Raw genomic sequence first — 57,671 nt, 5'->3', positions numbered from 1 at the left:
CGAAATTCCGGCTCGACCCAGAACAGGGTCGGATCGTCGGCGCTTTCCGCCATCGGAAAGATGCCGCAGGCATAGGCGCGCAGCAGCACGGCCGGGGTGATTTCAGATGGAGCGGAGTCGCGCGAAGTCATGGTTCGCGATCATAGCAGGATCGCGATGCGGTTGCGATGGGTGCGCAGCGCGAGGTCAGCCGGCGGCAGCGGTGCTGGTCTTGCCCGGGCTTGCGGGCACGCGACCGAACTTCAGCACGATCCGGGTTCCGGAATGGGTGGGATCGCGCTCGACCGAGGCGTCGAGCTTGGCGGCCATGGCGGCGACGATGCGCTGGCCCATGCCGGTGGAGCGCGGATCGGCCTTGACGGCGTCGCCGACGCCGTTGTCGGTGATCGACAGCAGGAGATCGTCGCCATGCGAGGTCAGCTCGACATGGATCGGGCCGGCGCCGTCGGGATAGGCGTATTTCACTGCGTTCATCACCAGCTCGTTGACGATGATGCCGACGGCGACCGCGCGGTCCGGATCGATCTCGATCGGCTCGGCCTTCAGCGTCAGGCGCGACATCCGGTTGCCTTCGGCCGAGCGGCGGAGATCCTCGAGAAGAGAATCCAGATACTGGTTCAGGACCACGCTCTTCAGGTCCTGCGAGGTGTAGAGGCGTCGGTGCACTTGCGCGACCGCGGCGACCCGGCCCATCGCATTGGTCAGCGCCGCCTTGACCTCGTCCTGTACAGCCGAGCTTGCCTGAAGGTGCAGCAGAGAGGCGATGATCTGGAGCGAATTGCCGACGCGGTGATTGACCTCGCGCAGCAGCAGCTCGCGTTCGGCGGCAAGAGCCGCGTAGCGGTCGCGCGAGGCATGAATCTCGGCTTCGGCGTCCTCGCGCGCTTTCTGCAATTCGGCCTGGCGCAGCGCGCTCTCGGTTGCGACGTGGAGCAGGGGGATGAAATCGCCCGTGACGTCCTTGACGAGATAATCGGCCGCACCGGCCTTCAGTGCGGTGACGGCGATGTTGGAATCCTGCGAGGCCGTGACGAACACGACCGGCGGCGCGTCGGGGATCGCCATGATCTGCTCGAGCGTCTCCAGCCCGTCGAGGCCGGGCATGTACTGGTCGAGCGCCACCACGTCGATGCCGCCCTCGGCACCCGCGCGGCGGATGCGCTCCAGACCTTCCTCGCCGCTCGCGGCATGGATGACCCTGTAGCCGCGCCGCGTCAGGCCGCGTTCGACCAGGCGCGCCAGCGCGCCGTCGTCGTCGATGTAGAGCAGGGTTGGCGTGCGCTGGTTCATGGTGCGGCGGGCGGAACCTGGATGACCGAGAAGAACAGGCCGAGCTGCCGGATGGCATTGGCGAAATTCTCGTAGTTGACGGGCTTGGTGATGTAGACGTTGCAGCCGAGCTCGTAGCAGCGCTTGATTTCCTGGGAATCGTCGGTGGTGGTCAACACCACCACGGGCGAAGCCTTCAGATATTTGTTTTCCTTGATCTGCCTCAGGATGTCGATCCCGGTCATGTCGGGCAGGTTGAGGTCGAGCAGGATCAGAAGCGCATTGCCCTTCTGCACGAGGCCGCTGCCGTCGGCGCCGAACAGGTGCTGCATCGCATCGGTGCCGTTGGCGAACGAGACGATCTCGTTGTTGACTCCCGAGCGGCGGATGTTGCGCTCGATCAGGCGGGCGTGGCCCTCGTCGTCCTCGATCATGATGATGGTGACAGGCTGGGTCATCGATCTCTGTTCCGGTTGCTCACGTTCCAGGCGATCGGCAGCGTGATCGTGAAGGTGCTGCCCGCGTTCAGTTCCGACGATACCGACATGGTGCCGCCGAGGCGACGCACAAGTGCACGCACATGCGCAAGACCAATGCCCTGGCCGGGCTTGTCCTGGGTTCCGGCGCGGCGGAACAGCTCGAAGATCCGCTGATGATCTTTCGGATCGATCCCCCGGCCGTTGTCGCTGATCTCGAAGATAGCGTAACCGAGCTTGGTCCGCCCGCGGATTCTGATCTCTCCGGGCACGCCGCGCTTCAGATATTTGATCGCATTGTCGATCAGGTTGGAGAAGATCTGCTCGAGCGCGAGTCGGTCGCTCACGACATTTGGCAGGGGCTCGAGGTGGATCTCGGCCTGTGCCTCGGCCGCCTGGTGCGCCAGCGTCGACACGATGGCCTCGATCAGCTCCGTTGTGTCGACCTTGACCGGCTGGAATTCACGCCGGCCCTCGCGGGTGAGGTTGAGGATCGCCGAGATCAGCCGGTCCATCTTGGCGATCGACGTCTTGATGAAGCCGAGCGCTTCGGAGAAGTCCTCCTGGAGCTGCTTGTCCGGACCTTCGAGCTCGATCTCGCCGGGCCCGGCGGGGGCCAGCGATGCACCGTCCGCAGGGACACGGGCGAGGCTGCCGATGCGGCGGAAGATGTCGCCGCCGAGCTCATCGAGCTCGCTGGTGAAGCCCATGATGTTGACGAGCGGCGAGCGCAGATCGTGGCTGACGATATAGGCAAAGCGCTGGATCTCGTCGTTGGCCTCGCGCAGGTCCGCCGTGCGTTCATCGACGACGGATTCCAGATTGACGTTGGCATCGCGCAGGCGCGCTTCGGCCTCGTCACGGGCGCGGGCCGAGCGCCGCACCAGCCAAGTCGAGATCATGGCCAGCAGCACGACGAGTCCGGAGCCGATGCCGGTCATCGATGCAGCGAGGGTCTGACTCTGGTCGGAATTTGCCGTTCGGACCCGGAACAGCCGCTCCTCCTCGCGGATCATCGCATTGGCCAGGTTGCTGATCGTGGTCGTGGTATTACCAGCCGCGGCCTCGCGGATCAGCGCCGTGGCGTTGTCGGGTTGGCCCTCCTTCACGAACGTCATCTCGCGCGAGAACTGGTCGAGCCGGGTCTCGATTGCCGCGCTCAGCTTCTCGATGCTGTCGCGTTGCGCCGGATTGTCACCAATCTGGCGCGTGAGCTTGTCGAGCGCCGGAATGATCGCCGCGACGGCTTTGTCATGATCCGATTGGAAATCCGGTCCCCGCGTCAGGAGAAAGCCGCGAGCGCTGCTCTCCGCACGACGGATCTCGAGCAGCAAGGCGTTGATCTGGCTCTCCGCCTCGATGGTATGGATCACCCATTTGCCGTCTTCCCGCGCCTTGTTGACGAGATAGACCGAGCCGGCGCTGATCACGGTCAGCACCAGAAGTCCCGCCGCAATCAGCAGGATCTGCCAAAATGCCCGCCGTCGTTGGGCCTTGGCCGTCACGACGGCCTCTCTTTGTCACATCTAACGGAAGTCAAGACGCCCCCTTGGAACTATCCCCGCGTCCAGAACGTAATGGGGCCCAAAGGGTTCCACGGCCAAGTGGATTTATCGCGGGGCAGGCTCCATCTTGCCGGCTAAGTACTGTTCCAGCCAGTGGATATGGTAGTCGCCGTTGATGATATCGTCCTCGCGCACCAAGGCGCGGAACAGCGGCAGCGTGGTCTCGATCCCTTCCACCACCATCTCGTCCAGCGCCCGGCGGAGCCGCATCAGGCATTCGGCGCGGGTCTTGCCGTGCACGATCAGCTTGCCGACCAGGGAATCATAATAGGGCGGGATCGTGTAGCCCTGGTAGACGGCGGAATCGATGCGCACCCCGAGTCCACCGGGCGGATGGTATTGCAGTATGCGCCCGGGCGAGGGGCGGAAGGTCTGGGGATTCTCGGCGTTGATGCGGCACTCGATCGCGTGGCCGATGACCTGGACCTCTTCCTGCTTGGCCGGCAGGTCACCGCCGGCGGCGATGCGGATCTGCTCCAGCACGAGGTCGATGTCGGTAATGCTCTCGGTGACGGGGTGTTCGACCTGGATGCGGGTGTTCATCTCGATGAAGTAGAATTCGCCGTCCTCGAACAGGAATTCGATGGTGCCGACGCCGAGATATTTCATCTCGCGCATCGCCTTCGCGCAGGTCTCGCCGATCTTGGCCCGCGCGGCTGCGGCGAGCACGGGCGAGGGACCTTCCTCCCAGACCTTCTGGTGGCGGCGTTGCAGCGAGCAGTCGCGCTCGCCGAGATGGATCGCGCCGCCGCGGCCGTCGCCGAGAATCTGGATTTCGATGTGGCGCGGCTTCTGGAGGTATTTTTCCAGATAGACGGAGGCATCGCCAAAGGCGGATTTGGCCTCGTTGGCCGCCGTCGACAGCGCCAACTGGAGATCAGCCTCGCTGTGGGCGACCTTCATGCCGCGGCCGCCGCCGCCGGCCGCCGCCTTCACCAGCACGGGAAAGCCGATCTTCCTTGCGATTGCCAGGGCATCGTCGTCGGGGCCGACCGCGCCGTCGGAGCCGGGCACCACGGGGATGCCGAGCTTCTTGGCGGTCTTCTTGGCTTCGATCTTGTCGCCCATCAGGCGGATGTGCTCGGCCTTGGGGCCGATGAAATGCAGATTGTGCTCGGACAGGATTTCCGCGAAGCGCGCATTCTCCGACAGGAAGCCGTAGCCGGGGTGCACGGCGTCGGCGCCGGTGATCTCACAGGCCGCGAGCAGCGCGGGCACGTTGAGATAGCTGTCCTTGGACGCCGGCGGTCCGATGCAAACGCTCTCGTCCGACAGGCGCACATGCATGGCGTCGGCGTCAGCCGTGGAGTGCACGGCGACGGTGGCGATCCCGAGCTCCTTGCACGCTCTGAGGATGCGAAGGGCGATCTCGCCGCGATTGGCTATGAGGATCTTGTCGAACATGGTGCCTCGGGGGGCGAGTGGGGAATAACGAATGGCGAATGGAGAAGAGTAACTATTCGCTACCCGCTATTCGCCAATCCCTCACTCAATGATGACGAGCGGCTCACCGTACTCGACCGGCTGGCCGTCCTCGACCAAGATCTGCGTCACCGTGCCGGCGCGCGGCGAGGGGATCTGGTTCATGGTCTTCATGGCTTCGATGATCAGCAGCGTCTGTCCGACCGAGACCTTGGCTCCGACCTCGATGAACGGCTTGGCGCCGGGCTCCGGCGCCCAATAGACGGTGCCGACCATCGGCGAGCTGACCGCGCCAGGATGCTTCGACAGGTCGGGCCCGGCCGCTGCGACGGGGGCGACCGGCAGGGCGGCGGGAGTAGCGGCCATCGGCATCGGCATGGTCGCAGCAACGCTGATATTGCGGGCGACGCGCAGGCGCAGGCCCGCACGTTCGATCTCGATCTCGCTGAGACTGGTCTCATCGAGCAGCAAAGCGAGCTCGCGGACGAGCGCGGAATCCTCGCTGGAAAACTTTGCGGCTGCTTTGTCGTCTGGCTGGCGCGCCATGTTGTTTGATCCGAATGTTCTGTTTGATGAGGAGATTCAGGCTTTGGGCTTGATGGCAAGCTTGGCGGCAAGGCCCTGGATGGCGAGGCGGTAGCCCTCGATGCCGAAACCGCAGAGCGAGGCGAAGGCCGCGCGTGCGGTGTAGGAGTGGTGACGAAAGCTCTCGCGGGCGTGGATGTTGGTCACATGCACCTCGACCGTCGGGATCTGAACCGCAAGCAGCGCGTCGTGCAGCGCGATCGAAGTGTGCGAATAGCCGCCGGCATTGATGATGATGCCCTTCATCTTGCGGCGATGCGCCTCGTGAATGAAGTCGATCAGCTCGCCCTCGCGGTTGGACTGCCGGCAATCGGCCCTGAGACCGAAGGTCGCCGCGGTCTCCCGGCACAGCGCCTCGACGTCGGCCAAGGTCGCATGGCCATACTTCTCCGGCTCGCGCGTCCCCAACATGTTGAGGTTCGGCCCGTTCAGGACGAGGATCGTGTCGGTTGCTGGTTCGGCCATTCCAATCCCGCAAAGAGGGGCTTCGGGTGGGCGGGGTTATAGGTAACAAAGCGCGTCAGGGGAAGCCTTGAAGGCCTCAGGGGCGGGTTCAAGGACCTCATCCAGTGCGCAAAAAGCTGTGTGGAAACCACGGAAATTGCTTGTTAACCAGTCCGAACCATGGCTGCCGGCCAACCGCAAAGGGGCGGGCATTGCTGCCCGCCCCCTCAACTTGCCGGTGTCCGGCCTTAAACGTTCAGGACAGCCACGATTTCGTAGGTGTCCGGATTGATGATCACGATCTCTTCCTTGACCAGGACGTACTTGTACGTGCGCCACTCCGGATAGATCGTCACGACCCGCGACGGCAGGGCATGCAGCTCGATGCCCTCACGCGGAATGCGGGTGCCGACCGAAATCGAGAAGTTCACGTTGGTCACAGGCCGCACGTGCTCCTCTCGGATCACGGACGTGATCTGGGTCCGCTGCTCGGTCGAGAGCTTTGCGGCCGCGCCGGCCTGGCCGACCGTGGTCGAGGACGAGGTGCTACCCTGCGCGTTCTGGGTGCTGCTCGTGCCGGTCTGGCCCTGGGCGTTCTGGTTGGTGCTCGTCCCGGTCTGGCCCTGAGCGTTCTTGTTGGTGCTCGTGCCGGTGCCCTTCTGGTTCTCGGCGTTGTTGGTCGAGGTGCCGCTCTTGCTGCCCTCAGCCTTCATGTCCTTCTGGTCCTTCGCGCCGGACTTGCTGGTGTCCTGGCTCATGCTCTTGGACTTGTCCTGCTGGGACTTGTCCATCTGACCCTGCGCGCGTTCGTCGGTGCGCTGGCCCTTGGTCGCACCAGCCTTGTCCTCGGCCGCGTTCTTGTTCATTGCGCCGCCCGAGTGCTCGTCCTTCATCGCGCCTGACTTGTCTTCGGACGCCCGATCGGACTTCATGCTGCTGGAGCCGCCGGCCTGGCCAACGGTGCCCTTCTCATGGCTCATGGAATCGCGGCCCATCGAGCCGCGCTCGGAGGCGCCGCCCGACTGCTGCGAATGCTGCATCTGCTGCGAGCCGGCGCCGCTGTCGCGGCCCTTGTCTTGTGCGTTCGCCAGACCGGCGCCCGCGACGAGGGCGATTGCGGCGACCGAGATCATAAAGCGGTTCAACATCGAATTCTCCTCACGTGTTTCTTTGCGTCATTGCCCGCGCCGACAACGAAAGGAGATTTGAGTTGTTCCTGAACATGCGCGGTTCCGCGGCTTTTGTTTGTTAAACGCAAGATGAATGCGCGCGTCGGATTTGTGCCGGGTTTCGTGCAAGGTTTCGTTCCACGAAAAAGGCCGGCTTTTCAGCCGGCCTCAACGCATGCGTGAGTTGTAAAATCCCTGATCAGCAGGTCGCCTTTCTGAACAAATCGCCTTTTTCAACAAGTCGCCTTGCCGCAGCGGGCAATGCCGATCTTCTCCCGGAGGCCTTCGACGCCGACGGCGCCGACCACGATCTGCTTGCCGATCACATAGCTCGGCGTGCCGTTCATTCCCATCGCTTCGGCGAGCTTGAAGTTCTCCTCGATGGTGGCGCGCACCTCGGCGCTGGCGATGTCCTTCTCGATCTTCGCGGTGTCGAGGCCGGCTTCCTTGGCCGCTTGAAGCGCGCGCGCCTTGTCGGCGGCGCCGCGGCCACCCAGCAGCTTCTGATGGAAGTCGAGATATTTCTTGCCGGTAGGATCCTGCATGCGCACGGCGACCGCGACCTGCGCCGCTTCGACCGAGCCCTGGCTCAGCACCGGAAACTCCTTCAGCACGACCTTCAGCTTCGGATCGCTCTTCATGAGGCTGAGCATGTCGTCCATCGCGCGCTTGCAGTAGCCGCAATTGTAGTCGAAGAACTCGACGAAGGTGACGTCGCCCTCCTTGTTGCCGAGCACGACCTGATGCGGCGAGTTGAAGATCGCATCGGCGTTTTGCGCAACGCTGGCCTCGTGCTTCTGCGCTTCAGCCGCGGCCTGGCGCTTGCTGAGCTCGGCCATGGCTTCCTCGAGCACCTCGGGATGGCTGACGAGGTAGTTCTTGATGATCGTCTCGATGTCGGTGCGCTGGGTATCGGAGAAGCTGTCGGCCGACGCAGGCACGGCTGCGCCGAACATGGCGAGCGCAAACAACGCAGGAGCAAGCAGGCGCAGCGAAGGCATAGGCAAATCCTCTTATCCAAAGCAGGTTTCGAATACGTCCCGGCGGACTCAAAGCTCGGTGTCGTGACGTCGTGGTGTCAGGCGTCGTTCTTGTTTTTTCGCTAAAGTGCGATGAGATTCCATTGAATCATCGGCGCACTCGAGGTCTTCGTTTAAGGCATGATCTTATCGGAGAACCGCTTCGCACTTTTCCGGATCATGCTCTAGTTGCGCGGCGGCTTGGCCGCCACGATGTCGTCGGCCTTGACCCATCCGGGCGTGCCGACGGCAAAACGGGTTTTCGCGCGCGTGGCGAGCTCGCGGGCGGTCTTGTTGTCGCCGCGCAAGTAAGCGGCCTGTGCCGATGCGAGATCCGCCTCGGCATAATCTCCCTTCCGGCCATAGGCCATCGCGAGCTGGCTATAACCAAGGACGGCCTCGGGCTCCCGCGCCACCGCGGCGCGGAGAATCCGAACGGCGTCGTCCGTGTAGGCCTTATTATCGGTTCCAACCAGAGCCTGCCCAAGTAACATCTCGATGAGGGGTGAATTGTTCGAGAGTGCGACAGCCTTACGCAGGGCAGGGATCGCCTCGGCCGGCTTGCCGCTTTCCAGCAGGGCCTGGCCACGCACCTCGTAAAAGTACGGGTTGTTCGGCTGAACCTGGATCAGCGCGTCGATCTGGGTGAGGGCGCTGCGCAAGTCGCCGTGCAGATAGGTGCTGATGGCGCGGGCATAGCGCGCCGGCATGCTGTCGTTCGACAGCGGATAGCGGCGATACACCGTCTCGGGCCGCTCCATGAAGGCGGATATTTTGGCGCGAACCATGTCGTGGCGAAGCTGGAGCGCGGGATCGTCCTTCTTGTTCCAGTAGGGGCTCGAGCTTGCGAAGTCCTGGAGCGCGGCAACGCGCTCGGCCGGCATCGGATGCGACTGGAGATAGGGATCGGCGCCGCGCGCGGCGAACAGGCTTTCGCTGGTGAAGCGCTTGAAAGTCTCGTACATGCCCTTCGGCGATTGCTGGGTCGCGGTCAGGAATTTCACACCGGCGCGGTCGGCGTTCTCCTCCTGCTGGCGCTGATAGGACAGCAGCGACCGGCGGATCACCTCCTGCGGAGCCGAGATCGCGGCGGCGCCGGCATTGGCGAGCCCGTTGTTGCCTGCACTGCTGCGCTGGGTGCTGCCCGCGGCGATCGCGCCGGCTCCGAGCAGCATTGCGATGATCATCTGGGTCTGGGCGGCGGCGAGTTGCTCGCGCAGCTTGGACAGATGGCCGCCGGCCAGGTGTCCGGTCTCGTGCGCGAGCACGCCGATGATCTGGTTCGGCGTCTCCGATTGAAGGATCGCGCCGTAATTGACGAAGATGCGGCGGCCATCGGCGACGAACGCGTTGAACGAGCTGTCGTTGAGGATCACCATCTGGATGTTCTGCTTCTCCAGACCCGCAGCGCGCAGGATCGGGCGCGTGTATTCGCGCAGCAACTGCTCGGTCTCGGTGTCGCGCAGGACCGGCGGCCCTTTGGCTTGCGCGTGCGCGGCGGGGAACGGCGTCAGCGCGATCGCCGCAGCCGTGACAAGGGCGGTGAGGGCGAAAGCCTTCTTGCGCAATGCGATCTGGAGCGACATCAAACGGTCTTGGTCAAACGGTCTGGACAGCAGTTTCGTGATTGGTTTTGGCGATTGGCGGCGGACCGGATACGCGATATGCCCTAATGAGCCGTTCCCCTTATGAGCCGTACAATGCGGCCAGTCTGGGGCGCAAGTGCCCCGTTTCCCGGACCGGATGCACCGGCCCGCCAGCGAAATAGCAGAAATCGATGCACGATGCGACTTTAAGGAACCGGTTGGGGCAGTGGCTCGCGCCCTCCCGCCGCAGCGATGTTCCCCCCTTCATGGTGATGGACGTCATGGCCGCGGCGGCTCGAATCGAGGCCGCCGGGGGGCATGTCATCCATATGGAGGTTGGCCAGCCCGCGGCCGCGGCGCCCAGGACCGCGATTGCCGCCGCCCACACCGCGCTCGAGGTCGGGCGGATCGATTATACCTCCGCGCTGGGCATCCCCTCCCTGCGCGCGCGCATCGCGCGCCATTATCGCGATGCCTATGGCTGCGACGTCAGCCCTGAGCGCATCGTGGTGACGACCGGCTCTTCCGGCGGGTTCATCCTGGCCTTCCTGTCGATGTTCGAGCTTGGCGACCGCGTCGCCGTGACGGTGCCGGGTTATCCGCCCTACCGTCATATCCTCACCGCGCTCGGTTGCGAGCCGGTGCTGATCGAGACCACGAACGAGACACGCCATGCACTCACTGGCGAGGCGTTGCTCGCGGCCCATCGCAAGGCGCCGCTGAAGGGCGTACTGGTCGGCAGCCCCGCCAATCCGACGGGGACGATGATGTCACGCGAAGCGCTCGCCGGCCTGATTGCGGCCGCCGAAGACGCGGGCATCCGCTTCATCTCGGACGAAATCTATCATGGGCTCGATTATGCGTTTCCGGCCGTCACCGCGGCCGCGCTCTCCGGGCACGCACTCGTGATCAACTCGTTCTCCAAATATTTTTGCATGACGGGCTGGCGCGTCGGCTGGATGGTCGTACCCGAAATCCTGGTGCGCCCCATCGAGCGGCTGCAGCAGAACCTGTCGATCTCGGTGCCGTCGCTGTCGCAGATCGCGGCTGAGGCCGCCTTCAACGGCGCTGCCGAGATGGAGGCGATCAAGCACGGCTATCAGGAAAACCGGCGGATTTTGATCGAGGGATTGCCGAAAGCCGGCCTAGCCAAGTTCCTGCCGGCCGATGGTGCATTTTATCTCTATGCCGACGTCTCGGACTTCACCTCCGACAGTTTCGAGTTCGCCAAGCAGATGCTGGAACAGGCACGCGTTGCGGCTACGCCCGGCCTCGATTTCGATCCCGTTCACGGCCGGTCGTTCATTCGTCTTTCCTATGCACGTTCGCCCGGGGAGATGCGCGAGGCAGTTGACCGGATCGCTCACTGGCTTAAATAGCCGCCAGTTTTCGACCACCTCCGGAGTTCATCTTGTCTGACCACCGATCTGCCCCGACCGCTGCTGTGCCACATTTTTCTCTCGCCGCATTGATGTGGCCGACCCGGCCGGGCGAAGCCGTCGGCGCAGTGCGTGCCGTCGTGCTGATTGCGCTGGGCACCGCGTTGATGGCGCTATCAGCCAAGGTCAGCCTGCCGCTGCGCTATGTGCCCATGACGTTGCAGACGTTGGTGGTGCTGATGATCGGCGCGGCCTATGGCTGGCGTCTTGGCAGCGCAACCATGATCGCCTACCTCGCCGAGGGCGCACTTGGCGCGCCGGTATTTGCCGGACCGGTGGGTGGAATTGCTCCGCTGATTGGCCCGACCGCGGGCTATCTGTTCGGTTTCATCGCGGCCGCTTTCGTGACCGGCTGGCTCGCCGAGCGCGGCTGGGATCGCAGTGTGGCGCTGCTGTTTGCAGCAATGGCTGTTGGCCATGTCGTCATTCTGGCCGCCGGGTTCGGCTGGCTGGCGTTCGGCCTCGGGCTGGGCGTTGCGAAGGCCTGGCAGGTCGGCATCGTGCCGTTCGTTGCGGCTTCGCTGGTCAAGAACGCGCTTGGCGCGACGTTGATGCCGGCAGCCCGAAGACTGATCGAACGCCGCCGGTAAAACGCGCAAAGAGTTCGCGGTTCCAATTGACAGGGCCGGCCAAGTTGATCTTGGCTGGCCTGGCGTTTGAGGGGGAGTGAAACGATGACGACGACAACGATGGCGGGGGCGCCGATCGCGCGGCCCGCAGCAAAGCCGTGGTACAAGGTTCTCTATGTCCAGGTGCTGATCGCCATCGTGCTCGGCGCCATTGTCGGCTGGCTCTGGCCGACAATCGCCACCAACGAATGGATCAAGGCACTCGGCGACGGCTTCATCAAGCTGATCAAGATGGTGATCGCCCCGATCATCTTCTGCACCGTCGTCTCCGGAATCGCTCACATCCAGGATGCCAAGAAGGTCGGCCGCATCGGCGTCAAGGCGCTGGTGTATTTCGAGATCGTCTCGACCTTCGCCCTGGTGATCGGACTGATCATCGGCAATCTGGTGAAGCCGGGCGCGGGCTTCGGCAGTGGGGCGGCCAACGAGGCGGCCGTTGCCAATTACGCCAAGCAGGCCGCCGGTCAGAAGTCCGTCGACTTCGTGCTGCACATCATTCCCGACACGGTTGTCGGGGCCTTCGCGCAAGGCGAAATCCTCCAGGTGCTGCTGTTCTCGGTGCTGTTCGGCTTCGCGATCATGAGCCTCGGCGAGCGCGGCCACACCATCCGCAGCTTCATCGACGACGCCGCCCACGCCGTGTTCGGCGTCATCTCCATCGTGATGCGTGCAGCACCGATCGGCGCGTTCGGCGCGATGGCCTATACGATCGGAAAGTTCGGCACCGGCGCGATTCTTAATCTGATGGGACTGATCGCCACGTTCTACGTCACCGCGGCGCTGTTCATCTTCGTCGTGCTCGGCATCATCGCGCGCCTGGCAGGGTTCTCGATCTTCAAGTTCCTGGCCTACATCAAGGACGAGCTGCTGATCGTGCTCGGCACCTCGTCCTCGGAAAGTGCGCTGCCGTCCCTGATGGAGAAGCTGGAGCGGCTCGGCTGCTCCAAGTCGGTGGTCGGCCTCGTGGTGCCTACCGGTTACTCGTTCAATCTCGACGGCACCAACATCTACATGACGCTGGCGACGCTCTTCATCGCACAGGCGCTCGGCTACGATCTCAGCTTCACCCAGCAATTGACCATTCTGGTCGTGGCGATGCTGACGTCGAAGGGCGCCTCCGGCATCACCGGCGCGGGCTTCATTACGCTGGCGGCGACGCTTGCCGTCGTCGATCCGCGCCTCGTGCCGGGCATGGCGATCGTGCTCGGCATCGACAAGTTCATGAGCGAGTGCCGCGCGCTGACCAATCTGTGCGGCAACGGCGTCGCCTGCGTGATCGTCGCCTGGTGGGAGGGTGAGCTCGACCGCGACAAGCTGAACGCCAACCTCGCCAAGCGGATCGATCCGACCGACATGGAGACGGCGATCACGACGGACTGAGCTGCAGGCTGCATCCGACAGGCTTCGAGATAAGAGGGCTGATCGAGATTCGATCAGCCCTTTTGCTTTGGGCCTAGAACCGCTCCGGCCGATATGGCAGCGGATCAATCGCCGGCGTCTCGCCGCTCATGATCTCGGCGAGCAGGCGGCCGGTCGCGGGTCCCAGGGTAAATCCCTGGTGGCCGTGGCCGAAATTCATCCAGAGGCCGGGATGACGCGGAGCTTGCCCGAGCACCGGCAGCATGTCGGGCGTGCAGGGGCGGGTGCCGAACCACGGATCCGGCTCGGCGCGCTTGCCGAGGTCAATCAGCTCGCGCGCGGAGGCTTCTGCGCTGGCGAGCTGGACCGGCGTGGCGAGCGCGTCCATGCCGGTCAATTCCGCGCCGGTGGTGATGCGGATTCCCTTCGCCATCGGACCCATGGCGTAGCCGCCGCCCTTGTCGACGAGGGGCAAGTCCAGCGATGCGCCGCCACTGTAATGCATGTGGTAGCCGCGCTTGCGCACCAGCGGAATCCGATAGCCGAATTTATGGAGAAGGTCGGGCGACCACGGCCCGAGCGTCACGACGGCGTGGGCGGCATCGAGGCGGCCCTGGTCCGTGTCGACCGACCAGCCGGTTGTGGTCTGTTGCAGCGACTGCGCATCGCCGAGCACGATAGTGCCGCCGAGGCGCTCGAACAGCTCGGCATAGGCCGTGACCAGCGCGCCGGGATCGGAGACGGTCCAGGTATCGAGCCAATGGATCGCGCCGGGAAGATCGTCGCGCAGGATCGGCTCGGCTTTGGCAAGCTCACTGCCGGAGAGCACACGAAAATTCACGCCGAATTCGCGTCGATCTTCCTCCGCAGTCTTGATCGCCAGATCGAATGAAGCGGCATCGCGATGAAGCATACGATAACCGGCGCGGCGGATGAGATTGTCGGCATGAGCTTCGCGAATGAGGATGTCGTGTTCCGAAGTCGCATAGGCGATCAGTCGCGCCCACGCGTCGATGGCCTCGCGATGCCGTTTCGGCGCCGAGTGCCACCAGTAGCGGAGCAGAGGCTCGATATGGCGATGAAGCGACGACAGGCTGTAGCGCACGTCGTTGGTGCGGCCTGTCGCGATCTTCAGGAGCGTCGCGAGGTCGCGCGGCATCGGATAGGGGCGGACCGCTTCGGCCTGGATCATCCCGGCATTGCCGTAACTGGTCTCGCGACCCGGTTCCCTGCGATCGACGAGCGTGACGGCCCAGCCGCGCTGCCGGAGGTGCAGTGCGGCGCTGACACCGATCATGCCGCCGCCGAGAACGATTGCGCTTTGCATCGGAAGACTTCTCCTGTCGGGCCGGGGCGTTCCCAACGTTATTCCCAAGTGAGGAAGCCGGCGGCGGCCGACAGCGGGGGCGCTGCGGCAAGCCGCGCCAGGTCGGGGACCGGCCGGCACAATTTCGCATCGCCCGCGAACGCGGCCTCAATGCCCGCGGCAACCGAGAGCACGATGGCATCGCCGCCGCGCGGACCGACGATCTGGAGGCCGAACGGCAGTCCGGCTTCATCGATGCCGAGCGGAATGCTGATGGCGGGATGACCTGCAAGCGTGACGGCGTAGGCGAGCGCGAGCCAGTGGAAGTAGGATCTGGTCGGCGCGCCGTCGATCTCCGCAGGATGAGGCTCCGACCACGGCCGCGGGCTGAGCGTGATGGTCGGGCTGATCAGCACGTCGCAGGTTTCGAAGAAGCTTTGATAGGCGCGATAGATCCGCGTCTGCGTCGTCGAGGCCCGCGCGTGGTCTTCGAGCGTGTAGCCGAGCCCTTCCTCGACATTGGCGCGGACATTGGGGCCGAGCATCTCGGGACGTTCTTTGTAGTTCTTGCCGTGGGTCGCCAGGAACATGCCTGCGCGCAGCACGGCAAAGGCATCGTCGGCGCCGGAGCAATCCGGGGCTGCTTCGCGGGATTCTGCGAACAGCGGCGCGAGCTTTTTCACGCGGGCGCGGAACACGCGCCGGATCGCCTGCTCGGTCGGGGCGAAGCCAAAATCCTCGGTGAAGGCGAGGCGCAGCTTGCCGAGCTCTGCGGGGCGCGGGGCGGCCCAGCGTTCGGCGCGAGCGCGCACCACCTCACCGGGCAGCGTATAGGCAAGCGGATCGCGGGCATCATCGCTCGCCATCACCGACAGCATCAGCGCGGTGTCGGCGACGTTGCGCGCCATCGGCCCGTCGGTCGACAAATTGGACCAGCCGAACGCACGCTTTTCGCTGGCCACGAGGCCGTAGGAGGGGCGCATGCCGACGATGCCGCAAAAGCCTGCCGGATTGCGCAAGGAGCCGCCGGTGTCGGAGCCCGAGGCGAGCGGGGCCATGCCGCAGGCAAGGGCCACCGCCGAGCCGCCGGAGGAGCCGGCCGCCGAGCGCATGGGATCGAAGGGATTGCCGGTCGCGCCGAACACGGGATTGCGGGTGTTGCCGCCCGCCGCCCATTCCGGCGTGTTGGTCTTGCCGAAGATGACGGCGCCGGCGGCGCGCAGGCGCGCGACCGAGCCCTGATCGGCCGCCGGGACGTTATCCTTCAGCAGCGGGCTGCCATAGGTGGAGCGCATCCCGGCGGTGTCCTGGGTGTCCTTGATCAGAACGGGGAGCCCGTGCAAGGCGCCGCGGTCCTCGCCACGGAAGATGGCAGCTTCCGCCGCTTTGGCCGCCGCACGTGCGCCCGGCTCGTCCTGCGTCACGACGGCGTTGACGGCGGGATTGATGGCGGCGATGCGGGACAGACAGGCGTCGAGCAACTCGACAGGTGAGATCGCCCGGGCGGCCAACAGGCGGCGCAGCTCGACGGCGCTGGAATCGCAAAGCTCTGACAATGCCGGTCCCCTTTCAGATTGCGAAAACGGCTTAGCACATCGGGACAATGACGAAACAAAAACGCCCGGCGGGTGCCGGGCGTTTTGCGTCTGGATGTTCCGCTTTATTCGCCGCCGCCGAAGCGGCGGGACCACCAGCCGGCGCGGCGCGGGGCGGCGGGCGTTTCGGTTGCCGCTTGGGGCGCGGGTTCAGGTGCCGGTGCGGGCGGGGCGACCGGCTCGGCCGCCTGCGTAACCGGCGTTGCCGGCTCGCTCGGGCTGCTTGACAGGAAGCTCACCTTCTCGCGCACCGTGGAGCGGCGGCGTGCGGCCTTGTCCTCGGTGGGCTCTTCCTCCGCGGCAACGGGTTCGGGCTGGGTAGGCACCTCGGTCTGCACCTCGGCGCGCGGCTCCGGCTGCGAGACTTGCGGCTCAGCGCCGTGCTCGGCCTGCGCAATCGGGGGCGCAGCCTCATTGCCGAAGCTGTCGAAATCGGCAACCGCGTCGGCAGCTTCCGATGGCTGATTGGTGCCGAGCTCGTCGCCGATCGAGCCGGCAAGACCTTCCTCGCCGCCACCGCGACGGCGGCGTCCGCCGCGGCGACCGCGCCGGCGCCGGCGCTCACCGCTGCCCTGCTGCTCGCCACGGACTGCTTGTTCCTCGCCTTCCTCGCCGTCCTGCTCGGACTCGGCATCGTCCTCACCTTCGCCGGCCGCTACGGCCGCCTCGGGAAGGGTGGGGGCGCTATCCTCGCGCAACTCGCCCTCGCGCGGGCCACCGCGGCCGCGCCGACGGCGGCGGCGCTTGCGGCGCTGGCCGTCCTGATCGGGCGTGGCCTCGCCGGATGCCTGCTCCTCGGCGAGACCTTCGCTCTCTTCGGTCTCGACCTCGGATTCGGTCTCGATGTCGAAGCCGTCCTCATCGTCGTAGGCCTCTTCGGCCAGAGGCGGCGGGCTCGCAGCTGCCTGCGCCGCAAGCAGCGCCTTGGCGGCTTCCAGCGTATGCACCTGCTCACCGCGGTCGATCACGTAAGCCTGGGGGCCGCTGACAGATTGATCGGCAATGACCGACAGCGTGACCTTGAAGCCGTTCTCGAGATCGCGCAGATGGCCGCGCTTGTGGTTCAGCACATAGAGCGCGACGTCGGTGCGGGTGCGGACCACCAGATTGTGGGTCGCGCCCTTCATCAGGATCTCTTCGAGGCCGCGCAGCAGTTGGAGCGCCACCGAGGACACCGAGCGGACATGGCCGGTGCCACCGCAATGCGGGCACGGATCGGTCGAGCTCTCGAGCACGCTGGCGCGGATGCGCTGGCGCGACATTTCGAGCAGGCCGAAATGCGAGATGCGTCCGACCTGGATGCGCGCGCGATCCTGCCTGAGGCAGTCGGACAGCTTGCGCTCGACCGCACGGTTGTTGCGCTTCTCGTCCATGTCGATGAAGTCGATGACGATCAGGCCGGCGAGGTCGCGCAAGCGGAGCTGGCGGGCGACCTCTTCGGCCGCCTCCAGGTTGGTCTTGAGCGCGGTGTCCTCGATATGGTGCTCGCGCGTCGATCGTCCGGAATTGACGTCGATCGAGACCAGCGCCTCGGTCTGATTGATCACGATGTAGCCGCCGGAGCGCAGTTGCACGGTCGGCGAGAACATCGCGTCGAGCTGGCTCTCGACGCCCATGCGCGAGAACAACGGCTGACCGTCACGATATTGCTTCACCGCGCTGACATTGGCGGGCATCAGCATCTTCATGAAGTCGCGCGCTTCACGGTAGCCGGACTCGCCGGCGACCTGAATCTCGTCGATCTCCTTGTTGTAGAGGTCGCGCAGCGAGCGCTTGATCAGCGAGCCTTCCTCGTAGACCAGGGTCGGGGCCTGCGACTTCAGCGTCAGGTCGCGCACCGTCTCCCACATCCGGATCAGATATTCGAAGTCGCGTTTGATCTCGGGCTTGGTCCGGGCGGCGCCGGCTGTGCGCAAGATGATGCCCATGCCCTCGGGCACGTCGAGATCCTGCACCACTTCCTTCAGGCGGGAACGATCCTGGGCGCTGGTGATCTTGCGGCTGATGCCGCCGCCGCGCGCGGTGTTCGGCATCAACACGGCATAGCGGCCGGCGAGCGACAGATAGGTCGTCAGTGCGGCGCCCTTGTTGCCACGCTCTTCCTTGACGACCTGCACCAGCATCACCTGGCGGCGCTTGATGACTTCCTGGATCTTGTACTGGCGGCGCGGGCGGAAGGTGCGCTCCGGCACTTCCTCCAGCACGTCGTCGCCGCCGACGGATTCGACGACTTCCTCTTCGGCTTCCTCGCCGTCCTCGTCATCGTCGTCTTCTTCACCGGCTTGGCCGGCATCGGCATGCGGCGCTTCAATGCTTTCGCCGGCGGCGTAGACGGCATCGGCCGGCTCGGCGGCTGACGTCACGGCTTCGGCGAGAGCCTCGGCGTGCGCTTCGGAGGCGTCTGCTCCGACGGTTTCGGCCTCTTGCGGCTCGACAACGGGCTCGCTGGCCACGACGGGTTCTGCGCCAACCGCGGCGACGGGCGCGGGCGCCTCGTCGGCATGATCGTGGTCGTGATGATCGTGTTCGTCGTCATGACCATGGTCATCATGATCGTGATGGTGATCATCGTCATGGGCGTGATGATGGTCGTCGTGCCCGTGGTCGTCGTGATCGTGCTCGTGGTGATCGTGCTCGCCGTGCTGCTCCGCCTCGGTGTGCAGATGCTCGCCTTCGAGCGGCGCGCCTTCGGTGTACTCCGGCAGGGGCGCGCCCTCGACCGGCTGGGCGGTGGGATCGGCACCGGCGTCGAGACCCTCGACGATGTCGCTGCGCACGCGCTCGCCATGACCACGGCGGCGGGCGTTGCGGTGGCGCGAGCGGCGGCGGCCGTGCGAGCGGTTCTCGCTCTCTTCCTCGGCTTCGCGATGAGCCTGTTCCTCGGCCTCGATCAGCGCCTGCCGGTCGGCGACCGGGATCTGGTAATAGTCGGGATGGATTTCGCTGAAGGCGAGGAAGCCGTGGCGGTTGCCGCCATATTCGACGAAGGCGGCCTGGAGCGAGGGTTCGACCCTTGTGACCTTGGCGAGGTAGATATTCCCGCGCAGTTGCTTGCGTTGCGCGGTCTCGAAATCAAACTCTTCGACGCGATTGCCGCGGACCACGACGACCCGGGTCTCTTCCGGGTGGGTGGCATCGATCAACATCTTGTTGGGCATGTCTTAACTCTTGGCGGCGGCGGGCGCGATTCACCGTGGGCGCGTATCGCGCCGCCGGGTGACGCGACGGTCCACCTGATTCGGGGGTGAGGGGAAGGCCGAAACGCCGTCTCTCGCGCCTTGCCGGACCGGAAGCTTCAGGACCATTGCGGCGCGCGGGATTTTCACTCCGCAGCGTCGCGAATGATCCTTCAGAATTCGTCGGCACAGTCTGGCGCATCAAGCGTCGGCCCGTATGAAGCATTGGGCGGCGAGGCCGCCCTTCAATCAGTTGCTGCTGGCCAGGCATGGCGCGAGCGCGCTCGCCTTGGGGGTCACGAACCGCTCCCTTGGGATCAAGGGACCGGGTAATGAGTTACGTCGCTGTCAGAACCGTCCCGGCAACGTGAGTGGTAACCCGGGACCGTTCCGCCGCCGACGCTTGACCCGTTCCACTCGCTGCCGCGCACCGCGCTGGTCTTAGAGGGAAACGGAAAACGCTGGAATTCCCAAACCTTGAGAGTTCCGGCGCTGCACCGGGAGGCTGAATGCGACACAACCTGAAATATCGGCCGTCAGCATTCCGTACATACGAGGAATGAGCCATCCGTGCAAGGGAGCGTCGCACGGCGGTCACAGTCGGCGAGTTTCGCGCTTCTGTCATTAAGGATGGATTAACCCTGTGGTTCTATTGCGTTAAAAGGGCCGCTCGGAGGCACGGAATCGGTGGCGAGCCGCACAAATCAACGGGTTTTGCTGGGATGCGCGCTGCTGTGCGCCGCAGCGTTGCCATGTGCCGATTCCTCGCGCCTGAGGGCAGCGGAAAGCCAGCAGCAACCCGCTGTTGCGGCGGCGAATTTTCCGATCGCCTCGGCTGCCCGGCTGGCCGGCGACGGCAAGCAGACGCGCTTCATTCTCGACATCGACCAGGCCATCACCTTCCGCGCCCTCACGCTGGCCGACCCGTACCGGATCGTCGTCGATGTGCCGCAGGTGAATTTTCAGCTGCCCGCAGGCACGGGGGCCGGGGGGCGCGGACTGGTCAAGGCGTTCCGCTACGGGCTCGTCATGCCCGGCGGCTCGCGAATCGTGTTCGACCTGACCGGACCGGCCAAGATCGCCAAGTCCTACGTGGTCGAGGCGGCCAACGGCCAGCCGGCCCGGCTCGTGCTGGAGCTGGAGGAGGTCGACCGTGCCGCCTTCGTGCAGGCGCTTGCGCCCGAAAACCGCCCCGAACTGCGGCCCACCATCGCCGAGGCGCCCCCTGTAACGGCTCCCGCGTCCACCGCCCCGGACACGGCGCAGCAGAAGGCCGATGGCCGACCGGTGGTCGTGATCGATCCCGGCCATGGCGGCATCGACAATGGCACGCAGTCGAGCGGCGAAAGCGAGAAGAACCTGGTGCTGGCCTTTGGGTTGGCGCTCCGCGACAAGCTCGAGAAGGCCGGCAAGTACCGTGCGGTCATGACGCGGGACGACGACACCTTCATTCCGCTCAATGACCGGACCAAGATCGCCCGCAATCTCAAGGCGGCCTTGTTCGTCTCGATTCACGCCGATGCGCTGCCGCGTGCCGAGGGCGATGCGCAGGGCGCGACCATCTATACGCTGTCCGACAAGGCGTCCGACGCCGAGGCCCAGCGGCTGGCGGATGCGGAAAACCGGGCAGATGCGATCGCCGGTTTCAACCTCGCGGAGGAGCCGACCGACGTCGCCGACATCCTGATCGACCTCACGCAGCGAGAAACCCGCACCTTTTCAAACCGTTTCGCCCACCTCTTGATGGGTGAAATGAAGTCGACGGTGCGGATGCACAAGCATCCGCTGAAGTCGGCCGGCTTCCGGGTCCTGAAGGCGCCCGACGTGCCGTCGGTGCTGGTCGAGATCGGTTACGTCTCCAACAAGGGCGACCTTGAGCATCTGGTCTCCGAGGGCTGGCGGTCCAAGGCCGTAGGCTCGATGGCGCAGGCAATCGACGGGTTTTTGACCAAACGGATGGCCACGGCGGGATCGTCAAATTGACGACCCGGGGATCGTCAAATTGACGACCCCGGGGGGATCGTCAAATGACGCCCCCCGGGGATCTTCGAACTGAAGGGGTTTTCCGTCCCGTCGCAAAGGCCCTAGTTTGGCCACAGCGGGCGCTTTATAAAAATGCCGCAGGGGGTTCCGGAATCGGCGAGAATCCTGTTCGGCAAGCGTCTTAAGTCCGGCACTGACGGTATTGCGTAGGCCGGCGGAATTCGCGACGTGAGGTTGGCGCCAGTTTGGGGTGCCAAGGGACCGATACTGGGCTGATACTGGTACTGGGCTGATCCAGACTTTGAACGGATAAACAGATAATGCGCTTGCTGGTGCGGTTCATGGGCTTCCTGTTCGCCGCGGGAACGGTGGTGTTCCTTGTCGGTGTCGGGGCCGTAGCAGGCTTGATCTGGCATTTCTCCAAGGACTTGCCGGACTACTCTCAGCTTCAGGATTACGAGCCGCCGGTGATGACCCGGGTGCACGCAGTCGATGGCTCGCTGCTCGGCGAATACGCCAAGGAGCGGCGGCTCTATCTGCCGATCCAGGCGGTCCCCAAGCTCGTGATCAATGCGTTCCTGGCGGCCGAAGACAAGAACTTCTACGAGCATGGCGGCATCGACTACACCGGCATGGCGCGCGCGGGTCTCGTCTACATCCAGAACTACGGCTCGAACCGGCGTCCGCAGGGCGCCTCCACCATCACCCAGCAGGTCGCCAAGAACTTCCTGTTGACCAACGAGGTCTCGTTCGCCCGCAAGATCAAGGAAGCCTTGCTGGCGATGCGGATCGAGAAGACCTATTCGAAGGACAAGATCCTCGAGCTGTATCTGAACGAGATCTATCTCGGTCTGGGCGCCTACGGCATCGCAGCCGCTTCGCTGGTCTATTTCGACAAGTCGGTGAACGAGTTGACCGTCGCAGAAGCGTCCTATCTGGCTGCGCTGCCGAAGATGCCGGCGACACTGCATCCCGTCCGTAACCGCGACCGCGCTGTCGAACGCCGCAACTACGTGATCGACCGCCTCCAGGAGAACGGCTGGATCAAGCAGGCCGACGCCGAGAAGGCGCGCAAGGAGCCGCTGGCCGTCACCAGCCGGTCCAACGGCGCTCACACCTTCGCCGGCGAATATTTTGCCGAGGAAGTCCGTCGCGACATCTTCGAGCGCTATGGCGAGAAGAAGCTGTACGAGGGCGGTCTCTCGGTCCGCACCACGCTTGATCCGAAGATTCAGGTCATGGCGCGGAAAACCATGGTCGCCGGCCTCGTGAACTATGACGAGCAGCAGGGCTATCGCGGCGCCATGAGCAAGCTCGATACGTCGGGCGACTGGGGCGTGAAGCTCGCCGAGATCAAATCGCTGTCCGACATCTCGCCGTGGCGCATGGCGGTGGTGCTGGAGACCAGCGACCAGTCGGCGCGCATCGGCTTCCAGCCGAGCCGCGAGCTTGGCGGCGCCGTCAGCAAGCAGCGCGAGACCGGCCTCGTCACACTCGATGGCGTGCGCTGGGCACGAGCGGCTCAGGGCAATACCAAGGGCAAGACGCCGACCTCCGTGGCGCAGGTGCTGCAGCCAGGCGACGTGATCTATGCCGATCCGCTTTACAGCAAGGAGGGACAACCGGTCGAAGGCCAGTACCGGCTGCGCCAGATCCCCGAAGTGTCCGGCGCAATGGTGGTGATGGATCCCTGGACCGGCCGCGTGCTCGCAATGGTCGGCGGCTTCTCGTTCGACCAGAGCCAGTTCAACCGCGCTACGCAGGCCTATCGGCAGCCGGGATCGTCGTTCAAGCCGATCGTGTATTCGGCTGCGCTCGACAACGGCTATACGCCCTCGACCGTCGTGCTCGACGCGCCCATCGAAATCGATCAGGGGCAGGGCGCTGGCGTATGGCGGCCGGAAAACTTCTCCTCGGGCAAATTCCAGGGACCGGTGACGCTGCGTAACGCGCTGCGGCAATCGCTCAACACGGTCACGGTGCGCCTTGCGCAGGACATCGGCATGCCGCTGATCGGCGAATATGCCCGCCGCTTCGGTGTCTATGACGAGCTGCCGAATTACCTGTCCTACGCGCTCGGCGCCGGCGAAACGACGGCGATGCGCATGGTCACGGCGTACTCGATGCTCGCCAATGGCGGCCGCCGGGTGAAGCCGACGCTGATCGACCGTATCCAGGACCGTTACGGCCGCACCATCTTCAAGCACGACCAGCGCGAATGCCGCGGCTGCGACGCGCCGGGCGGCTGGAAGAACCAGGCCGAGCCGCAGTTGATCGACCGTCGCGAGCAGGTGCTGGACTCCATGACCGCCTACCAGATCACCGAGCTGATGGAGGGCGTGGTCCAGGCTGGTACCGCGACCGTGGTCAAGGAGGTCGGCAAGCCGGTCGCCGGCAAGACCGGTACCACCAACGAGGCCAAGGATGCATGGTTTGTCGGCTTCTCGCCCGACGTCGCCGTCGCCATCTATATGGGCTACGACAAGCCGCGTCCGCTGGGTAAAGGCAATGCCGCAACCGGCGGCCATCTTGCGGCTCCGATCGCGCGCGATTTCCTCAAGCTCGCGCTCGCCGACAAGCCCGCGGTTCCGTTCAAGGTGCCTGCCGGCATCAAGCTTGTGCGCGTCGTCTCCAAGACGGGCATGCGCGCAGGTCCCGGCGAGACCGGCGGCACCATCCTCGAAGCCTTCAAGCCGGGTACGGCGCCGCCGGACAATTATTCGGTCATCGGCGTGGCCGACGCCGACGGTCGCATGCCGGCCTCGCAGCAACAGCAGCCGGATTCCGGCTTCTTCATGCGGCCCGGCACCGGCGGGCTCTACTAAGGCCGGATAACACAGACGATCGCGGTTCCGGCGGTTGCGCTTTGCAGCCGCCGCCGTTACATCCCGTTGCAATCGAACGCGGACCCATTCCGCGACATCAGAGAACGACATGCGCGCCGAAATCGAACGGTTGGTAGAAGAGATCAAGCAGTCGGTCGGGCTGCTGAGGAGGCATCTTTGACGTCGAGAAATCGACGGCGCGCCTCGCTGAGCTGAACAAGCTCGCAGAAGATCCCAATCTCTGGAATGACCCCCAGAAGGCCCAGAAGCTGATGCAGGAGCGGACCTCGCTTGAGGATTCGCTCTCGGGCATCGGCAAGGTCGAGCAAGAGCTCGAAGACGATATCGGCATGATCGAGCTCGGCGAAGCCGAGGGCGATGACGGCGTCGTCGCCGAGGCCGAAGCTGCGCTGAAGAACCTCAAGAAGGAAGTGGCGCGGCGCGAGCTCGAAGCGCTGCTGTCGGGCGAGGCCGATCGCTTCGATTCCTATCTCGAAGTCCATGCCGGCGCCGGCGGCACCGAGAGCCAGGACTGGGCGCAGATGCTGCTGCGCATGTACACGCGCTGGGCCGAGACGCACGGCTTCAAGGTCGAGTATCTCGAAGAGTCCGAGGGCGAAGAGGCCGGCATCAAGTCGGCGACGATCCAGGTCTCCGGCCACAACGCCTATGGCTGGCTGAAGACCGAAGCCGGCGTGCATCGCCTCGTCCGCATCTCGCCGTTCGATTCCAACGCGCGGCGGCACACTTCGTTTTCGAGCGTGCAGGTTTTTCCGGTCATCGACGACAGCATCAAGATCGACATCAAGGAATCCGACGTTCGCGTCGATACGATGCGGTCGGGTGGCGCCGGCGGCCAGCACGTCAACAAGACCGAATCCGCGGTGCGCCTCACGCATATCCCGACCGGTGTCGCGGTGGTCTGCCAGGCCGGCCGTTCCCAGCACAAGAACCGGGCCCAGGCCTGGGACATGCTGCGTGCGCGGCTCTACGAGATCGAGCTGAAGAAGCGCGAGGAGAAGGCCGCCGCCGACCAGGCCGCCAAGACCGATATCGGCTGGGGCCACCAGATCCGCTCCTATGTGCTGCAGCCCTACCAGATGGTGAAGGATTTGCGCACGGGCGTGCAAACCTCCGACACGTCGGGCGTGCTCAACGGCGAGCTCGACGACTTCATGGCCGCGACTCTGGCGCAGCGCGCCTTCGGCACCACTGGTGCCGACATCGAGGACGTGGATTGATCATGCCCCGCGTCGCCTTCATCGGATTGGGGCGGATGGGCCACGGCATGGCCGGCCGCTATCTCGATGCCGGCTTCACGGTGACGCTGTGGAATCGCAGCAAGGCCAAGGCGGAGGACCTGATCGCGCGCGGCGCGCATTGGGCGACCTCGCCGGAGGATGCGGCGATCGATGCCGATGCCGTCGTGACCATGGTCGCCGATGACGAAGCCTCGCGCGCGGTCTGGCTCGGGCCGAAGGGCGCCGCCAAGACCGCCAAGGCCGGCACGATCGCGATCGAATGCTCCACCGTCTCCTATGACCACGCCCGCGAGATGGGCCGCGAGCTGAACGCGCGCGGGCTGATCTACATCGATTGCCCCGTCACGGGATTGCCGGACGCGGCGGCCGCCGGGAAACTGACGCTGCTGGTCGGCGCAGATGCCGCCGATCTCGAACGTGCGCGGCCTTATCTCGAACCGATCGGCGCGACCATCCGCCATTTCGGCGCGGTCGGCTCCGGCACCGTCTACAAGCTCATCAACAATCTGATGGGCGCGATCCAGATCGCCGGCCTCGCCGAGGGGCTTGCGATCGCCGAGCAGGCCGGGCTCGACATGAACCTGGTGCTGGAGTCGATCCAGGCGGGCGTTGCGGCAAGCCCGCAGGTCGCGCGCCATTCCAAGCGCATGGTCGCCCGCGACTTCAGCGGCGCGACCTTCACGGCGGCGTTGCGGCACAAGGATGCCGCCTACGCCGTGAAGCTGGCGGAGAGCCTCTTGGCCGGCAAGCCTCTGGTCGCCCGCGCCGCGGTCGAAGCCTACGCGCAGGCCAAGGCCGCGATGCCGGATGACGACGAAGGCAAGATGATCGAGCTGGTGTCGCGGCCGAAGAAGCCGTCTTAAGCCGGGCGCATCCATATGGGGCAGCCTCGATCGGAACGCGGTCTCGGCATTGCCCTCGTCGTCGCTGCCGCGATTGCCTGGAGCACGGCGCCGTTCTTCACCCGGTTGTTGCCGTTCGATCCCTGGACCATTCTGTTCTGGCGCGGCCTGTTCGCCGGCTGCTTGATTAGCGTGTTTCTCATGGTGATGCAGGGCCGGGCCGCTCTGTGGCAATTGGTTGTGCCCGGGAGGGGCGGCCTGCTCGTCGCATCCCTGTCCACGATCGGCATGGTCTCGTTCATTCCCGCGCTTCAGATGACCGAGGTGATGAATGTCGCGGTGCTCATCGCCACGCAGCCGTTCGTCGCGGCTGCGCTGGCGTGGTTGTGGCTCGGAGAGGCCGCGACATGGCGCACGGTGATCGCAAGTCTCGTCGCGTTTGCCGGCGTGACCATTACCGTTGGCGGTGTCGAAGCCGGCGCCGATGTCCGCGGCGTGGCGCTGAGCTGCCTGATGGTGGTCGCCATCTCGGCCATGACGGTCGTCGTTCGACGCCATAGAGAGACCTCGATGGTTGCAGCGGCAGCGCTGTCGAACTTCCTGGGAAGCCTCGTCAGCCTGCCGTTTGCCCACGATATCGCCCATGTCGGCGGCAACGGCCTTGCGATCCTCGCGATGTTCGGCTGTTTCCAGGTCGCGCTCGGCCTGACGTTCTACATGCTCGGCTCACGCCTGCTGCCTTCGGGGCAGGCCTCTCTCATCGCCACTCTGGAGACGCCGCTGATGGCATTCTGGATCTGGGTGGCTTTCCGCGAGGTGCCGGCCGTGCATGCGCTCATCGGAGGAGCGCTGGTGATCGGAGCGGTGATTGCCGATATCGTCGGGGATGCAAGGAAACGCCAGGAGGCGTGAGCCGTCTTGTTGCGAAGTGCCGGCGCCTTGTCGGAAATCGGGTGGCGAGAATCCCTGCCTCGGCCTAGGCGAGCAGTTGCGCCGAGGTGAAACAAATGCCCCCGAACGACGACAGGATCGACGCGCGAGACTGGTCGCTGCTCGCCGTGCTCTCAATCCTCTGGGGCGGCTCGTTCTTCTTCAACGGCGCGGCTTTGCGGGAATTGCCGCCGCTGACGCTGGTGTTCCTGCGCGTCGCGCTCGGTGCGGCTATTCTGCTGCCGCTGCTGCGCCTGCAGGGGATCGGCTGGCCCAAGGGCATGACGGGTTGGACGCCGTTCGTTGCGATCGGGCTGCTTAACAATGCCATCCCGTTCTCGTTGATCGTGATCGGCCAGACTTTCATCCCGAGCGGGCTGGCATCGATCCTGAATGCGACCACGCCGCTGTTCACGGTGGTCGTGATGGCGGCGGCAGGCGAGGAGACCTTGCATATCCGCCGCGTGGCCGGCGTGGCGCTGGGCCTTATCGGTGTGGTCATCCTGCGCGGGTGGGGCATCGAGGCGAGATCGGGGCAGGGGCTCGGCATCCTGCTCTGCCTGGGCGGGGCCCTCAGCTATGGATTCGCCGCACTGGCAGCGCGGCGATTGCTCAAGGACTCACCGCCGCTGGGCACGGCGACGTTTCAGCTGATGGTGTCGACGATGATGATGGCGATTGTCGCCGGCGTGGTGGAGCAGCCATGGCGGCTCGCAATGCCAGGCGTTGCGACGTGGTCCGCGGTGCTTGGCCTTGCCGCTCTGTCGACGGCGCTCGCCTACATCGTCTTCTTTCAGATCGTGCGCCGATCGGGCGCGAGCAACGTCATGCTGGTGACGCTGCTCATTCCCGTCACCGCCATCCTTTTAGGTTGGCTGATGCTGGGGGAGCCGATCTCCGCGCGCGAGATCGCGGGCGCCATCGTGATCGGCAGCGCGTTGCTGGCGATCGATGGGCGCGCTTTACACCTGCTGCGGCGCAGGGTGTAGTTCCATATCTGCCGTTTCATCTTGCGGAAAATCGCGGCGCTTGCCAGCCACCGTCCGCCTTGCGACACTCCCTGCAAAACAAGACTACAAAACACAGGGGAGAGACCAATGCCGGGTCGTCGCAAGAATCTTGCTGCCCTCGCCATGCTTGTTGCCGGCGTGCTCGTCACGGCACCGGCTTTGGCGCAGAAGAAATACGACCCCGGCGCCAGCGACACCGAAATCAGGATCGGCAACATCATGCCCTATAGCGGGCCGGCGTCGTCCTATGGGGTGATCGGCAAGACCGAGGCCGCCTTCTTCAAGATGATCAACGAGCAGAGCGGCATCAACGGGCGCAAGATCAATTTCATCAGCTATGACGACGCCTATTCGCCGCCGAAGGCGATCGAGCAGGCGCGCAAGCTGGTGGAGAGCGACGAGGTGCTCTTGATCTTCCAGTCGCTCGGCACGCCCTCGAATTCCGCGATCATGAAATACATGAACGCCAAGAAGGTGCCGCAGCTGTTCGTCGCCTCCGGCGGCACCAAGTTTGGTGACCCCAGGAACTTCCCGTGGACCATGGGTTTCCAGCCCAACTACCAGAGCGAGGGACGGATCTACGCAAAGTACATTCGCGATCATTTCCCCGACAGCAAGATCGCCGTGTTCTGGCAGAACGACGACGCAGGCAAGGACCAGTTCAAGGGGTTGAAGGACGGGCTCGGCGACAAGGCCAGCATGATCATCGCCGACAAGTCCTATGAGGTCAGCGATCCCTCGATCGACTCGCAGATCGTGGCCTTGCACGATTCCGGTGCCGACATCTTCTTCTCATGGGCCGCGCCGAAGGGATCGGCGCAGGCGATCCGGAAAGTGGGCGAGCTCGGCTGGAAGCCGAAGTTCTTCCTAGCCAACACCGCGACCTCGGTCGCTTCGGTGCTGAAGCCCGCCGGGCTCGAATATTCCAAGGACATCATCTCGACCGCGTATCTGAAGGATCCGACCGATCCGACCTGGGACAAGGATCCGGCCGTGGTGAAATGGCGGGAGTTCATGGACAAATATTACCCTGACGGCGACAAGGCCAACGCCAACAACATCTACGGCTATGTGCAGGCCGAGGCGATGGCGCAGGTGCTGAAGCAGTGCGGCGACAACCTCACGCGCGAGAACGTCATGAAGCAGGCGGCCAACCTGAAGGATTTCCACACCGACCTGATGCTGCCGGGCATCATGGTCAACACCTCCCCGGACGATTATTTCCCGATCGAGCAGATGCAGCTGATGCGCTTCAACGGGCAGGCCTGGGAGCTGTTCGGCGAGGTCATTACCGGCGAGGTCGGCCACGAGCGCAGCCAGTAGTTACAGCCGGTGGCTGGCAACGCTGTCGGCTTTTGTCTTCAGCACCATGCCGCCGGCGACCCCGACACCGAGCACATACATCCAGCCCTCGTGGAAATCGAACAGATGCGAGTTCAACAGCGAACTCGCGACGTTCTGGACGACGACCACGAGCCCGATCCAGGCGGCGAGGCCTTCGCTGAGGAATAGGCGGAGATGGACGATCCAAAGAGCGTAGAGCAGGACGACGCCGAGCAGGCCCCATTGCACCGCGACGTTGAGGGTCTGGTTGTGCGGATTGTTGACGACCTCCGCATCGAGGCTGCTCTCACCCGTTGCTGCGCGCTCGAACTGGCGCTTGATCGCGCCGGTGCCGTGGCCGATCAAGGGCGCCTCGGCAAAGCTATGGATCGCCTTGCGCCAATAGGTCAGCCGCTGCGCGGTCGAGGCACGGCTGATGTCCTCATGGCCGTGGCGATATTCGACGGCAATGTCGGTGATCCGCTGGCGCAGATAGGGCGACGTCGTCCAGGCTAGCGCGGTTACGGCGACCGTGCCTGCGAGCAGGACCAGCGTTGCGCGCCGGTTGAGATGCTTCCAGGCGAACAAGGCCAGCAGGACCGCAATGCAGAGCAGCGCCGTGCGAGCGGAGGCGACGAACACCATGTTGGCGGCGAACAGCAGGATCAGCGCCAGACAGGCCGCCGTCGCGACCACGTTTCCGCTGCGCCAGAAGGTCAGCGCGGGGAGCGCAAGCGCGAATGCACAGAGGGTGAACTCCTGGCTCTGGTCGATGTAGTTCTTGACGGGCACGCCAGCCGACGCCGTCGCTGTGATCTTCCAGGCAGGGTCGAGCAGCACGATCCAGGAGAGGACGGCAAGCAAGGCACAGGAGGCGAGAAAAGCGAGGCCAACCCAAAGACCGCGCTCCAACCGGCTGAAATGGTAGAGCAGCGGCGGAATCAGCACGAGCTTTGCCACCGGCTTGATCGCGTGCAGCCGATCCGCCCAAGCCCCGTCCGACCACAGCATGCCCATGAGCGCGAGCAGCAGGATTGCGAAGGGCAGGGCGTAGGCAGGCTGCGCGAGCCTGCCCGAATAGTCGCGCCAGTCGATGGTCGGCGTCACCGCGAGCAGAAAGAGCCCGACCAAGATCGAGGGCGCCGTGGTCGACCACGGCAGCGAGGCCGCGATCAGGACGGCGAGGACGTCTGCGGCCCGGACCAGCGTGGCCGCGCTGCGCCAACTCTTCCATCGGCCGTTCCTGCCTTCCTGATCGGCAGGACCGGGCCACAACGCGGATTCGGCGGTCATCCGTATGAAGCGAGTTGCTCGCCGACAAGGCTTTCCGTGGGCGCATGATGCCCGAGGAAATCGCGGGCCTGGGTCTCGTAGCCGAAGCGCTCGGCGAGCTCGTGCCGCCGCGCCCGGATCCTGCCGCGGCACTCCTCCTGCCGGGTCAGCACGCGGGTGATGGAGGCGGCGACCGAGTCGGTCGAGAACGGGTCGAAATAGTCGGCGAGTTCGCCCGCGACCTCGCGAAACACGGCGATGTCGGAGCACAGCACCGGCGTGTTCGCAGCGAGGGCCTCGATGATCGGCACGCCGAAACCTTCGGCGAAACTCGGCATGATCAGGCCGTGCGCCTCCGCAATCAGGGCGGCCTTTTCGTGCTCGTCGACATAGCCGGCGAAGCGGACATTCGGCGGCAGATTGCGCATCCGGCTGATCTCGCCGGCATAGCCGATCACGACGAGATCGGCCTGGGACACGCTGCGGAACGCGCGGACGACGGTGGCGACGTTCTTGCGCGGCTCGTTCGAGACGATGACGACGAAGCTCGGCCGCCCCGGACGCCCCGACGGGGCTGGGAGGTGCAGGACATCCGGGGCATCGAACCGGGTGCGGGGATACACGACCCGCGCCGGCAGGTGCGCAAATTGCGGCAGCAATTCCCTGAACCGCATCATGCTGTAGTTCGAAACGAAGGCGAGCTCGTCGGCCTGACGCAGGCTCGTCAAGAGGCGCGACAGGAACAGCCGCGTTGCGACGTCGCTGAGCTTGAGGTCGGTGAGCGGCAACAAATCGTGCACGACGCAGATCACCTTGGCGCCGGGCTTGCGCGTGATCGCCACCCGGGTCGGGGTGTCCACGACGATGACGTCGTAGCCTCGTGCATCGACCCGCGGCGGCGGCAGCAGGAAGAAGGCCGAGGAGTCCTGGTAGCTGTAGAAGCCGGATTCGAGCTGAAAATCGCGGAACAACTCGAGATGACGCAGGTCGGGCGGAACGTATTCGAGCGCAGCCGTCCTGTTCTCGATCAACCGGGCGCGCAAGGCCCGCAGCCCGATCGCGCGCAGGAAGCAGACGATGTAGTCCCACGACACGGACATGGTGGCCTTGTGGCGGATCCAGTCGAGCGTGCGGCGCAGGCCGCCACGCACGACCGGCTCGGCCATGTTGACCTCGTCGAGGAAGCGATAAAGGGCAAGCAGCTCGATGTTGCGCGCCTCTGCTGGAAACAGCTTGGTCCGCCGCTCGCGCCGCTGCAGCTTCCGATAGCGCCGCGTGGTCTCCACCAGCAGCGTCAGCGCATGCCCCTCGGCGGCGAGCGAGCGCATCAGCTCGCGGGTGAAATGGAAGATGCCACGCTTGTGGTTGGGCTCGCCCAGCGCTTCGGATATGACGAGGATGTTCTGCTTCATGCGCGTTTCTCGCGGAGCTCGAGGGCGTGTGCGGCCGGCGAGGTGACCGTGACGGTCGAGGCAATGCGGCCATGATCGAGGTTGATGATGCGGGTGCAGGTCCGGCGCAGCAGTGGCTGGTCGTGCGAGGCGATGATCACGATCGCCGCCTGCGACACGAGGTTCAGGAGCCGCTCCTGGGCCTTTTCGGCAAAATTCTCGTCGACCACGCTGAGCCATTCGTCGAGCAGGAGGATGTCGGCCGGAAAAGCCGTGGCGGTCGCAAACAGCACCCGCATCAGCATGCCCGAGGAGAACATCCGCAGCGGCACTCGCTGCATGCGCGCCTCGAGCTCGGTGAAGGCCCAGATCTCCTCGATCATCGCCCGGGTCGGCTTGCGGCCGCTGATCCGCAGCAGCAGGGCGATGTTGTCCTCCGCGACGAAGTCGAGGTTGACGCCGGCGTTGAGGCCGAGCAGGGGCACGACATTGCCCCGGACCGCGATGCTGCCGCTGCTCGGCGGATAGACGCCAGCGATCAATCGCAACAGCGTCGATTTGCCGGAGCCGTTCGGTCCGGCAAGCCCGATGCGGGCACCGGTTTCGGCCTCGATGGTGACGTTGTCCACGGCGCGGATGATCCGCATCTCGCCCGGGTCGCGGATGAGATGGCCGAGCAGCCGTCGTTTCAGCGAATAATCGTAGGCGCCGTAGAGCGGATAATCGAGACCGACGTTGTGGAGGCTGATCGAGACCATGCGTCAGATCCAGAATGCGGCTTTGCGCAGGTGGACCAGCGTCAGCATGCTCGCAATGACCAGCAATACCAGCGCGACGAGAACGTAGACAATACTCACGGGATCGACCTGGCCGCCCACCAGCGGCTCGCGCCACACCGCGAACAGATGTGTCAGCGGATTGAGCCGCATCACCGTCGAGCGGTGGTTGATCATGTCCGACGACCAGATCACGGGCGAGGCGAGAAAGGCGAGCATCAGCGTCGATTCGATGATCGGCTTGAGGTCGCGATAGCGCGTTGCCATCGCGCCGAGAACAAGGCTCAGGGCGAAAGTGCAAACCACGAACAGCAGCAGGCCGGGGAGTGCCGCCAGCGCGTGAGAGAGGTCGTGGGGCGACAGGATGAGCCACAGCACCAGCGGCACGCAGGCGTTATGAAGCGCGAACAGTCCCTGGCGGAACGTGCATTGCAGGAGGAAGATGACCGGCGGCAGCGCACGGTCACGGATCAGGCTCGCAGAGTTCTGCAGCGCCGTGGTCGCATCGAGCACCACGCTGTTGAGAAAGGTCCAGGCCGTCATCGAGAGCGCGAGCATGGGCAGACGCGACAGCACGTCGGCATTCGACATCTGCCCGATCACCGAGCCGAGCACCGCGACCACGATCGCCATCTGGAGCGACATCCAGAACGGGCCGAGCAGTGAGCGCACGTAGCGGTGGCGCATGTCCGACCAAGCTAGCGTCGCCGCGATCCGGACGCTGTCCAGCCAGCCGGGGGCCTGCGGCCGCTCGGCGCTCGCCGAACGCTGCTCACATGGCGCGGCAACGGCGTCGCGGTAGACGGTCTCCATGCCTTGCTTGAAAGCCGTGGCCGAATATCGGGTGAGGGCGCGATTGCGCGCCGCAAGTCCCATGCGGCGGCGGCGTTCGGGATCGCGGATCAGCATGTCGATGGCTTCGCCGAGCATTTCAGCGTCGCCAGGCGGCACGGTGATTGCCTCCATGCCGTGGCGGGCGACCCGCGGCACCGCCGTGTCGAGCGCCGTGTTCACGACCGGGCGGCCTGCGGCCATGGCCTCCAGCTGAACAAGGCCGAACGTCTCGGCATTGGTGACGGATGGCATCACGAAGACGTCGGCGAGGCACATCAGCTTGATGCGCTCGCAATCATTGACCGAGCCGAGCAGACGGACGCGCTCTGCGAGCCCGAGCTCCTCGATCAGTTGCACCAGGCGCGGTCGCTCGGTGCCCTCGCCGATGATCCAGACTTCGAAATTGTGTGCGGCTGCGGCACGGACCAGCACGTCGAACCCCTTGTAGGGCACGAGCCGGCCGCAGGCGAGCACCAGCCGGCCGCGATCATTGACGTGGTGCGGCTCGATCTTCGGCCAGTCGTAACCCGAGGTGTCGATGCCAAACGGCACCACGTGGCATTTGTCCTCGAATTCGCGCAGGAGCGGCGTGTTGTCGACCAGCACGTGGTCCGAGACGACGATCGCCTTGGCGCGCTGCAAAGTCCGCCGCATCAAGGGTTCGACGAACCAGCGCAGGCCGGCATGGGTGACGATGTCGGCGTGCCAATGCACCACGAGCGGCCGCTTGCGGCCGAAACCGAACGCGAAGACGAGATCGGCGAGCGGGAAGGGCGCGTGGAGCGCGAGCAGATCGTGCGCGGCGATCTTCCGCCAGAGACGCCAGGGATAGGTGGGGGCGGCGGGCAGCGACAACAGATTGCCGAACGAGCGGACGCGCTCGACCGGCACGTCGTCGACGACGATCTCGCGCTTTTCGGGCGATTGCGAGCAGACCAGCACGGCGGAGGCGAAGGCGTCCTTCAGGCTCGCGCAGATGTCACGGATCACCGTGAGCGTGCCGCCGAACAGGTCGGGATAATAGATCTTGAAGATGTGCAGCACCGACGGGCGGCGCGGATTGTCGCTGGTGTGATGCATGATGGCGGTCAGCCTGCCAGAAGGGCTGCGACGAACGGTGCAGCCAGCACCGAGATGAAGATCACGCCGCGCAACAGCGCGGGCAGCATCGGTTCGATCGCGCCGCGCTCCCAGTCGGAAGCCGGCACAGCACGCGGTGAACTGGAAATGCGGACCAAGCGGTCAGCCATGGGTGTCGTGTCCCTTTACGTCGCGCCCTCAGTGGCGTCTCGTATATGTGGGAAAATTTACCACGTCAATCATCGAGCGAAAAAATGTGGGATTGTGTCCCACATAAGGCATGGTACAATTCAGACATGAATGCCAAACCCGGGTCCAAAGCAGCGGCTCCGCAGCCGAATGCCGCCGCAAAGCTGCACGCGCCGCTGGCGCGGCTGCTGCGCCCGCTGGTGCGGCTCTGCATCCGCAGCGGCATGACCTTCCCGGCATTGGCGCAATTGCTTCGCGAGCTCTTCGTCAACGTCGCCGAGCACGATTTCGCGCTGGAGGGGAAAGAGCAGACCGACAGTCGCGTCAGTCTGCTCACCGGCATCCATCGCAAGGAGGTGGCGCGGCTGCGCGGCGCGGGGGCGCCGGTGCACGAGGCGCCGGCGGCTGTGTCGCTGACCAGCGCGGTGATCGCGCGCTGGCTGGCCGCGCCCGAGTTCACCGACGCCAAGGGCGAGCCGCTGGCGCTGCCGCGTACGGCGGAAGGCGATGGGCCGTCGTTCGAGCAGCTGGTCGCCTCCGTCACCAAGGACGTGCGGCCGCGCGCGGTGCTCGACGAATGGATCGACCGCAAGCTCGTCACCATCAACGAAGCCGACGAGATCGAGCTGGTCGAGGCCGCCTTCGTCCCCTCAGGCGAGGACGACAGCAAGTGGCACTATCTCGGCCGCAATCTGCACGACCACATCGCGGCCGCCGCGCAGAACGTCTCCGATGGGCCGCGCTTCCTCGAACGCGCGGTACACTACAACAACATCTCGGCGAAGCTCGCACGGAAGCTCGAGGCGCGCTCGCGCGAGCTCGCCATGGACGCGCTGAAGACCGCCAACCGCGAGGCCAATCGCGCGCTCGCCAAGGACAAGGGCGGCGACGCCCGCTGGAATTTCGGCATCTACATCTACAGCGAGGACGCTGACGAGGAGCGCGAGGCCAAAGAAGCCGGCAAAGAAGGTGGTGCTTCGTGAGCCGGCCGCCGCTGATCTCCCGCCGTTTGCTGCTGACAGGATTTTGGCTCGCCGGCACCGCGATGGCCCGGGCGCAGGTCAAGCGCGGCACCGACCAGGGCATCGGCGGCACCGGGATCACGCGCGGCGATGATCATGGCATCGGCGGTACCGGCATCGTCGGCGTCATACAGCGCTTCGGCAGCATCTACGTCAACGGCGAGCGGATCGCTTATGCCAGCGACGTGCCGGTGCGGATCGACGGCGAGGCGGCGAGCGCCAAGGCGCTACGCATCGGCCAGCTTGCGCGCGTGGTCGCGGTCCGTCAGGCCGACGGCACGCTCGTCACGCGCAATATCACGATCGCGAGCGAGGTTGCCGGTCGGATCGAGCAGGTGAAAGGCAACGAACTGATGGTGCTCGGTCAGAAAATCGTCGCGGGCGACAAGGAGAGCAAGCTTCGCCCGGGCACGCACGTGGCCGTCTATGGTCTGCGCCGGAGCGACGGCGTGGTCGTCGCAAGCCTGGTCGAGCCGCGACGCGCGGCGACCGAGCGTGTGACCGGCCTGGTCGAGCGCGGGCCCGACGGCCTGCGAATTGGCGGGCTCAAACTGAACAATGTCGATCCGCTGCTGGTCGGCCAGCGCGTCCAGATCGAAGGCAGCGTGAGCCAGGGCGCGATGCAGGCGGCGCGCACGCGGATCGATGATTTCTCGGATCTCGTCGGCGCAAGCCGGCTGTCGGTCGAAGCCTATGTGCAGCGCGCAGGCGCCAACCTCCAGCTCGGCTCCGGCTTCGTGGCCCGCGACGGCTCGCGTTTCGGGCCGACCGCCGGCGAAGCGCGCATGGTGGTCAACGGCGCGTTCGACCGTTCTCGCGGCTTCCAGGTGGAGTCGGCGCAGGCCATCGGTCAGGCACCTGGCGCAGCTCCATCCGGCGGCGGCAATCCCAACCGGTCGCCCGGCGGCTCGATCCTGCATCCGAATCGCACCACGCCCAATCCGGGCGGTCAGCCCGGCGCGCCCGCGCCGGGATCGCCATCCGGGGCAACGCCAGGTTCTGCGCCTACGGGACCTGGTGGTCCGTCAGGCCCAGGCGGAATGGGATCACCCGGCGGACCGATGGGGCCGGGCGGTGGAATGGGTGGTGGCGGATTCGGCGGGCCCGGAGGCGGAATGGGTGGCGGGCGACGTTAAGAGCTGCGCGCGCCGAACCTGAGGAATGCGGGCCTAGCCCGCGCTGAGGCGCACGCCAGCGCGCAGGAATTTCTGCGGATCCACGGCTTCGCCCTCGATCCGGGTCTCGTAATGCAGATGCGGTCCAGTGGAGCGACCGGTCGACCCAACCAGACCGACGACCTGGCCGATCTTCACGGTCTCGCCGACCCTGACATTGATCTCGGAGAGATGGCCGTAGCGGGTCGAAAGCCCGTTGCCGTGATCGACCTCGACCATGCGGCCGTAACCGCCGGACCAGCCGGCGGAAACGACCTTGCCATTGGCGGTGACGCGAACCGGATCGCCGGTGGTGGCGCGGAAGTCTAGCCCCGTATGCATCGCGGGCCGGCCGAGGAAGGGATCGCTGCGGACGCCAAAGCCGGAGGTGAACTCGACCTCGCCGATGACGGGCTTGCGGTAGGGCACCAGCGCTAGCGTGCGGTTGAGACGGTCCATCTCGGCGCGGGTGACGTTGATGCGAAAGAGCTGCTTCTCGAACGGCCCGGCATTGGCCGTCAGCTTGACGGGAACGAACGGCCCGCCCATTGCGTTGCGCGGCACGGCGGCTTCGAGATTGGCAAGACTGAGACCGAGATCGCTGACCACGCCGCGCATCCGGCGCATGCGTGAATCCATGCTTTCCTCGACCGCACTGAGCGCCGCCATCTGACGGCGTTCGACCTGATCGAGCGAGGTGGTGAGTCGGACCAGGACATTGTCGAAGCCCTGGTGCTTCGCGAATTGGTAGGTCGGCGGTGCCGCAACGGCCGGCGCGCGCGATTCGAGCCGCGCCTCGCGGTCCGGCGGCGCCACGAAGATGACGGTATCGCTGATCGGCGAGGGTTTTGGCGTGATCTGGCTCGCATCGCCGCGCTGCGGAGTCGCGCGGGGAATCGAGCCGGTCACGTCAGGCATGGCCCCGAGCGCCGTGGCCCGGGACTCCAGCGCCGTCTGGCGCTTCATGATCTGGTCGAGCTTCTGGTCGAACTGTTCCTGGTCGAGCAACTGCCGGCTGGTGGTGCGATCGACCTTGGCGCGCAGCTCAGCGATGCGGTCCTCATAGGCGTATTGCATCTCGGCCTGGCGGGCGATCAGCCGGGTCAGAACATCGTCACGGAAAGCAAAATAGGTGGCGGTCGCCGCCGACCAGAGACCGAGCAACACCACCGTTCCGACCACGATCCAGAACACCACGGGCCCGAAGCGGACCTGCTTGCCGGCATGGACGATGGTGTAGGCGTCGTCGGTCGCGGGAAGGGGGATTGCTACAGCTGCCGCAACCGCGGGGCGGCGTTGGAAGGCCCGGCCGTGGTCGTGAGCATGATGTTGGGGGTACTGCGAATATTGGGCAGAACTTTTCGACATCGGCACTCCCGCGCCGGTCGGATGAGTCCGTACGGCCTTAATTGCCGCAGCAATCTGGGCCGGTCATGGTTAATTTTCCGGAAACGGGAACGGGCGAATTTAAAGGACTGGTTAAAGGCTTCTTGCCGCTTCCAGCACCGCGTCGGCATGACCGTCGACCCGGACATTGCGCCAGATCCTGGCCACTTCGCCATCAGCCCCGACCAGCACCGTGGTGCGAAGAATTCCGAGGAAGGTCTTGCCATACATGGACTTTTCGCCCCAGGCACCATAGGCTTCCAGCATCTTGTGCTGCTCGTCCGAGATGAGGGGGACACCGAGGCCGTGCTTGTCGCGGAACTTCTCCTGGGCCTTTAACGGATCGGCGGAAACCCCGAGCACGGCGGTGCCGGCGGCCGCGAAGGCGCTGGCGAGGCGGGTGAAGTCGATCGCCTCGCGGGTGCAGCCGGGCGTGTCGGCGCGGGGGTAAAAGAACAGGACGAGCTTTTGGCCGGCATAGTCCGCCAAGGTGACCTCCTTGCCGCCGTCACGGGGCAGGCGAAAGGCGGGGGCCTTGCGGCCTTCGGCCAGGCCGGACTTCGCCGCCGTGGGCGAGGACGCCGATTTGGAGGAATTTAACTGTTTCGATGCGGCCCTATGTGATCCTGCTTTTGCTAGAGTCCCGGTTGATTTGCTCGCCGGCGCCCGCGGCGTCTTTGCGGGCGTTGTTCGAGTCGGTGCCCGCGTTTTCAGGGTCTTCTTTTTAGCGGTCGGACTGCCGGAGGGCGATTTGGGCGATTTCTTTTGGGATTTCTTGGACATACGCCTTCCTTTCGACGCTTTCGGCGGGTCAACCGAAACGGTATTGCAGCTCTCGTCCGGCGTCCCGGAATCGCGCCCTCGGCTGGGCAAGTCTGACGACGCCGGAGTATGGTTACAAGGAATTCCACGCACCACCCGACTGCTCGTTGAACGCGCTCCCGGGGCGAAATGACGAACAGCAGGAATATTCGAGGTTTGGCTGCAATGCCGGCGCAGGGAGCTCCGCTTCCCGTGGACGGCTGCGGTCCCGGCGGCGCTCAATCTCATGACGGGCGCTTGTATCGAGAGGCAATGGCAAGGAATAAGTCGCCCCAGGATTACAATCGGGACTTCGATCGGCGCGGCGGTCAGCAACAGCCGCAGGAATGGGACGACGCCGATTGGGATCCGGATCAGGAGGCGGCCGCGGGCCATCGCGCGCGCCGGCTGTTGTCGCGTTCCAGCTCGGGCCTTCATCGTTTTGGCGACGGGTTCGGCGCGCTGCGCCGTTGGCTGGCCGCCGATCGTTGGCTGAAGCGTCTCGTCCTTGTCGTCGGGACTCTCGCCGTCATCTTCGCCGGCTGTTTCGCTGCGCTGTGGTGGCGACTCGGCGCCGGTCCCATCAATCTCGACATCGCAACGCCGTGGCTGGCGGCCGCGATCGAGGACAATATTGGTCACGGCAACACGGTTGAGATCGGGGGCACCCAGATCGAGCGGGCCGGGCGGATCCGCATCGCCGTCCGTATCCGTGACATCGTCGTCCGCGATCGCGATCACGCCGTCGTCGCCAGCGCGCCGAAGGCTGAGGTGAAGCTGTCGGGGGCGGGCCTGCTGATGGGGCACCTGCGCGCCGAAAGCCTCAATCTCGTCGATGCCGAGCTCGCGATCCGCATCGCGCCCGACGGCACTGTCACCGTGTCCGCCGGCGACACCGCAAAGCCGCTTGCGACCGGCGTCGCCTCGAAGAAGGATGCGGGCTTGCCGCCGACATTCCCGCGCAACGGCGTCCCGCCGCCGCCATTCGCCACGGCGCCGGCGAGCCAGGATCCATCACAAGCCACCTCCCAGGCCGCGCCCCAGGCGCCCCCGCAGAGCGGCATTCTTCAGGGGCTCGACTGGCTCGACAGCCTGAGCATGACCGGCCTGGACGGCCAGAACCTCAACGAGATCGGTCTGAAGAACGGCAATCTGATCGTCGACGATCAGCAGCGCGGCAGCAAATGGTCGTTTGAGAACATCACGCTCAGCCTGCGCCGGCCGAGTCGCGGCGGCGTCACACTCAGCCTCGGCGAGGAGGGCGCGCACCCCTGGATGCTACGGGCCACGATCGGTCCGACCGAGAACGGCGTGCGCTCGATCGACATCAAGGCCGACAAGGTCTCGACCTCCAACATCCTGTTGGCACTGCGGGTCAAGGACCTCACCTATACCGCCGATTTGCCGCTGACTGGCGAGCTCACGGGCGAGCTCGGACGCGACGGCGTGCCGACCTTCTTCCGCGGTAAGATCGTGGTCGGCGCGGGTAATATCATCGACACGGACACGCCCGACTATCCAATGGCGATCGACCAGGCCGAGATCAATGTCGAGTGGGACGCCAACCGGCGGGTGCTGGTCGCGCCGTTCAAGATCCTGTCGGGAGCGAACCGGCTGACGCTTCTGGCCCATCTCGAGCCGCCCAACGGCACCGTCAACGACTGGCAGCTCGGCTTCAGCGGCGGGTCGATCCTGCTCGGCGGCATCGACAACGAGCCGCCGCTCGTCTTCAACCGCATCGCGATCGGTTTCCGCTTCGACACCGACCACAAGCGCTTCCTGCTGACGCAGGCCGACATCAGCAATGGCGAGATCGGCGTCGCCGGCACCGGTGCGATCGACTATTCGGGCGAGCCGCGCCTGACGCTGGGCTTTGCCGGAACGCCGATGTCGGCCTCCGCACTGAAGCGGATGTGGCCGACGCTCGTCGTTCCCGAGTTGCGCGAATGGGTGATCGAGCGGATCGAGCGCGGTACGCTCCAGCGCATCGAGATCGGCATCAATTCGCCGACCAAGAACCTGCCGCGCAAGGGCCCGCCGATTCCCGACGACGGCCTGTCGGTCAACATCGTGGCGAGCGGTGTCGTGGTCCGTCCCGTGGACGGCATGCCTGCCGTGCACGATGCCGATCTGAAGGCGCGCGTGACCGGCCGCACCGCGACCGTGACGATCGGCCAGGGCATCGCCGATACGCCTGCCGGTCGCAAGATCGCGATCTCCGACTTCACCTTCGAGGTGCCGGATATGGCGCCCAAACCGTCGCCGTCGCGCACGAAGTTTCGCGTCGAGGGACCAGTGCCCGCGGCGGCTGAAATGCTGGCCAATGATCGCCTGAGCGATCTATCGTCGACCGTCGTCGATCCCAACACCAGCAAGGGGACGTTCACCGCCAACATCCAGCTCGGCCTGCCGGTCAAGGGCGAGCTGACCAAGGCTGACACCCTCTATGCCGTCACCGCCGACCTCAACGGCTTTGCCGCCGACAAGCTGGTGATGAACCAGAAGCTGGAAGCCAACAATCTCAAGATCGTCGCCAATAACCAGGGCTATCAGGTCAAGGGCGACGTCAAGATCAACGGGCAGGCGGCCTCGCTCGACTATCGCAAGCCGACCGAAGGCGATGCCGACGTCAGGCTGCAGGCGACGCTGGACGATGCGAGCCGGGCGCGATTGGGATTCGATCTTGGCAACGCCGTCAGCGGATCGTTGCCGATCAAGCTCTCGGGCAAGATCGCCGGCGGTCCCGACCAGACGACGAAGCTCGGCGTCGAGGCAGACCTGACGGCGGTGAGGCTCGACAACGTCCTGCCTGGCTGGGTCAAGCTTCCGGGCAAGTCGGGCAAGGCCAGCTTCAAGGTGGTACCGACGGCGCAAACGACGCGCCTGGAGGACATCGTCATCGAAGGCGGCGGCGCCTCGATCAAGGGCTCGCTCGAGGTCGACGCGAATGGCGACCTCATGAACGTGAACTTTCCGACCTATTCGCCGTCTGACGGCGACAAGACCTCATTGAGGGCTGAGCGTGGTCAGGACGGCGTCATCAGGGGCACCATGCGCGGCGACGTGTTCGATGGCCGCGGCTTCCTGAAGTCGGCGATTTCAGGCAATTCGAAGGACGATTCCAAGAACAAGATGAAGAACGTCGATTTCGACATCGACGTGAAGCTCGGTGCCGTCGCGGGTTTCAACGGCGAGGCGATGCGCAGCGTCGATGCCAAGATGTCGAAGCGCAACGGCGCCATCAAGGCCTTCAGCCTGAGCGGCAAGATCGGTCGCGATACGCCCGTGGCGGCCGATCTGCGTGGCGGGCGTGCGCAGGGCAGCCGCGAGGTGATCTACCTCCAGACCAACGATGCCGGCGCGCTGCTGCGCTTCACCGACACCTACACCAAGGCGGTCGGCGGCCAGATGGTGGTGGCGATGGAGCCGCCGACGTCGGAGCCGACCACTTCGCGCGAGGGCCTCATCAACGTCCGTGACTTCACGGTGAAGGGCGAGGCGCAGCTCGAACGCGTTGCCGCCGGCGCGCCCAACGGCACCGGCAACGGCGTCTCCTTCAGCGCGCTGCGCGCCGAGTTCACCCGCCAGAACGGCGCGCTGACGATCCGCGACGGTGTCGTCAAGGGGCCCATGATCGGCGCCACCATCGAGGGCTCGATCGACTATCCCGGCAACCAGGTCTGCATGAGCGGCACCTTCGTGCCGATGTACGGGTTGAACAACATGTTCGGACAGATTCCGGTCCTCGGGCTGTTCCTGGGTGGTGGCGATAAAGAGGGACTGATCGGCGTGACCTACGAGGTTGTCGGCACGCCGGCCGCGCCCGTGATGCGCGTCAATCCGGTCTCGGCCATGGTGCCGGGCGTGTTCCGCAAGATCTTCGAGTTCAACACCGGCAAGCAGAACTCGCCGTTCGAGGAATTTCCGTCGCAGTCGAATGACGGTTCGACCGGATCGACGCGTCAGCTATCGAGCGGCTGCAGCCTTACGCGGCGGTAGAAGCGGGCGCGGCTGTCTCCGGCGTCATGCCCGGGCTTGTCCCGCGTGCGGGACAAACCCGGGCATGACAGCAAGCGCCGGGAGTGTGTTGCGCCGCCTACGCCGCGCGCACGCCTGCCAGGAACGTCCCGACTTCGCCGGAGAGCTGTTCGGCCTGCTTGGAGAGGTTGCTGGCCGCGGCGAGCACCATGCCGGCGGCATTGCCGGTCTCGTTGGCGGCGGTCGAGACGCCGTCGATATTGGTGGTGACTTCCTTGGTCGCCTCCGCGGTCTGCGAGACGCTGCGGGCGATCTCGGCGGTGGCGGCGCCTTGCTCCTCGATCGCGGCCCCGATGGAGGTGGCGATGCGGCTGACCTCCTCGATGGTGGCGGTGATGCCGCCAATGGCGTCCACGGCCTCCTTGGTCGCGCCCTGGATCTGCGCGATCTTGTCGCCGATTTCACGCGTCGCTTCCGCGGTCTGGCTCGCGAGCGACTTCACCTCGGAGGCGACGACGGCAAAGCCGCGGCCGGCTTCGCCGGCACGCGCGGCTTCGATGGTGGCATTGAGCGCGAGCAGATTGGTCTGGGCGGCGATGTTGGAAATCAGCTCGGCGACGTGCTCGATCTGCTGGGCACCGTCCGAGAGTGCACGCACGATCGTGTCGGTGCGGCGCGCGCTATCGACCGCGCGGCCCGTGACCTCTGCGGACTGGGCGACCTGGCGGCTGATCTCGGTGATGGAGGAGGAGAGCTCCTCGGCGGCCGCCGCGACGGTCTGGACACGCTGACTGGCTTCGGTGGCGGCCGAACCGACCAATGCGGCGCGGCGGTTGGTGCCTTCGGCGGTCGAGGACATCGACTTGGCGGTATGCTCGAGCTCGCCGGAGCCGGAGGCCATCAGGCCGACGAGCTGGCCGACGGAGGCATCGAAGCGGTCGGCAAGCGCGATCAGGGCGTCGCGCTTCTCCTGCTCGGTCCGCGTCTTGGTGGCGGCCTGTTCGGCTTCCAGCGCGCGCGCCGTCAACGCCGTCTGCCTGAGCACTTCGAGGGTCTCGGCCATGCGGCCGATCTCGTCGCCGCGGTCGGTTTCCTCGACCGGCTTGTCGATCGCGCCTTCGGAAATCTTCTGCATGCGGTTCTTCTGGCGGTCGAGCGCGCTGAGCACGTCGCGGGCGATCAGCCAGGACAGTGCCGCCATCAGCAGCATCAGGCCGATGCCGATCGCCGCGAGTTCCAGCGTCAGTGCGCGCACGTCGGCGTCGATGTCATCGACATAGAGACCGTAGCTGATGGTCGCATTCCAAGGCGCGAACTTGCGCGCGAAGACGGTCTTGCGGACAGGTTCGGTCTGACCGGGGCGGGGGTAGAGATAGGAGGTCACCCCACCCTGCGCGGTTTCGCTGCCGGCCTTGATGATGGCGTCGGCGATCAGGACGCCGTTGGAGTCCTTGGCCCCGGTGATCTTACCCTCGAGCTGCTGATTGGCGCCGTTCACCAGGATCGACGTGTCGGGATTGTAGACGACGGGGTAGCCCTGGTTGCCGTTGAAGTTCATGCGGCGGCCGCGCTGGTGGAACTGGGCCTTGGCGTCGGCCAATGTCAGCTTGCCGGCGGTAACTTCTTCCTGCAGCGATTGCGCATAATTGTAGAGCAGCTCAACGGCGGTCCGCATCTGCTGGACGCGGTCCTCCATCATGCGGCTCTTGCTGAGGACGGACGATACCCCGATGATGGCTGCAACCGTGAGCGCGGCGAGACAGACCATGCTGGCAAGCTTGGTGCGGATCTTGAGGTGACTCAGCAGCTTCATCGCAGCCTCGGTGGAATGGTTGTCATTGCTCGCGTCGGTAGCATGAAGTTCTTACTAATCATGAATGGACGCATGCGACGTGCCGCCGCGTGCGGCATCCGCAGCCGCGTGCGCAAACATGCAGGCCGAACGTGCCTCGCTTGCGCGTGGCGCGTCAAATCGCGGAGATAAATGATGTCGGAATTTGGTGGTGGTCGAGCCCAGCTGGATCGGCAGTGAACCGATTCGCTCACCGCATCGTCATGTCCGTGCTGCTCGTGGCGGCCCTCGTCCTCATCTGGAACGTGCTGGGGGCGCGCTGAATCGGCACCGGCAGATTTGCCGGTGCCGTCCTGCTTGCAGGTTAACCTGTAAGCGCGTCAGCGCCGCGCATAGGCGCCGCCCGACGCATCGCTCTCCTTGCCCGTCAACGCATCGACGCTGACCGAGCCACCGCCGGCTGCGGTGAGATAGAGGCAGGCGAAGCAGAACAGGATCGCTGCGGTGCCGCCATTGAGCAGCGGCAGGAACACCGGCGTCCCGGTCTTAAGCATGTGGCCCATGAAGTACGCGAAGGCCATTTCGCCCGCCAGTATGAATGCTGAGAACCGGGTGAACAGGCCGAGCATCAGCGTCGCGCCGAGCACAAGCTCGAGCGCACCGGCCGCGTAGATCAGCGGCGGGATGTCGGCGAAGTAGGGCAGCACCGGAAACTTGAAAAGCTTGGCGACGCCGTACTGGAACAGCAAGAGGCCGGTGATGAAGCGGAACAGGCTCAGGAGAACCGGTTGATAGCGAGCGAGATAGGGAAAGTTCATTGGTTTGCCTCCATCCAATGCTGCGACTTGGACTTCATTCAGTTCCGCCTCGCAAGACACTTGGGATCAATTCCATACTGACATTTTCGTGTCATCCGCATTCTTGAGCGTATACGCGTCGCGTCCGCCCGTAGTTCCCCGGTGACACGAATGAACTCTAGTTACCTCTGGGAAACCTAGCGCCGCAAGGCGGGCACGATCAGGAACGGGATCATCCCGAGCACGACGCTCGCAAGTGCGAAGACCAGCAGCGCATTGTAGCCGTGGGTGGCGTCGTGGATCAGGCCGCCGCTCCAGGAGCCGAAGGCCGAGCCCAGCCCGCTGCCGATCGAGATGGTGCCATAGATGGTGCCGACGCGCTTGCCGCGGAAGATCTTCATTGCGGTTGCCGTGATCAGCGGGCCGCGCGAGCCCATCATGCTGCCGAAACAGACGACGAATCCGGTGAGCAGGATGACATCAGGATAATACTGAAGCAGCCAGAGCAGGACGATGCCCAGAATCGAGATCGCGTAGCTGAGCAGCACCGAGGGCCGGCGCCCGATCATCCCGTCGAGGGCAGACACTCCCAACATGCCGAACACCAGCACGACGCCGGAAAAACCCCAGGCCGTCGCAGCCTGGAGCGGCGGGAAGCCGGCGTCGATCAGGTAGGCCACGATCTGCGCAGCGATCGCATACATGCCGACGGCGGTGAAGAAGAAGGTCGAGAACAGGGCCCAGAAGGCATGGTGACGCATCGCGCTCACAAGCGTCCAGCCGCTGTCGACGAAATCCGGATCGCTCTTCTTGGTGACGTGTGGCGAGCCGGCCGCGAACATGCGCCAGGGCAGGAGCAGCAGCGGCACCAGCAGCGCGAGCGCAGCGAGGCCATAGACCTGGTAGGTCTCGCGCCAGCCAAGATGATCGATCAGAAGCTGAGAGGCCGGCAGCAGGGCCAGCACGCCGCCGCCCATCGCCGAATAGACCACCGCCATGGCGGTCGGCAGCTTGGGGCCGAACCAGCGGCCGAGCAGGATCGAGTTCGGCACATTGCCGATGAAGGCAACGCCAATGCCGACACAGAGGCCGATCGAAAGCTGGAATTGCCAGAGCGCGTGCGCTTGGCTTGCGATCAGGAAGGCCGAGCCGAGCAGGAACAGTCCGAGCGCGTAGACAACGCGGGGTCCGGAGTGGTCGAACAGCCGTCCGACCAGCGGCGCGGTCAGTCCGCTGATCAGCCAAGTCAGCGAATAAATCGAGACGACCTGCGCGCGGTCCCAGCCGAAGCTTTCGGAGATCGGCTTGAGGAAGACGGTGAAGCTCTCGCTTAAGCCCCGGCCCAGGACCGCCAGCGTGAAGCACAGCGCGAGCACGACGAGCGCGGTGCGCACAGCGCCTCGCCCAGTGCTGCGAGCGTGTTCCCTCGACGCTTGCTTCGACGTTTCCTTCGACGTTTCCTTGGGCGTGTTCTGATCCATTGCCGGTCAGGGAGCGCGCATCTTCGCGCCCTGACAAGCAGCGAAAAGCTCATACGCCTATGCAGGCTTGATCAGGATGTGCTTCTTCTTGCCGAAGGACAGCTTGATCACGCCTTCCGGCGTCAGATTGGCCGCCGAGAGCGCCATCTTCTCGTCGGTGACGGACGCGTCGTTCACACGCAGGCCGCCGCCCTTGATCTGCCGCCGCGCTTCGCCGTTCGAGGCGACGAGGCCGGCCTTGACGAAGGCGGTGAGCACGCCGAGCCCGGCGTCGAGCTCGCCGCGCGGAATTTCCACCGTCGGCAGGCTCTCGGCGAGTGCGCCTTCCTCGAAGGTGCGGCGCGCGGTCTCCGCTGCTTCATTTGCTGCGTCGCGCCCGTGCAGCAGGGCGGTCGCCTCGGTTGCGAGCACCTTCTTGGCTTCGTTGATCTCCGAGCCGCCGAGCGCCTCGAGCTTCGTGATCTCGGCGATCGGCAGCGTCGTGAACAGCTTCAGGAATTTGCCGACGTCGGCGTCCTCGGTGTTGCGCCAGTACTGCCAGAAATCATAGGGGCTGAACTGGTCGGCATTCAGCCACACCGCGCCTTGCGCGGTCTTGCCCATCTTGGCGCCCGAGGCCGTGGTTAGAAGCGGCGTCGTTAGCGCGAACAATTGGTGCGTGCCCATGCGGCGGCCGAGATCGACGCCCATGATGATGTTGCCCCATTGGTCCGAGCCGCCCATCTGCAGTTTGCAGCCGGTGCGCTTGGCGAGCTCGACGAAGTCGTAGGCCTGGCAGACCATGTAGTTGAACTCGATGAAGCTCATCTCCTGCTCGCGCTCGAGGCGCAACCGCACGGAGTCCATGGTCAGCATGCGGTTGACCGAGAAGTGACGGCCGACGTCGCGCAGCATCTCGATCCAGTTCAGCTTGGTCAGCCACTCCGCATTGTCCAGCATGATGGCGTCGCTCTTGCCCTCGCCATAGCGCAGCACCTTGGCGAACACGCCGCGGATCGAGGCCTTGTTGTCCTCGATCTCGGCGACGGTGCGCATCGCGCGCGTCTCGTCCTTGCCGGAGGGATCGCCCACCATGGTGGTGCCTCCGCCCATCAGCGTGATCGGCTTGTTGCCGGACTCTTGCAGCCAGTGCAGCATCATCATGGTCAGGTAGTTGCCGATGTGCAGCGAGCGGGCGGTGCAATCGTAGCCGACATAGGCGGTCGCTTCGCCCTTGGCGGCGAGCGCGTCCAGCCCCTCGAAATCGGAGCACTGGTGGATGAAGCCACGTTCCTGCAGGATATTGAGGAAATCCGATTTAAATGCAGTCATCTGTCGGCATGCCCAACAATTCTTGGTTTACTGTTTTGGGAGCAATTTTAGGGTCTGGCGTGGGAACCCGATTGCTGCCCGCCACTTGGCGCTGTGGCATTATAAGATGTGTCCCTCTGGCACAAGATCGGCATGCCGGAACGGGTCTTGAGGACGCTGATCCATGATGTTGACGGCACTCGGTTTGATGAGCGGCACCTCGCTGGACGGGGCGGATGTCGCGCTGATCGAAACCGATGGAAAACAAGTGAAGGCATTCGGGCCGACCGGCTACCGGGCCTATCATGCTGCGGAGCGCAATCTGCTGCGTCAGGCCCTGAGCGAAGCCGTGCATTTGACCCAACGCGATGCGCGGCCGGGCGTTCTGGCCGAGGCCGAGCGCGTGGTGACGCGGGCCCATGCGGAGGCGGTGGCCACCTTCCTTGCCCAGAACCGCATGAGGCCGGAGGACATCGACATCGTCGGATTCCACGGCCAGACGGTGCTGCACCGGCCCGAAAAGCGGCTGACGGTGCAGATCGGCGACGCGCCAGCGCTGGCAAAAGCGATCCATATTCCCGTGATGCATGATTTCCGCGCCGCCGATGTCGAGGCGGGCGGGCAGGGCGCGCCCTTCGTACCGGTCTACCACCGCGCGCTGGCGCAGTCGCTGGACCGCGAGGGGCCGATCGTTGTGGTCAATATCGGCGGCGTCTCCAACATCACCTATATCGACAGCGACACGCTGATCGCCTGCGACACCGGCCCCGGCAACGCGCTGCTGGACGATTTCATGTACCGCACCATGAACCAGGCGTTCGATGCGGAAGGAAAGTTCGCAGCGCTCGGGAAGGTCGACGAGGCCTGGATCGCACGCGCGCTGGAGCTGCCGTTCTTTGCGTTGCCTCCGCCGAAATCGCTCGACCGCAACGACTTCGCTGCGCTCAAGCTCGGCGACGTCGCGCCGGCCGACGGCGCCGCGACGCTGACCGCCTTCACCGCGGCGGCGATCGCCCGCGTCATTCCACTGTTGCCGCGGCGGCCGCGGAGCTGGATCGTCTGCGGCGGCGGCGCCCGCAACCTCACCATGCTGCGGATGCTGCGGGAGCGCGTGGGCTCGGCGACCGTCGAGGCCGCCGAGACCCTGGGATGGGCTTCCGACGCCATCGAGGCCCAGGCCTTCGGCTTCCTCGCCGTCCGCGGCCTGAAGGGCCTGCCGTTGTCCTATCCCGCTACCACGGGCGTGCCGATGCCGATGACCGGCGGGGTGATCGCAAGGCCCTGAACGAGCGGGCGCACTCGGGCTATTTCTGCAGATGACCGCGCAACGGGCCTAATGGGCTCGGGAAAGAGGAATACTCGCTAGACTTGTAGAAATTTTCAATTTAGGATTGAGGAATTTCAAAAGTGCATTATTGGGTGGCGGAGATTTCCCATGGCGGAAGTGAATTCGCCGGCGCAGGGCGCTATTCAGTCCCAAGGCGTCGTCACGCTCGAAAGCAGCTACACGCGCGGCCAAATCGACGGTGCATTGGCGCTGTCCGAATATGTGCTGAGCACTGGTTTCCAATCTGCGAGCGGAGAGACAGTGCCGCTCGATGCGGTTGAAGTCATCCAGGGGACCGCCGTCAAGCTCGGGATATTGGCCACAGGCGATGGAACAGCGCCGCAACCCGGGCGCAGCATTTCGGCGGCCGACTGGAACGATTTGGAGCGCGCCTATTACCGGCTCGCGGTTTTTGCGAGTCCGGTGACGGCGGAGACGCTAGATGCGACGCGCGCCATCACCTCGATCTCGGACGAATCGGAGACGTGGTGGAATCGCCTGATCGGCAATTCTCCGGCGCTGCGCTTTACGCGGCGGTTTTCCTTCGTAACGATTGTCATCGCGGTAGCGATCTTGACCGGGGAATGCCTCGTTTATTACTGGGGTCTTGATCCAGACACCACGCGATATGCCTGGGAGCGGAACCTGGCGCAGATACTTCTGCCCTGGGGGTACGGCGCCCTCGGCTCCTGCGCCTATCTGCTGCGATCGGCGCATTATTTCATCTATCAGCGTTGCTTCGACTTGCGACGCAAGCCGGAATACTTCAATCGCGTGCTGTTGGGCGCCATCTCTGGCGGCGCGATCATCCTGTTTGTCGACTATCTCGTCGACAGTGATAGCGGCGATACTCTGCATTTGAGCTCGGCGGCGCTCGGTTTCGTTGCAGGCTACAGCACCGACTTCTTGTTCAACACGATCGAGCGCATCGTGGCCGCGATATTCCCAAGGGACAACTCCGATCTGAACCCCAAGCAGCAAGTTGGAAGAAAAGCCGCGCTCCCGAAGAATCAGGACCGCGATGGGTCGCCTGACGAAGGGAATAAAAAGCCCGAAGAGGAAAACTGAGCCCATGCCGAGCCCAGACGTCCGAGAAGCAGGAAGGGCTCGAATTCCACTGCAGGGAGGATGGGCGGAGCGACGGCCGGGACGCAGAAAAATGAGGCCGGCTGAAGCGCGTGCTGCGGGGGCTTGGCGGCCGTTGCGGCTCCGGGTGATCAAGCTTCTACTGGGCCTTGCGCTCACAGTCGCCGGCGGTTCGGCGTGGTGCGTCGAGGACGTGCCGCGTCCGTTGCTCGAAAAAGGTGGTCAACCAGTTGATTGGTGGTTCACCTTCAAATTCAATGCTCAGAAGTCGTTCGCTGGTTGTGGTCCCGTCGAGGGACCGCGTGCCTGTATCTTCGGGGGCAAAGTACGGGCAAAGGATCGCTTCGGACAGCAATTCGCGTTTGCGAGCAGCAGCGCAAGCAAATTGAGCCAGGGCAAGGGCTGCGTCGGCGCCACGACCACCGATCCGGTCGGCGCCACCTTCGATCAGGTCTACAACGGCAATTTCTTCTACCTGATCTGGAACGATCAGTTCTACGGCGACCCGATCAAATCGGCCAACTCACCATGGGGCCATTCCAAGGGGTTGCTCGCCTGGAACGATGCAGGCGAGGGCTTTGTCATGCAGGTCTCGACGCCGTCATGGCCGGGCTCGGGCAGCAACCGGATCGTTCGGAAGGCCGGCAACACTCTTGGATGCATCAGCAGCAACAACAATCTGCTGGCCAGCCAGCATTTCTTTGCGCTCAAGCTGACCAAGGACGATTTGGTCGAGGTTCTCAAGGGCCTGAAGGCGGCGGGCGTGGCAACCGATCCGACCAAAAAGCAGATCGTTCGAAACGGCGGTCCTGATGATGTTCAGGAACTGGTCGGCGAACTCGGTGAACTTCCGAAGAAGAAAAAGCCGAGCACCACCGCGACGGGAGATTTCTTCACGCGCCGGGATCTGTCGACCAAAGTCATCCTGATTGCCAAGACGGCGAGTCTTACCGCACCTCCATGGGAGGTCGTATCGGCCATCCTCAGCGGCACCGCAGAGCGAAGCGCGACGTGGTGGACCAAACCCAAAATTCCTTCCACCAACAAGAATTCGAAGGTGAAGTGCCTGGAGCCGTTCGAATTGGACAAGAAACCTGGGCCGGTAGCCATCGCGTTGACGGGCGCATGGAAAGACCAGCCGATCAAACTGAATGCGCCGTCCAACCACGCGAAGATCGGGGTCTCGAGCGCGGGCGGTCACAGCTACGTTATCTTTGGCGATCTGAATCAGCAGGGAGCATTGAACCCGCCGGGCTGCGATAGCAGCCAGAACGGTCGCGGCGGCTTGTTTTTTGTGATCGACAACAAGCCGTTGCACGACAGTGTAGCCGATCTGATCGACGGCGATACGGCGCCGATGAAGTGACGGTCCGGCCATCAGGGACGCTTGCTGGAATCCTTGACATAGATGCAATCGCATGAAAAGTTCATGTAATTGCATCTATTGCGAGGAATGCCATGACCGCGTCACTGAAACTGATCAGCCACAAGCTTTGCCCCTACGTGCAGCGCGCCGTGATCGCGCTGAAGGAGAAGGGCGTGCCGTTCGAGCGGGTCGATATCGATCTCGCCAACAAGCCGGACTGGTTCTTGAAGCTGTCGCCGCTCGGCAAGGTGCCGGTGCTGGTGGTGACGACGGAGCAGGGTGAGTTCGTCCTCTTCGAGAGCAATGTGATCTGCGAGTACATCGAGGAGACCCAAGGCGGCGCGAGGCTGCACCCGGCGGATGCTTTGAAGCGCGCCGGCCACCGCGCCTGGATGGAGTTCGGCTCGGCGATCCTCGGCGATCTCTGGGGCCTGGAGACGACGACGGATCCGGCGACGTTCGAGACCAAGCGTCAGGCGCTGGTGTCGAAGTTCGCGCGTGTTGAAGTCGCGCTTGGCGCAGGCCCGTTCTTCGCCGGCTCGCAGTTCAGTTTGGTCGACGCCGTGTTCGCGCCCGTCTTCCGCTATTTCGACCTGTTCGACGAACTGACCGAGCACGGCATCTTCCGCGACGTGCCGAAGGTGCGGGCCTGGCGAGCGGAGCTGGCGAAGCGTCCGAGCGTGCGCACTGCTGTTGGTGAAGACTATCCGCAATTGCTGCGCGCCTTCCTCGTGCGTCACGACGCGCATCTGCTCAAGCTTGCGGCCTGAGCTGAGCATGTTGCTTACCTAGCCCGGATGGAGCGCAGCGCAATCCGGGGCCCTGCGTCTGCGGATGGGCCCTCCCGGATTTCGCTTCGCTCGATCCGGGCGACAAAAAGCCTCAGCGCACGTTCGCCAGACGCATGTCGAGATACGCCGTGATGGTCTCCATCAGCGGCTCGAGCTTGGCGTCGAAGAAGTGGTTGGCGCCGGGGATGATCTGCTGGTCGATCACGATTCCCTTCTGGGTCTTCAGCTTCTCGACCAGCGTGTTGACGTCCTTGGGCGGCACCACCGCGTCCTTCTCGCCATGCACGATCAGGCCCGACGACGGGCAGGGCGCAAGGAACGAGAAGTCGTAGAGATTGGCCGGCGGCGCGATCGAGATGAAGCCCTCGACCTCGGGGCGACGCATCAACAGCTGCATGCCGATCCAGGCGCCGAACGAGAAGCCGGCGACCCAGCAGGCGCGCGCTTCGGGATTGATGGTCTGCGCCCAGTCCAGCGCTGCGGCGGCATCCGACAATTCGCCGGTGCCGTGGTCGAACGAGCCCTGGCTGCGGCCGACGCCGCGGAAGTTGAAACGGAGCACCGAGAAACCGCGATGCGCGAAGGCGTAGTAGCACTGATACACGATCTGATGGTTCATCGTGCCGTGAAACTGCGGATGCGGATGCAGGATCATCGCGATCGGCGCGTTCTTCTGCTTGGCCGGGTGATAGCGGCCTTCGAGGCGGCCGGCAGGGCCGGTGAAAATGACTTCAGGCATGGATGTCTCTGATTGAGTCCCTTGGAGGTGATCCCTGCGCAATCGTCCGATTGGGGCTCTCACTGCGTGGCCGCCGACGAGAGCACGGATGAAAGGTGGAGAGCGCGCCCTCGGATGATGCGCGAGTGGCGCGCGGGTGAACTGACGCGCGCTTCTAACACGAGGCAAGGGTCAAAAAGCAAGCTTCTTCGACATCTCTCAATCGACTCAAGAGCTTAGCCGGTCATGTCAGCGTTATCTCCGGCCAGCTTCCCATGACCGCGACTGCCGGAATTCAACCGGGCCGAGGCAGGAGCCGTCCGCTTCGCCGGAGGCAGCGCTCAACTAATTGGAATCACGACCGTTTATGGATCACCGGTTGATCGGCCCTGGCGATTCCCGCCGGGGCGGTTCGGCTCCCCAGCGCGGCGACCGCCGGCCGGTAACGCCGGCTGCCGCCGAGCGACTGGCCGTTGTCGAAGGCGAGCTCGAAATCTCCTGATGGCTTGAGGTCCACGCCGCGCACCCGGTCGAGATTGGCGAGCCTGGTCCGATGAACGCGAACGATGGCAAAGCGCGCCAGCTCGCTTTCCGCCGCCGCCAGCGTGCCCCGGATCAGGTGCTGGGTGCCGTCGGCGAGGCTGTATTCGATGTAATTGCCGGCGGACGCGACCCACAGGATCTCGCGCGGCAGCACGCGAATGCGGCTCGTGCCGTCGCGCAGCCAGATCACGTCGGGCGGTGACGGCTGGAGCGGGGCCGGTGGCGCCGGTGGAGCGACTGCGGCGCTCTTCAGCTCACGCCGGCTTTCGAGCAACCAGACCGTGCTGGCGATCAGGACAACGGCCACGGCGTCCTTGCGAAATTCGTACAGGACCGTCGCGAGCGAGAAACGGAAGTCGTAGGCGCCGCCGGCGAGCCAGAGCGCGAGCTTCCGCACCCAGGCCATGCCGGTGATGTGGAGGGCGGAGAAGCCGAGCAGGGTGATCGCCCCGAGGCCTGCGCGGGCGGCGAGGCCGGATGCCCGGCGCATGCGGCGGACCGCCAGCACCAGTATCGGCAGCAACAGCAGGATGACGGAGATGCTCGACATCTCCCAGAACAGCCGCCGGCCGATGTCGTAGCTGTCGCCGCGCCAGGCGGCGTCCTGAGCGCCCGAAAACGCATTGACGATTCCGATCGCAAGCGTGACCGCCGCGATCGCAGCGAACATCATCCGGTCGCCGCCACTGATCCCAAAAGGCCCGCTATTCGTCCCAGCCGCCGGCGGCTCATCCCCTCGCGTCCGATTCTGATCCCAAACCGGCTCGACGCGCTCCGTCGGCGAGGCATTTCCTGTGTCAGCCATGGCCCGAAAACCGCGCTTGTCGTCCCCTCAAGGAACAGAAAACCATGACAACACCACAGCAATTGCAAAGCTCGCAAAGGCGTATCGATCTGGACTGGGTGCGGATTTTAGCCTTCGCGCTCTTGATCTTCTACCACGTCGGCATGCTCTACGTGTCCTGGGGCTTTCACATCAAGAGTGCGCACCGGCTGACCTGGCTGGAACCGGTGATGCTGTTCCTCAACCCGTGGCGGCTGTCGCTGCTGTTTCTGGTGTCCGGGGTCGCGACCCGCTTCATGCTCGACAAGTCGACCTTTACCGCGCTTGCCCGCGCGCGCTCGGCGCGGCTCTTGATCCCACTGGGCTTCGGCATGCTCGCGATCGTCCCGCCGCAATCCTATCTCCAGATCGTCGAGAGCCTCGGCTATTCCGCGGGCTTCTTCGATTTCTACGCCAGGCACTACTTTGCCTTCGGCGCGCAGTTCTGTCCGAACCCCTGCATCGTGTTGCCGACCTGGAATCATCTCTGGTTCGTGGTCTATCTGTGGGTCTACACGATGGCCTTGATCGGCGTGCTTGTGCTGTGGCCGGCTGGCGCTGACCGGCTCGGCCGGAAGCTGGCTGTTATCCTCGACGGGCCATGGCTGTTGATCGTCGTTTGCCTGCTGTTTGTTGCCTGGCGCCTGGTGTTGTTCCCGGCTTTCCCCTCGACGCATGCGCTGTTCGGCGACTGGTTCAACCACGCCGACCACGCGACGGCCTTCCTGACCGGCTTCCTGCTGGCGAAGCAGGAGGGGATTTGGCGCAATGTCGAGCGCCAGCGCTGGGCGGCTCTGGCGGCTGCAGTCGCCTGCTTCTCGGCCTTCATCCTGGTTCGCACCGGTCTGTTTGCGCCGTCGCCCGCGCTGAAATGGGCCGCCGCCTCGGCCTACGGTTGCTACCAATGGCTCGCGATCGCCGCCGTGCTGGGCTTTGCGCGGCGCCACCTCACGGCCGACAGTCCCGTGCGGCGCTATCTGACTGACGCGATCTTCCCGTACTACATCGTGCATCAGACCGCGGTCATCGTGATCGCGCATGCGTTGCACGACAGCAATATCCCGGTTGGGATCGAAGCCTCTCTTGTCATCATCGGGACCGCGCTCACATGTGTGGCGACCTATGAAGTCGTCCGGCGCATCGCTTGGCTGCGTCCGCTGTTCGGATTGCGGGCGGCGCCGCGGCCGGCTGCCATAATGGAGCAGCAGCAGCCCGCCTGACGCGGGCCGCGGTCCGATTGGCCGGATGGCAAAAGATGCTAAGAGGGCGAGATGCCGACCCGTGTCTATCTCGATTGGAACGCGACCACGCCGCTGCGCCCCGAGGCCCGGGCGGCGATGGTTGCGGCCTTTGAGCTGATCGGCAATCCGTCGTCGGTTCATGCTGAGGGGCGGGAGGCGCGGCGATTGGTCGAGGAGGCCCGTGCCGTGCTTGCGACGGCAGTCGGCGCGTTGCCGCGGAACGTGGTCTTCACCTCGGCGGGAACCGAGGCCAATGCGCTGGCCCTGTCGCCGGGTTTGCGGGGACCGGCCAGCGGCCCTGTCGAGCGGCTGCTGGTCTCGGCAGTCGAGCACGCTTCGGTGCTGGCAGGTGGCCGGTTCCAGGGTGCCGCTATCGATCTGATCCACGTGGCGCGCTCCGGCGTGGTCGACCTTGAGCATCTGAAGGCACGGCTTACGGACGGCCCGCCAGCGCTGGTTTCGATCATGGCCGCAAATAACGAGACGGGCGCGCTCCAGCCGGTCGCCGAGGCGGCACGGATCGTTCACGAGGCCGGAGGCCTCCTGCACGTCGACGCGATGCAGGCCCTGGGGAAAACTCCCTTCGACATCAAGGCTGTAGGCGCCGACCTTGCGACCTTTTCTGCGCACAAGATCGGCGGGCCAAAGGGGATTGGCGCACTGGTGGTGGCCGAGGGGATCGCCGGACTGGAGCCGGTGCTGCGGGGCGGGGGACAGGAGCAGAGCCGCCGCGCCGGAACCGAGAATGTCGCCGGGATCGCCGGCTTCGGCGCGGCTGTGAAGGCTGCGCTTCAGGCTCTGCCGGAGGATGCGGAGCGCATGACAACCCTCAGAGCTTGCTTGGAAAATGGCATCCGAGCGATTGCGGACGCAACGATCTTCTCGGATGACGTGAAGCGGTTGCCAAATACCGTCCTGTTCACGGCGCCGGGTCTCAAGGCCGAGACCGCGGTGATTGGCTTCGACCTCGAAGGCGTCGCCGTCTCCTCCGGCTCGGCCTGTTCCTCGGGCAAGGTCCAGCCCTCCCACGTCCTTTCGGCCATGGGTTATGACCCGACCGTGGCCCAGGGAGCGGTGCGTCTCAGTCTGGGCTGGTCCACGGAACCGGAGGACATCAACAGGGCGTTAGAGGCTTGGCGAAAGCTCGGTAATAGCCTACTTAAGCACTAAGCGACGAAACACGGGTTGAACGGTTCTAAGCCGTGCTTTCCGCCCAGAAACATCGTAATACTCGTCCGAGTTTGATCCACCGCGGTCCTTGAAACCGCGAGCGGAGGATAGAATGCCAGCCGTGCAAGAGACGGTCGAGCGCGTGAAGC

The 57,671-nt window shown here is 64.8% G+C and carries 45 protein-coding genes (1 of these 45 cut by a window edge); 19 read left to right on the top strand and 26 right to left on the bottom strand.

Going from position 1 to position 57,671, the window contains the following annotated elements:
* The 10 genes from aat to UNPA324_RS02140 form a co-directional block, all read right to left on the bottom strand.
* Positions 1–131: the 5' portion of a leucyl/phenylalanyl-tRNA--protein transferase gene (gene aat, locus UNPA324_RS02185; protein WP_128922007.1), read on the bottom strand. 550 nt of this gene lie to the left of the window's left edge; 131 of the gene's 681 nt are visible here — the first part of the coding sequence; its start codon is at positions 129–131; its stop codon lies beyond the left edge, outside the window.
* A gap of 55 nt (positions 132–186) precedes the next feature.
* A complete protein-coding gene (locus UNPA324_RS02180; RefSeq protein ID WP_141933242.1) occupies positions 187–1,290 on the bottom strand; it encodes a sensor histidine kinase in 1,104 nt (367 codons plus the stop codon).
* A complete protein-coding gene (locus UNPA324_RS02175) occupies positions 1,287–1,727 on the bottom strand; it encodes a response regulator (RefSeq protein WP_128922005.1) in 441 nt (146 codons plus the stop codon). Before UNPA324_RS02175 ends, UNPA324_RS02180 begins: the two co-directional genes overlap by 4 nt.
* On the bottom strand, positions 1,724–3,250 hold the full coding sequence (locus UNPA324_RS02170; RefSeq protein ID WP_141933238.1) for a sensor histidine kinase: 1,527 nt from the start codon (positions 3,248–3,250) through the stop codon (positions 1,724–1,726). Before UNPA324_RS02170 ends, UNPA324_RS02175 begins: the two co-directional genes overlap by 4 nt.
* A gap of 105 nt (positions 3,251–3,355) precedes the next feature.
* Positions 3,356–4,714 (bottom strand): acetyl-CoA carboxylase biotin carboxylase subunit, encoded by a 1,359-nt coding sequence (gene accC / locus UNPA324_RS02165; protein WP_141933235.1) that lies wholly within the window; start codon positions 4,712–4,714, stop codon positions 3,356–3,358.
* 81 nt (positions 4,715–4,795) lie between these two features.
* Positions 4,796–5,278, bottom strand: a complete 483-nt coding sequence (accB, locus tag UNPA324_RS02160) for an acetyl-CoA carboxylase biotin carboxyl carrier protein (RefSeq protein WP_141933232.1) — start codon at positions 5,276–5,278, stop codon at positions 4,796–4,798.
* 36 nt (positions 5,279–5,314) lie between these two features.
* Positions 5,315–5,782, bottom strand: coding sequence for a type II 3-dehydroquinate dehydratase (aroQ, locus tag UNPA324_RS02155; RefSeq protein ID WP_128922001.1), 468 nt, complete (start codon positions 5,780–5,782; stop codon positions 5,315–5,317).
* A 227-nt stretch (positions 5,783–6,009) separates the two neighbouring features.
* On the bottom strand, positions 6,010–6,909 hold the full coding sequence (locus UNPA324_RS02150) for a DUF1236 domain-containing protein (protein WP_141933230.1): 900 nt from the start codon (positions 6,907–6,909) through the stop codon (positions 6,010–6,012).
* Between the two features lie 254 nt (positions 6,910–7,163).
* Complete coding sequence (locus UNPA324_RS02145; protein ID WP_141933227.1) at positions 7,164–7,931, bottom strand: DsbA family protein; 768 nt, start codon at positions 7,929–7,931, stop codon at positions 7,164–7,166.
* Between the two features lie 203 nt (positions 7,932–8,134).
* Positions 8,135–9,535 (bottom strand): M48 family metalloprotease, encoded by a 1,401-nt coding sequence (locus UNPA324_RS02140; RefSeq protein WP_141933225.1) that lies wholly within the window; start codon positions 9,533–9,535, stop codon positions 8,135–8,137.
* A gap of 191 nt (positions 9,536–9,726) precedes the next feature.
* Here UNPA324_RS02140 and UNPA324_RS02135 point away from each other — a divergent pair, with 191 nt between their 5' ends.
* The 3 genes from UNPA324_RS02135 (at position 9,727) to UNPA324_RS02125 (ending at position 12,983) form a co-directional block, all read left to right on the top strand.
* Positions 9,727–10,914: a pyridoxal phosphate-dependent aminotransferase gene (locus tag UNPA324_RS02135; protein ID WP_141933221.1), complete on the top strand. Its 1,188-nt coding sequence runs from the start codon at positions 9,727–9,729 to the stop codon at positions 10,912–10,914.
* A 92-nt stretch (positions 10,915–11,006) separates the two neighbouring features.
* Positions 11,007–11,564 carry a biotin transporter BioY gene (locus UNPA324_RS02130; RefSeq protein ID WP_128922029.1) on the top strand — a complete coding sequence of 186 codons (558 nt, stop codon included), beginning with the start codon at positions 11,007–11,009 and terminating at the stop codon, positions 11,562–11,564.
* Between the two features lie 84 nt (positions 11,565–11,648).
* Entirely contained in the window at positions 11,649–12,983 is a 1,335-nt protein-coding gene (locus UNPA324_RS02125; protein ID WP_128921996.1) for a dicarboxylate/amino acid:cation symporter, read from the top strand.
* Positions 12,984–13,056: 73 nt separating this feature from the next.
* Here UNPA324_RS02125 and UNPA324_RS02120 read toward each other — a convergent pair whose 3' ends face one another.
* The 3 genes from UNPA324_RS02120 to UNPA324_RS02110 form a co-directional block, all read right to left on the bottom strand.
* Positions 13,057–14,289, bottom strand: a complete 1,233-nt coding sequence (locus UNPA324_RS02120) for an NAD(P)/FAD-dependent oxidoreductase (RefSeq protein ID WP_141933219.1) — start codon at positions 14,287–14,289, stop codon at positions 13,057–13,059.
* 38 nt (positions 14,290–14,327) lie between these two features.
* Positions 14,328–15,824 carry an amidase gene (locus UNPA324_RS02115; protein ID WP_141933217.1) on the bottom strand — a complete coding sequence of 499 codons (1,497 nt, stop codon included), beginning with the start codon at positions 15,822–15,824 and terminating at the stop codon, positions 14,328–14,330.
* A gap of 104 nt (positions 15,825–15,928) precedes the next feature.
* Positions 15,929–19,021 (bottom strand): Rne/Rng family ribonuclease, encoded by a 3,093-nt coding sequence (locus UNPA324_RS02110; RefSeq protein ID WP_128921993.1) that lies wholly within the window; start codon positions 19,019–19,021, stop codon positions 15,929–15,931.
* A 705-nt stretch (positions 19,022–19,726) separates the two neighbouring features.
* Here UNPA324_RS02110 and UNPA324_RS02105 point away from each other — a divergent pair.
* The 7 genes from UNPA324_RS02105 (at position 19,727) to UNPA324_RS02075 (ending at position 29,214) form a co-directional block, all read left to right on the top strand.
* Positions 19,727–21,022: an N-acetylmuramoyl-L-alanine amidase gene (locus tag UNPA324_RS02105; protein WP_141933214.1), complete on the top strand. Its 1,296-nt coding sequence runs from the start codon at positions 19,727–19,729 to the stop codon at positions 21,020–21,022.
* Between the two features lie 320 nt (positions 21,023–21,342).
* Positions 21,343–23,847, top strand: coding sequence for a penicillin-binding protein 1A (locus tag UNPA324_RS02100; RefSeq protein WP_128921991.1), 2,505 nt, complete (start codon positions 21,343–21,345; stop codon positions 23,845–23,847).
* Positions 23,848–23,956: 109 nt separating this feature from the next.
* A protein-coding gene (gene prfB, locus UNPA324_RS02095; protein ID WP_128921990.1) for a peptide chain release factor 2 occupies positions 23,957–25,088 on the top strand; the annotation gives its coding sequence in 2 pieces (ribosomal slippage) (positions 23,957–24,025 and positions 24,027–25,088; 1,131 coding nt in all).
* Between the two features lie 2 nt (positions 25,089–25,090).
* On the top strand, positions 25,091–25,972 hold the full coding sequence (locus tag UNPA324_RS02090; protein ID WP_141933212.1) for an NAD(P)-dependent oxidoreductase: 882 nt from the start codon (positions 25,091–25,093) through the stop codon (positions 25,970–25,972).
* A gap of 15 nt (positions 25,973–25,987) precedes the next feature.
* Positions 25,988–26,863, top strand: coding sequence for a DMT family transporter (locus UNPA324_RS02085; protein WP_141933210.1), 876 nt, complete (start codon positions 25,988–25,990; stop codon positions 26,861–26,863).
* Positions 26,864–26,958: 95 nt separating this feature from the next.
* A complete protein-coding gene (locus UNPA324_RS02080) occupies positions 26,959–27,870 on the top strand; it encodes a DMT family transporter (protein ID WP_141933208.1) in 912 nt (303 codons plus the stop codon).
* Between the two features lie 108 nt (positions 27,871–27,978).
* On the top strand, positions 27,979–29,214 hold the full coding sequence (locus tag UNPA324_RS02075; RefSeq protein WP_141933206.1) for an ABC transporter substrate-binding protein: 1,236 nt from the start codon (positions 27,979–27,981) through the stop codon (positions 29,212–29,214).
* Here UNPA324_RS02075 and UNPA324_RS02070 read toward each other — a convergent pair whose 3' ends face one another.
* The 5 genes from UNPA324_RS02070 to UNPA324_RS34915 are packed head-to-tail and all read right to left on the bottom strand — an operon-like array spanning position 29,215 to position 34,737.
* Positions 29,215–30,507 (bottom strand): O-antigen ligase family protein, encoded by a 1,293-nt coding sequence (locus UNPA324_RS02070; RefSeq protein WP_141933204.1) that lies wholly within the window; start codon positions 30,505–30,507, stop codon positions 29,215–29,217. It lies immediately after the preceding gene.
* Positions 30,504–31,898, bottom strand: coding sequence for a glycosyltransferase family 4 protein (locus tag UNPA324_RS02065; RefSeq protein WP_181769261.1), 1,395 nt, complete (start codon positions 31,896–31,898; stop codon positions 30,504–30,506). The genes UNPA324_RS02070 and UNPA324_RS02065 overlap by 4 nt, the downstream gene beginning before the upstream one ends.
* A complete protein-coding gene (locus UNPA324_RS02060; protein ID WP_128921984.1) occupies positions 31,895–32,635 on the bottom strand; it encodes an ABC transporter ATP-binding protein in 741 nt (246 codons plus the stop codon). Before UNPA324_RS02060 ends, UNPA324_RS02065 begins: the two co-directional genes overlap by 4 nt.
* Before the next feature lie 3 nt (positions 32,636–32,638).
* Positions 32,639–34,567, bottom strand: coding sequence for a glycosyltransferase (locus UNPA324_RS02055; protein WP_128921983.1), 1,929 nt, complete (start codon positions 34,565–34,567; stop codon positions 32,639–32,641).
* Between the two features lie 8 nt (positions 34,568–34,575).
* Positions 34,576–34,737 (bottom strand): hypothetical protein, encoded by a 162-nt coding sequence (locus UNPA324_RS34915; RefSeq protein WP_164936584.1) that lies wholly within the window; start codon positions 34,735–34,737, stop codon positions 34,576–34,578.
* A 126-nt stretch (positions 34,738–34,863) separates the two neighbouring features.
* On the opposite strand from UNPA324_RS34915, the gene UNPA324_RS02050 reads away from it, so the two are divergent.
* Together UNPA324_RS02050 and UNPA324_RS02045 are read left to right on the top strand one after the other, a co-directional pair.
* Entirely contained in the window at positions 34,864–35,739 is an 876-nt protein-coding gene (locus UNPA324_RS02050; RefSeq protein WP_128921982.1) for a DUF6502 family protein, read from the top strand.
* A complete protein-coding gene (locus UNPA324_RS02045; RefSeq protein ID WP_128921981.1) occupies positions 35,736–36,914 on the top strand; it encodes a DUF5666 domain-containing protein in 1,179 nt (392 codons plus the stop codon). The genes UNPA324_RS02050 and UNPA324_RS02045 overlap by 4 nt, the downstream gene beginning before the upstream one ends.
* Positions 36,915–36,947: 33 nt before the next feature.
* Here the strand turns inward: UNPA324_RS02045 and UNPA324_RS02040 are convergent, their stop codons facing one another.
* Together UNPA324_RS02040 and UNPA324_RS02035 are read right to left on the bottom strand one after the other, a co-directional pair.
* The gene (locus tag UNPA324_RS02040) at positions 36,948–38,300 is read right to left on the bottom strand and encodes a M23 family metallopeptidase (RefSeq protein ID WP_181769260.1); all 1,353 of its coding nucleotides are present in this window, start codon (positions 38,298–38,300) and stop codon (positions 36,948–36,950) included.
* A 111-nt stretch (positions 38,301–38,411) separates the two neighbouring features.
* Complete coding sequence (locus UNPA324_RS02035) at positions 38,412–39,101, bottom strand: peroxiredoxin (protein WP_141933202.1); 690 nt, start codon at positions 39,099–39,101, stop codon at positions 38,412–38,414.
* 204 nt (positions 39,102–39,305) lie between these two features.
* On the opposite strand from UNPA324_RS02035, the gene UNPA324_RS02030 reads away from it, so the two are divergent.
* Positions 39,306–43,118, top strand: a complete 3,813-nt coding sequence (locus tag UNPA324_RS02030) for a YhdP family protein (protein WP_181769259.1) — start codon at positions 39,306–39,308, stop codon at positions 43,116–43,118.
* A gap of 97 nt (positions 43,119–43,215) precedes the next feature.
* Here UNPA324_RS02030 and UNPA324_RS02025 read toward each other — a convergent pair whose 3' ends face one another.
* The 4 genes from UNPA324_RS02025 to tyrS form a co-directional block, all read right to left on the bottom strand.
* On the bottom strand, positions 43,216–44,910 hold the full coding sequence (locus UNPA324_RS02025; RefSeq protein WP_141933198.1) for a methyl-accepting chemotaxis protein: 1,695 nt from the start codon (positions 44,908–44,910) through the stop codon (positions 43,216–43,218).
* Positions 44,911–45,269: 359 nt separating this feature from the next.
* Positions 45,270–45,707 (bottom strand): DoxX family protein, encoded by a 438-nt coding sequence (locus UNPA324_RS02020; protein ID WP_128921977.1) that lies wholly within the window; start codon positions 45,705–45,707, stop codon positions 45,270–45,272.
* Between the two features lie 176 nt (positions 45,708–45,883).
* The gene (locus tag UNPA324_RS02015) at positions 45,884–47,167 is read right to left on the bottom strand and encodes an MFS transporter (protein ID WP_128921976.1); all 1,284 of its coding nucleotides are present in this window, start codon (positions 47,165–47,167) and stop codon (positions 45,884–45,886) included.
* Positions 47,168–47,224: 57 nt separating this feature from the next.
* On the bottom strand, positions 47,225–48,478 hold the full coding sequence (gene tyrS, locus UNPA324_RS02010; RefSeq protein ID WP_128921975.1) for a tyrosine--tRNA ligase: 1,254 nt from the start codon (positions 48,476–48,478) through the stop codon (positions 47,225–47,227).
* A 163-nt stretch (positions 48,479–48,641) separates the two neighbouring features.
* Between tyrS and UNPA324_RS02005 the strand changes: the two genes are divergently transcribed.
* From UNPA324_RS02005 to UNPA324_RS01990, 4 genes are all read left to right on the top strand, one after another.
* Positions 48,642–49,742 (top strand): anhydro-N-acetylmuramic acid kinase, encoded by a 1,101-nt coding sequence (locus UNPA324_RS02005; RefSeq protein WP_141933196.1) that lies wholly within the window; start codon positions 48,642–48,644, stop codon positions 49,740–49,742.
* Positions 49,743–49,892: 150 nt separating this feature from the next.
* On the top strand, positions 49,893–50,852 hold the full coding sequence (locus tag UNPA324_RS02000) for a hypothetical protein (protein WP_141933194.1): 960 nt from the start codon (positions 49,893–49,895) through the stop codon (positions 50,850–50,852).
* 91 nt (positions 50,853–50,943) lie between these two features.
* The gene (locus UNPA324_RS01995; RefSeq protein WP_181769258.1) at positions 50,944–52,236 is read left to right on the top strand and encodes a deoxyribonuclease II family protein; all 1,293 of its coding nucleotides are present in this window, start codon (positions 50,944–50,946) and stop codon (positions 52,234–52,236) included.
* Positions 52,237–52,328: 92 nt separating this feature from the next.
* Positions 52,329–53,006, top strand: coding sequence for a glutathione S-transferase family protein (locus tag UNPA324_RS01990; protein WP_141933190.1), 678 nt, complete (start codon positions 52,329–52,331; stop codon positions 53,004–53,006).
* 112 nt (positions 53,007–53,118) lie between these two features.
* Here the strand turns inward: UNPA324_RS01990 and UNPA324_RS01985 are convergent, their stop codons facing one another.
* Both UNPA324_RS01985 and UNPA324_RS01980 read right to left on the bottom strand, forming a co-directional pair.
* Entirely contained in the window at positions 53,119–53,766 is a 648-nt protein-coding gene (locus UNPA324_RS01985; RefSeq protein ID WP_024337874.1) for an alpha/beta hydrolase, read from the bottom strand.
* 334 nt (positions 53,767–54,100) lie between these two features.
* The gene (locus tag UNPA324_RS01980; protein WP_245471895.1) at positions 54,101–54,961 is read right to left on the bottom strand and encodes a LytTR family DNA-binding domain-containing protein; all 861 of its coding nucleotides are present in this window, start codon (positions 54,959–54,961) and stop codon (positions 54,101–54,103) included.
* Positions 54,962–55,137: 176 nt separating this feature from the next.
* Here UNPA324_RS01980 and UNPA324_RS01975 point away from each other — a divergent pair, with 176 nt between their 5' ends.
* Positions 55,138–56,331 carry an acyltransferase family protein gene (locus UNPA324_RS01975; RefSeq protein WP_141933188.1) on the top strand — a complete coding sequence of 398 codons (1,194 nt, stop codon included), beginning with the start codon at positions 55,138–55,140 and terminating at the stop codon, positions 56,329–56,331.
* A gap of 51 nt (positions 56,332–56,382) precedes the next feature.
* A complete protein-coding gene (locus UNPA324_RS01970) occupies positions 56,383–57,522 on the top strand; it encodes a cysteine desulfurase family protein (RefSeq protein WP_141933187.1) in 1,140 nt (379 codons plus the stop codon).
* The last annotated feature ends 149 nt before the right edge of the window (positions 57,523–57,671 follow it).

The sequence above is a fragment of the Bradyrhizobium sp. UNPA324 genome (assembly GCF_006658635.1).
Taxonomy (GTDB): domain Bacteria; phylum Pseudomonadota; class Alphaproteobacteria; order Rhizobiales; family Xanthobacteraceae; genus Bradyrhizobium; species Bradyrhizobium nanningense.
This window is presented reverse-complemented; position numbering and strand designations above follow the sequence as displayed.

Excerpts from the sequence above, each read along its gene's own strand:
- UNPA324_RS02180 (WP_141933242.1), bottom strand. The coding sequence starts at position 1,290 with ATGAACCAGCGCACGCCAACCCTGCTCTACATCGACGACGACGGCGCG.
- UNPA324_RS02175 (WP_128922005.1), bottom strand. The coding sequence starts at position 1,727 with ATGACCCAGCCTGTCACCATCATCATGATCGAGGACGACGAGGGCCAC.
- accC (WP_141933235.1), bottom strand. The coding sequence starts at position 4,714 with ATGTTCGACAAGATCCTCATAGCCAATCGCGGCGAGATCGCCCTTCGC.
- accB (WP_141933232.1), bottom strand. The coding sequence starts at position 5,278 with ATGGCGCGCCAGCCAGACGACAAAGCAGCCGCAAAGTTTTCCAGCGAG.
- aroQ (WP_128922001.1), bottom strand. The coding sequence starts at position 5,782 with ATGGCCGAACCAGCAACCGACACGATCCTCGTCCTGAACGGGCCGAAC.
- UNPA324_RS02150 (WP_141933230.1), bottom strand. The coding sequence starts at position 6,909 with ATGTTGAACCGCTTTATGATCTCGGTCGCCGCAATCGCCCTCGTCGCG.
- UNPA324_RS02145 (WP_141933227.1), bottom strand. The coding sequence starts at position 7,931 with ATGCCTTCGCTGCGCCTGCTTGCTCCTGCGTTGTTTGCGCTCGCCATG.
- UNPA324_RS02140 (WP_141933225.1), bottom strand. The coding sequence starts at position 9,535 with ATGTCGCTCCAGATCGCATTGCGCAAGAAGGCTTTCGCCCTCACCGCC.
- UNPA324_RS02135 (WP_141933221.1), top strand. The coding sequence starts at position 9,727 with ATGCACGATGCGACTTTAAGGAACCGGTTGGGGCAGTGGCTCGCGCCC.
- UNPA324_RS02130 (WP_128922029.1), top strand. The coding sequence starts at position 11,007 with ATGTGGCCGACCCGGCCGGGCGAAGCCGTCGGCGCAGTGCGTGCCGTC.
- UNPA324_RS02125 (WP_128921996.1), top strand. The coding sequence starts at position 11,649 with ATGACGACGACAACGATGGCGGGGGCGCCGATCGCGCGGCCCGCAGCA.
- UNPA324_RS02120 (WP_141933219.1), bottom strand. The coding sequence starts at position 14,289 with ATGCAAAGCGCAATCGTTCTCGGCGGCGGCATGATCGGTGTCAGCGCC.
- UNPA324_RS02110 (WP_128921993.1), bottom strand. The coding sequence starts at position 19,021 with ATGCCCAACAAGATGTTGATCGATGCCACCCACCCGGAAGAGACCCGG.
- UNPA324_RS02100 (WP_128921991.1), top strand. The coding sequence starts at position 21,343 with ATGCGCTTGCTGGTGCGGTTCATGGGCTTCCTGTTCGCCGCGGGAACG.
- UNPA324_RS02090 (WP_141933212.1), top strand. The coding sequence starts at position 25,091 with ATGCCCCGCGTCGCCTTCATCGGATTGGGGCGGATGGGCCACGGCATG.
- UNPA324_RS02085 (WP_141933210.1), top strand. The coding sequence starts at position 25,988 with ATGGGGCAGCCTCGATCGGAACGCGGTCTCGGCATTGCCCTCGTCGTC.
- UNPA324_RS02080 (WP_141933208.1), top strand. The coding sequence starts at position 26,959 with ATGCCCCCGAACGACGACAGGATCGACGCGCGAGACTGGTCGCTGCTC.
- UNPA324_RS02075 (WP_141933206.1), top strand. The coding sequence starts at position 27,979 with ATGCCGGGTCGTCGCAAGAATCTTGCTGCCCTCGCCATGCTTGTTGCC.
- UNPA324_RS02070 (WP_141933204.1), bottom strand. The coding sequence starts at position 30,507 with ATGACCGCCGAATCCGCGTTGTGGCCCGGTCCTGCCGATCAGGAAGGC.
- UNPA324_RS02065 (WP_181769261.1), bottom strand. The coding sequence starts at position 31,898 with ATGAAGCAGAACATCCTCGTCATATCCGAAGCGCTGGGCGAGCCCAAC.
- UNPA324_RS02060 (WP_128921984.1), bottom strand. The coding sequence starts at position 32,635 with ATGGTCTCGATCAGCCTCCACAACGTCGGTCTCGATTATCCGCTCTAC.
- UNPA324_RS02055 (WP_128921983.1), bottom strand. The coding sequence starts at position 34,567 with ATGCATCACACCAGCGACAATCCGCGCCGCCCGTCGGTGCTGCACATC.
- UNPA324_RS34915 (WP_164936584.1), bottom strand. The coding sequence starts at position 34,737 with ATGGCTGACCGCTTGGTCCGCATTTCCAGTTCACCGCGTGCTGTGCCG.
- UNPA324_RS02050 (WP_128921982.1), top strand. The coding sequence starts at position 34,864 with ATGAATGCCAAACCCGGGTCCAAAGCAGCGGCTCCGCAGCCGAATGCC.
- UNPA324_RS02040 (WP_181769260.1), bottom strand. The coding sequence starts at position 38,300 with ATGTCGAAAAGTTCTGCCCAATATTCGCAGTACCCCCAACATCATGCT.
- UNPA324_RS02035 (WP_141933202.1), bottom strand. The coding sequence starts at position 39,101 with ATGTCCAAGAAATCCCAAAAGAAATCGCCCAAATCGCCCTCCGGCAGT.
- UNPA324_RS02030 (WP_181769259.1), top strand. The coding sequence starts at position 39,306 with ATGCCGGCGCAGGGAGCTCCGCTTCCCGTGGACGGCTGCGGTCCCGGC.
- UNPA324_RS02025 (WP_141933198.1), bottom strand. The coding sequence starts at position 44,910 with ATGAAGCTGCTGAGTCACCTCAAGATCCGCACCAAGCTTGCCAGCATG.
- UNPA324_RS02020 (WP_128921977.1), bottom strand. The coding sequence starts at position 45,707 with ATGAACTTTCCCTATCTCGCTCGCTATCAACCGGTTCTCCTGAGCCTG.
- UNPA324_RS02015 (WP_128921976.1), bottom strand. The coding sequence starts at position 47,167 with ATGGATCAGAACACGCCCAAGGAAACGTCGAAGGAAACGTCGAAGCAA.
- tyrS (WP_128921975.1), bottom strand. The coding sequence starts at position 48,478 with ATGACTGCATTTAAATCGGATTTCCTCAATATCCTGCAGGAACGTGGC.
- UNPA324_RS02005 (WP_141933196.1), top strand. The coding sequence starts at position 48,642 with ATGATGTTGACGGCACTCGGTTTGATGAGCGGCACCTCGCTGGACGGG.
- UNPA324_RS02000 (WP_141933194.1), top strand. The coding sequence starts at position 49,893 with ATGGCGGAAGTGAATTCGCCGGCGCAGGGCGCTATTCAGTCCCAAGGC.
- UNPA324_RS01995 (WP_181769258.1), top strand. The coding sequence starts at position 50,944 with ATGAGGCCGGCTGAAGCGCGTGCTGCGGGGGCTTGGCGGCCGTTGCGG.
- UNPA324_RS01990 (WP_141933190.1), top strand. The coding sequence starts at position 52,329 with ATGACCGCGTCACTGAAACTGATCAGCCACAAGCTTTGCCCCTACGTG.
- UNPA324_RS01985 (WP_024337874.1), bottom strand. The coding sequence starts at position 53,766 with ATGCCTGAAGTCATTTTCACCGGCCCTGCCGGCCGCCTCGAAGGCCGC.
- UNPA324_RS01980 (WP_245471895.1), bottom strand. The coding sequence starts at position 54,961 with ATGATGTTCGCTGCGATCGCGGCGGTCACGCTTGCGATCGGAATCGTC.
- UNPA324_RS01975 (WP_141933188.1), top strand. The coding sequence starts at position 55,138 with ATGACAACACCACAGCAATTGCAAAGCTCGCAAAGGCGTATCGATCTG.
- UNPA324_RS01970 (WP_141933187.1), top strand. The coding sequence starts at position 56,383 with ATGCCGACCCGTGTCTATCTCGATTGGAACGCGACCACGCCGCTGCGC.